General features: G+C 72.8%; 54 protein-coding genes (1 of these 54 cut by a window edge). 29 read left to right on the top strand and 25 right to left on the bottom strand.

Features of this window, described 5'->3' with window-relative positions; genetic code table 11:
• The 4 genes from ABZZ38_RS25355 to ABZZ38_RS25340 form a co-directional block, all read right to left on the bottom strand.
• Nucleotides 1–490: the 5' portion of a glycosyltransferase family 2 protein gene (locus tag ABZZ38_RS25355; protein ID WP_356743939.1), read on the bottom strand. It extends 704 nt beyond the left edge of the window; 490 of the gene's 1,194 nt are visible here — the first part of the coding sequence; the start codon lies at nt 488–490; the stop codon falls past the left edge of the window.
• Nucleotides 487–2,163: a phospholipid carrier-dependent glycosyltransferase gene (locus ABZZ38_RS25350; protein ID WP_356743937.1), complete on the bottom strand. Its 1,677-nt coding sequence runs from the start codon at nt 2,161–2,163 to the stop codon at nt 487–489. Before ABZZ38_RS25350 ends, ABZZ38_RS25355 begins: the two co-directional genes overlap by 4 nt.
• Complete coding sequence (locus ABZZ38_RS25345; protein ID WP_356743935.1) at nt 2,160–3,416, bottom strand: glycosyltransferase; 1,257 nt, start codon at nt 3,414–3,416, stop codon at nt 2,160–2,162. The genes ABZZ38_RS25350 and ABZZ38_RS25345 overlap by 4 nt, the downstream gene beginning before the upstream one ends.
• Nucleotides 3,417–3,679: 263 nt before the next feature.
• On the bottom strand, nt 3,680–5,758 hold the full coding sequence (locus ABZZ38_RS25340; protein ID WP_356743933.1) for a thioredoxin domain-containing protein: 2,079 nt from the start codon (nt 5,756–5,758) through the stop codon (nt 3,680–3,682).
• A 215-nt stretch (nt 5,759–5,973) separates the two neighbouring features.
• Here ABZZ38_RS25340 and ABZZ38_RS25335 point away from each other — a divergent pair, with 215 nt between their 5' ends.
• Complete coding sequence (locus ABZZ38_RS25335; protein WP_356743945.1) at nt 5,974–9,210, top strand: tetratricopeptide repeat protein; 3,237 nt, start codon at nt 5,974–5,976, stop codon at nt 9,208–9,210.
• Nucleotides 9,211–9,675: 465 nt separating this feature from the next.
• Here ABZZ38_RS25335 and ABZZ38_RS25330 read toward each other — a convergent pair whose 3' ends face one another.
• Together ABZZ38_RS25330 and mca are read right to left on the bottom strand one after the other, a co-directional pair.
• The gene (locus ABZZ38_RS25330) at nt 9,676–9,930 is read right to left on the bottom strand and encodes a hypothetical protein (protein WP_356743931.1); all 255 of its coding nucleotides are present in this window, start codon (nt 9,928–9,930) and stop codon (nt 9,676–9,678) included.
• Nucleotides 9,923–10,804 (bottom strand): mycothiol conjugate amidase Mca, encoded by an 882-nt coding sequence (mca, locus tag ABZZ38_RS25325; protein WP_356743928.1) that lies wholly within the window; start codon nt 10,802–10,804, stop codon nt 9,923–9,925. Before mca ends, ABZZ38_RS25330 begins: the two co-directional genes overlap by 8 nt.
• 162 nt (nt 10,805–10,966) lie before the next feature.
• On the opposite strand from mca, the gene ABZZ38_RS25320 reads away from it, so the two are divergent.
• Entirely contained in the window at nt 10,967–11,368 is a 402-nt protein-coding gene (locus ABZZ38_RS25320) for a DUF4307 domain-containing protein (RefSeq protein WP_356743926.1), read from the top strand.
• Between the two features lie 173 nt (nt 11,369–11,541).
• Nucleotides 11,542–12,039: a transcription elongation factor GreA gene (gene greA, locus ABZZ38_RS25315; RefSeq protein ID WP_356743922.1), complete on the top strand. Its 498-nt coding sequence runs from the start codon at nt 11,542–11,544 to the stop codon at nt 12,037–12,039.
• Nucleotides 12,040–12,163: 124 nt separating this feature from the next.
• Here greA and ABZZ38_RS25310 read toward each other — a convergent pair whose 3' ends face one another.
• From ABZZ38_RS25310 to ilvA, 3 genes are all read right to left on the bottom strand, one after another.
• The gene (locus tag ABZZ38_RS25310) at nt 12,164–13,036 is read right to left on the bottom strand and encodes an ABC transporter permease (RefSeq protein ID WP_356743920.1); all 873 of its coding nucleotides are present in this window, start codon (nt 13,034–13,036) and stop codon (nt 12,164–12,166) included.
• A complete protein-coding gene (locus tag ABZZ38_RS25305; protein ID WP_356743918.1) occupies nt 13,033–14,043 on the bottom strand; it encodes an ATP-binding cassette domain-containing protein in 1,011 nt (336 codons plus the stop codon). The genes ABZZ38_RS25310 and ABZZ38_RS25305 overlap by 4 nt, the downstream gene beginning before the upstream one ends.
• Before the next feature lie 364 nt (nt 14,044–14,407).
• Nucleotides 14,408–15,637 (bottom strand): threonine ammonia-lyase, encoded by a 1,230-nt coding sequence (gene ilvA / locus ABZZ38_RS25300; protein WP_356743915.1) that lies wholly within the window; start codon nt 15,635–15,637, stop codon nt 14,408–14,410.
• Nucleotides 15,638–15,760: 123 nt separating this feature from the next.
• On the opposite strand from ilvA, the gene ABZZ38_RS25295 reads away from it, so the two are divergent.
• The 3 genes from ABZZ38_RS25295 to ABZZ38_RS25285 are packed head-to-tail and all read left to right on the top strand — an operon-like array spanning nt 15,761 to nt 17,068.
• Nucleotides 15,761–16,321 (top strand): MarR family transcriptional regulator, encoded by a 561-nt coding sequence (locus tag ABZZ38_RS25295; protein ID WP_356743913.1) that lies wholly within the window; start codon nt 15,761–15,763, stop codon nt 16,319–16,321.
• A gap of 31 nt (nt 16,322–16,352) precedes the next feature.
• Nucleotides 16,353–16,817, top strand: a complete 465-nt coding sequence (locus ABZZ38_RS25290) for a sigma factor-like helix-turn-helix DNA-binding protein (protein ID WP_356743911.1) — start codon at nt 16,353–16,355, stop codon at nt 16,815–16,817.
• Complete coding sequence (locus tag ABZZ38_RS25285) at nt 16,814–17,068, top strand: hypothetical protein (protein WP_356743909.1); 255 nt, start codon at nt 16,814–16,816, stop codon at nt 17,066–17,068. The genes ABZZ38_RS25290 and ABZZ38_RS25285 overlap by 4 nt, the downstream gene beginning before the upstream one ends.
• Before the next feature lie 10 nt (nt 17,069–17,078).
• Here the strand turns inward: ABZZ38_RS25285 and ABZZ38_RS25280 are convergent, their stop codons facing one another.
• Entirely contained in the window at nt 17,079–18,233 is a 1,155-nt protein-coding gene (locus ABZZ38_RS25280; RefSeq protein WP_356743907.1) for a cystathionine gamma-synthase, read from the bottom strand.
• A 66-nt stretch (nt 18,234–18,299) separates the two neighbouring features.
• Here ABZZ38_RS25280 and ABZZ38_RS25275 point away from each other — a divergent pair, with 66 nt between their 5' ends.
• Together ABZZ38_RS25275 and msrA are read left to right on the top strand one after the other, a co-directional pair.
• Nucleotides 18,300–19,403: a hypothetical protein gene (locus tag ABZZ38_RS25275; RefSeq protein WP_356743905.1), complete on the top strand. Its 1,104-nt coding sequence runs from the start codon at nt 18,300–18,302 to the stop codon at nt 19,401–19,403.
• 369 nt (nt 19,404–19,772) lie between these two features.
• Nucleotides 19,773–20,435: a peptide-methionine (S)-S-oxide reductase MsrA gene (gene msrA / locus ABZZ38_RS25270; RefSeq protein ID WP_356743903.1), complete on the top strand. Its 663-nt coding sequence runs from the start codon at nt 19,773–19,775 to the stop codon at nt 20,433–20,435.
• 49 nt (nt 20,436–20,484) lie between these two features.
• Here msrA and ABZZ38_RS25265 read toward each other — a convergent pair whose 3' ends face one another.
• On the bottom strand, nt 20,485–21,528 hold the full coding sequence (locus ABZZ38_RS25265) for an NAD(P)-dependent alcohol dehydrogenase (protein ID WP_356743901.1): 1,044 nt from the start codon (nt 21,526–21,528) through the stop codon (nt 20,485–20,487).
• Between the two features lie 148 nt (nt 21,529–21,676).
• On the opposite strand from ABZZ38_RS25265, the gene ABZZ38_RS25260 reads away from it, so the two are divergent.
• Entirely contained in the window at nt 21,677–22,534 is an 858-nt protein-coding gene (locus ABZZ38_RS25260; protein ID WP_356743899.1) for a helix-turn-helix transcriptional regulator, read from the top strand.
• 91 nt (nt 22,535–22,625) lie between these two features.
• Here ABZZ38_RS25260 and ABZZ38_RS25255 read toward each other — a convergent pair whose 3' ends face one another.
• Together ABZZ38_RS25255 and ABZZ38_RS25250 are read right to left on the bottom strand one after the other, a co-directional pair.
• A complete protein-coding gene (locus ABZZ38_RS25255) occupies nt 22,626–23,891 on the bottom strand; it encodes an Ig-like domain-containing protein (RefSeq protein WP_356743897.1) in 1,266 nt (421 codons plus the stop codon).
• A 271-nt stretch (nt 23,892–24,162) separates the two neighbouring features.
• Nucleotides 24,163–24,501: a hypothetical protein gene (locus tag ABZZ38_RS25250; protein WP_356743895.1), complete on the bottom strand. Its 339-nt coding sequence runs from the start codon at nt 24,499–24,501 to the stop codon at nt 24,163–24,165.
• A gap of 106 nt (nt 24,502–24,607) precedes the next feature.
• On the opposite strand from ABZZ38_RS25250, the gene ABZZ38_RS25245 reads away from it, so the two are divergent.
• A complete protein-coding gene (locus tag ABZZ38_RS25245; protein ID WP_356743893.1) occupies nt 24,608–24,886 on the top strand; it encodes a hypothetical protein in 279 nt (92 codons plus the stop codon).
• A 33-nt stretch (nt 24,887–24,919) separates the two neighbouring features.
• Here ABZZ38_RS25245 and hutH read toward each other — a convergent pair whose 3' ends face one another.
• The 5 genes from hutH to ABZZ38_RS25220 form a co-directional block, all read right to left on the bottom strand.
• Nucleotides 24,920–26,461, bottom strand: a complete 1,542-nt coding sequence (gene hutH / locus ABZZ38_RS25240; protein ID WP_356743943.1) for a histidine ammonia-lyase — start codon at nt 26,459–26,461, stop codon at nt 24,920–24,922.
• Between the two features lie 64 nt (nt 26,462–26,525).
• Nucleotides 26,526–27,695, bottom strand: coding sequence for a sensor domain-containing diguanylate cyclase (locus ABZZ38_RS25235; protein WP_356743891.1), 1,170 nt, complete (start codon nt 27,693–27,695; stop codon nt 26,526–26,528).
• Between the two features lie 30 nt (nt 27,696–27,725).
• On the bottom strand, nt 27,726–28,514 hold the full coding sequence (locus ABZZ38_RS25230) for an enoyl-CoA hydratase-related protein (RefSeq protein ID WP_356743889.1): 789 nt from the start codon (nt 28,512–28,514) through the stop codon (nt 27,726–27,728).
• Between the two features lie 36 nt (nt 28,515–28,550).
• A complete protein-coding gene (locus ABZZ38_RS25225) occupies nt 28,551–29,807 on the bottom strand; it encodes an adenylate/guanylate cyclase domain-containing protein (RefSeq protein WP_356743887.1) in 1,257 nt (418 codons plus the stop codon).
• A 108-nt stretch (nt 29,808–29,915) separates the two neighbouring features.
• Nucleotides 29,916–30,803 carry a biotin--[acetyl-CoA-carboxylase] ligase gene (locus ABZZ38_RS25220; protein WP_356743885.1) on the bottom strand — a complete coding sequence of 296 codons (888 nt, stop codon included), beginning with the start codon at nt 30,801–30,803 and terminating at the stop codon, nt 29,916–29,918.
• A gap of 109 nt (nt 30,804–30,912) precedes the next feature.
• Here ABZZ38_RS25220 and ABZZ38_RS25215 point away from each other — a divergent pair, with 109 nt between their 5' ends.
• From ABZZ38_RS25215 to ABZZ38_RS25200, 4 genes are all read left to right on the top strand, one after another.
• Nucleotides 30,913–32,514 carry an acyl-CoA carboxylase subunit beta gene (locus tag ABZZ38_RS25215; RefSeq protein WP_356743883.1) on the top strand — a complete coding sequence of 534 codons (1,602 nt, stop codon included), beginning with the start codon at nt 30,913–30,915 and terminating at the stop codon, nt 32,512–32,514.
• Nucleotides 32,515–32,525: 11 nt separating this feature from the next.
• Nucleotides 32,526–32,738 (top strand): acyl-CoA carboxylase epsilon subunit, encoded by a 213-nt coding sequence (locus tag ABZZ38_RS25210; RefSeq protein WP_356743881.1) that lies wholly within the window; start codon nt 32,526–32,528, stop codon nt 32,736–32,738.
• Nucleotides 32,739–32,916: 178 nt separating this feature from the next.
• The gene (locus tag ABZZ38_RS25205) at nt 32,917–33,045 is read left to right on the top strand and encodes a hypothetical protein (protein WP_356743879.1); all 129 of its coding nucleotides are present in this window, start codon (nt 32,917–32,919) and stop codon (nt 33,043–33,045) included.
• 22 nt (nt 33,046–33,067) lie between these two features.
• Nucleotides 33,068–33,673: a nucleoside triphosphate pyrophosphatase gene (locus tag ABZZ38_RS25200; RefSeq protein ID WP_356743877.1), complete on the top strand. Its 606-nt coding sequence runs from the start codon at nt 33,068–33,070 to the stop codon at nt 33,671–33,673.
• On the opposite strand, the gene ABZZ38_RS25195 is transcribed toward ABZZ38_RS25200, so the two are convergent.
• A complete protein-coding gene (locus ABZZ38_RS25195; RefSeq protein WP_356743875.1) occupies nt 33,654–34,082 on the bottom strand; it encodes a hypothetical protein in 429 nt (142 codons plus the stop codon). The genes ABZZ38_RS25200 and ABZZ38_RS25195 overlap by 20 nt on opposite strands.
• Before the next feature lie 348 nt (nt 34,083–34,430).
• Here ABZZ38_RS25195 and ABZZ38_RS25190 point away from each other — a divergent pair, with 348 nt between their 5' ends.
• Both ABZZ38_RS25190 and ABZZ38_RS25185 read left to right on the top strand, forming a co-directional pair.
• A complete protein-coding gene (locus ABZZ38_RS25190; RefSeq protein WP_356743873.1) occupies nt 34,431–36,185 on the top strand; it encodes a biotin carboxylase N-terminal domain-containing protein in 1,755 nt (584 codons plus the stop codon).
• 154 nt (nt 36,186–36,339) lie between these two features.
• Nucleotides 36,340–36,933, top strand: coding sequence for a helix-turn-helix domain-containing protein (locus tag ABZZ38_RS25185; RefSeq protein WP_356743871.1), 594 nt, complete (start codon nt 36,340–36,342; stop codon nt 36,931–36,933).
• A gap of 109 nt (nt 36,934–37,042) precedes the next feature.
• Here the strand turns inward: ABZZ38_RS25185 and ABZZ38_RS25180 are convergent, their stop codons facing one another.
• Together ABZZ38_RS25180 and ABZZ38_RS25175 are read right to left on the bottom strand one after the other, a co-directional pair.
• Nucleotides 37,043–38,011, bottom strand: coding sequence for a DeoR/GlpR family DNA-binding transcription regulator (locus ABZZ38_RS25180; protein WP_356743867.1), 969 nt, complete (start codon nt 38,009–38,011; stop codon nt 37,043–37,045).
• Nucleotides 38,012–38,189: 178 nt separating this feature from the next.
• Complete coding sequence (locus ABZZ38_RS25175) at nt 38,190–39,629, bottom strand: NAD(P)H-quinone dehydrogenase (protein ID WP_356743865.1); 1,440 nt, start codon at nt 39,627–39,629, stop codon at nt 38,190–38,192.
• A 135-nt stretch (nt 39,630–39,764) separates the two neighbouring features.
• On the opposite strand from ABZZ38_RS25175, the gene ABZZ38_RS25170 reads away from it, so the two are divergent.
• The 4 genes from ABZZ38_RS25170 to ABZZ38_RS25155 all read left to right on the top strand — a co-directional run bounded on the left by ABZZ38_RS25170 (nt 39,765) and on the right by ABZZ38_RS25155 (nt 44,609).
• Nucleotides 39,765–40,202 (top strand): gamma-glutamylcyclotransferase, encoded by a 438-nt coding sequence (locus tag ABZZ38_RS25170; RefSeq protein ID WP_084895416.1) that lies wholly within the window; start codon nt 39,765–39,767, stop codon nt 40,200–40,202.
• Nucleotides 40,203–40,391: 189 nt separating this feature from the next.
• Nucleotides 40,392–41,216 (top strand): purine-nucleoside phosphorylase, encoded by an 825-nt coding sequence (locus ABZZ38_RS25165; protein ID WP_356743861.1) that lies wholly within the window; start codon nt 40,392–40,394, stop codon nt 41,214–41,216.
• 390 nt (nt 41,217–41,606) lie between these two features.
• Nucleotides 41,607–43,247, top strand: coding sequence for a phospho-sugar mutase (locus tag ABZZ38_RS25160; RefSeq protein ID WP_356743857.1), 1,641 nt, complete (start codon nt 41,607–41,609; stop codon nt 43,245–43,247).
• Between the two features lie 171 nt (nt 43,248–43,418).
• On the top strand, nt 43,419–44,609 hold the full coding sequence (locus ABZZ38_RS25155) for a hypothetical protein (protein ID WP_356743854.1): 1,191 nt from the start codon (nt 43,419–43,421) through the stop codon (nt 44,607–44,609).
• A 15-nt stretch (nt 44,610–44,624) separates the two neighbouring features.
• Here the strand turns inward: ABZZ38_RS25155 and ABZZ38_RS25150 are convergent, their stop codons facing one another.
• Nucleotides 44,625–45,218 (bottom strand): PH domain-containing protein, encoded by a 594-nt coding sequence (locus ABZZ38_RS25150; RefSeq protein ID WP_356743852.1) that lies wholly within the window; start codon nt 45,216–45,218, stop codon nt 44,625–44,627.
• Nucleotides 45,219–45,617: 399 nt separating this feature from the next.
• Entirely contained in the window at nt 45,618–46,064 is a 447-nt protein-coding gene (locus ABZZ38_RS25145) for a hypothetical protein (protein ID WP_356743850.1), read from the bottom strand.
• 267 nt (nt 46,065–46,331) lie between these two features.
• Here ABZZ38_RS25145 and deoC point away from each other — a divergent pair, with 267 nt between their 5' ends.
• The 3 genes from deoC to ABZZ38_RS25130 are packed head-to-tail and all read left to right on the top strand — an operon-like array spanning nt 46,332 to nt 49,628.
• The gene (gene deoC, locus ABZZ38_RS25140; protein WP_356743941.1) at nt 46,332–47,291 is read left to right on the top strand and encodes a deoxyribose-phosphate aldolase; all 960 of its coding nucleotides are present in this window, start codon (nt 46,332–46,334) and stop codon (nt 47,289–47,291) included.
• A gap of 5 nt (nt 47,292–47,296) precedes the next feature.
• Nucleotides 47,297–48,730, top strand: coding sequence for an aldehyde dehydrogenase family protein (locus tag ABZZ38_RS25135; protein ID WP_356743848.1), 1,434 nt, complete (start codon nt 47,297–47,299; stop codon nt 48,728–48,730).
• On the top strand, nt 48,723–49,628 hold the full coding sequence (locus ABZZ38_RS25130) for an aldehyde dehydrogenase family protein (RefSeq protein ID WP_356743846.1): 906 nt from the start codon (nt 48,723–48,725) through the stop codon (nt 49,626–49,628). The genes ABZZ38_RS25135 and ABZZ38_RS25130 overlap by 8 nt, the downstream gene beginning before the upstream one ends.
• 77 nt (nt 49,629–49,705) lie before the next feature.
• Here ABZZ38_RS25130 and ABZZ38_RS25125 read toward each other — a convergent pair whose 3' ends face one another.
• Nucleotides 49,706–50,053, bottom strand: a complete 348-nt coding sequence (locus ABZZ38_RS25125; RefSeq protein WP_356743844.1) for a hypothetical protein — start codon at nt 50,051–50,053, stop codon at nt 49,706–49,708.
• Nucleotides 50,054–50,119: 66 nt separating this feature from the next.
• On the opposite strand from ABZZ38_RS25125, the gene ABZZ38_RS25120 reads away from it, so the two are divergent.
• Complete coding sequence (locus tag ABZZ38_RS25120; protein WP_356743842.1) at nt 50,120–50,824, top strand: uridine kinase; 705 nt, start codon at nt 50,120–50,122, stop codon at nt 50,822–50,824.
• A 163-nt stretch (nt 50,825–50,987) separates the two neighbouring features.
• On the opposite strand, the gene ABZZ38_RS25115 is transcribed toward ABZZ38_RS25120, so the two are convergent.
• Complete coding sequence (locus tag ABZZ38_RS25115; protein WP_356743840.1) at nt 50,988–51,725, bottom strand: SigE family RNA polymerase sigma factor; 738 nt, start codon at nt 51,723–51,725, stop codon at nt 50,988–50,990.
• 159 nt (nt 51,726–51,884) lie between these two features.
• Between ABZZ38_RS25115 and afsQ1 the strand changes: the two genes are divergently transcribed.
• The 5 genes from afsQ1 to ABZZ38_RS25090 all read left to right on the top strand — a co-directional run bounded on the left by afsQ1 (nt 51,885) and on the right by ABZZ38_RS25090 (nt 55,767).
• Nucleotides 51,885–52,562, top strand: coding sequence for a two-component system response regulator AfsQ1 (afsQ1, locus tag ABZZ38_RS25110; RefSeq protein WP_356743838.1), 678 nt, complete (start codon nt 51,885–51,887; stop codon nt 52,560–52,562).
• 118 nt (nt 52,563–52,680) lie between these two features.
• A complete protein-coding gene (locus tag ABZZ38_RS25105) occupies nt 52,681–54,210 on the top strand; it encodes a HAMP domain-containing sensor histidine kinase (protein ID WP_356743836.1) in 1,530 nt (509 codons plus the stop codon).
• Complete coding sequence (locus ABZZ38_RS25100) at nt 54,194–54,808, top strand: hypothetical protein (protein ID WP_356743834.1); 615 nt, start codon at nt 54,194–54,196, stop codon at nt 54,806–54,808. Before ABZZ38_RS25105 ends, ABZZ38_RS25100 begins: the two co-directional genes overlap by 17 nt.
• Nucleotides 54,809–54,886: 78 nt before the next feature.
• The gene (locus ABZZ38_RS25095; RefSeq protein WP_356743832.1) at nt 54,887–55,432 is read left to right on the top strand and encodes a VanZ family protein; all 546 of its coding nucleotides are present in this window, start codon (nt 54,887–54,889) and stop codon (nt 55,430–55,432) included.
• A gap of 134 nt (nt 55,433–55,566) precedes the next feature.
• A complete protein-coding gene (locus ABZZ38_RS25090; protein WP_356743830.1) occupies nt 55,567–55,767 on the top strand; it encodes a PspC domain-containing protein in 201 nt (66 codons plus the stop codon).
• The last annotated feature ends 151 nt before the right edge of the window (nt 55,768–55,918 follow it).

Raw genomic sequence — 55,918 nt, 5'->3', positions numbered from 1 at the left:
CGCCACGCGAGACGGCGACGCGGTAGCCGCCGGCGAGTCCGGCGCGGCTTCCCCCGGGCAGGTAGCGGCTGGCGACGACGAGGTCGGCGTGCTGCTCCTCGCCGGTGGCGACGAGACCGGGGATGAGGTCGGGCGGGTGCTGGAGATCGGCGTCCATGACGACGATCCACGGCGAGGTGGCGGCCTTCATGCCTTCGATGACGGCACCGCCGAGGCCGCCGTCGGGGGTGTCGCGGTGGATGACGGAGACCGGGAAGGCGCAGTCCCTCGCGGCGTCGGCGATCACGGTGGGGGTGTCGTCGGTCGAGTCGTCGACGAAGACGACCTCGCAGGGCAGCCGGGCCGGCACGGATGCGGCGACGCGGCGCAGCAACTCCCGTACGTTGGCCGCTTCGTTGAAGGTGGGGATGACGACGGTGACGGCTCCCGGCTCGGGTGCGTCGACGGTGACCGGGGCGATGTGCCCGGCGCCGGTGGGCTGGATGGTCACGGGGCCTCCGCTCCGGTGGTCCGGCCTTCGGTGACCCGGCTCTGGGTGGTCCGGCTCCGGGTGATCTTCCGGATCTCGATCCGCTCCTCGCCCTCGCCGAAGGTGGCGACCGGCGCCGAGTGCTCCAGCGCCGCCTTGACGTTGGGCAGGTCCCGCGCGTCGCGCCGGACGGTCGGGGAGGCGACGACGTAGTCCAGGTCCTGCCAGCCACGGGGGATCGTCCTGGTCACCGCCGGGTCGAGGTCCGCCTTGTAGAACCAGATGGCGCCGAGCCCGGGTTCGTACCCGGAGTGGACCAGGTCGAGCCAGAGCGCGTCGTCGACCAGCACGCGCGCGTGGGCCGGGTCCCGGACCTCGCGGTCGAGCCAGGAGGCGGCGGCCCGGTAGGGGGCGTTGGCGTCGGCGGTCATGGCGGTGCGGTCCCCCTCGTACCAGCGGGGTGCCACGTACACGACGGCGGACGCGGTGAGCAGGGCGGCCACGGCCCGGCGGACCGGGACGAGCCGGGGCAGCGGGCGGCCCTTGCGCAGCACCGCGTGGGCGACGCTCGCCGCGCCCCCGGCGAGGACCAGGGCCAGGAAGGGCAGCGCCTGGATGACGTACATGGCGGGCAGGTAGCCGGAGGGGCGCAGGGCGACGACCGCGAGGAGGGCGACGGCGAGCGCGGGCCCGGCCAGCGCCCGCGCGGTGACCGACCGGCGGACGGTGACCAGGAGCAGGGCGGCGCCGGCGAGTCCGCCGAGCGGCAGGACCCGGTCGTAGTAGAGCCAGGAGTCCAGGACGGCGTTGGAGCCGGTGCCGTCGCTGAGGAGGAAGCCGGAGCCGGGCCGGCTCATCTGGTACGTGATGCCCTCCCACAGCGACACGTGTCCGCTGCCGGGCAGCAGCTCGCCCTTGAGGAGGGCGAAGAGCGGGTACCCCAGGCCGATCAGCACGCAGCCGGTGATCGCGCCGGTGACGGCGAACTTGCGGGTGTCACGGTGAGTGTGGCGCCACATGGTGACCAGCAGCGCCGGGAGGACGACGAGCATCGTCTCCTTGGTGAGGACGGCGACGGCGGCGGTGATCCCGGCTGCGAAGTGGTGCCACAGGTGTCTGTGGGGTGAGGCCGCGAGGCAGAACGCCAGCAGGATCCACATCACGGCGATGTTGTCGAGGAAGATCTCGCGCTGGAGGACGACGGAGAGCGGGGACAGGCCGAACAGCACCATGGCCAGGCCCGCCGCCCAGCGCGGCAGCCACAGCCGGCGCGCCAGCACGTAGAGCATCACCGCGGAGGCGGCGCTGACCAGCAGCATCGCGCCTCGCATCGAGGCGACGGTCATCGACTCCGGGGCGAACAGCGAGGGTATCCAGGTCAGGACGGCGAGCTGCATCCAGCCGAGCGGCGGATGGTCGTACCAGTACGTGTAGTGGGCGAGGCCGCGGCCGTTCTGGACGGCCCACGCCTGGGCGAGGTAGGTGCCCTCGTCGTCGCTGAGGGTGGGGTACTGCTGGATGTTCCAGCCCTGGACGAGCAGGATCGCGACGAGGAGCACGCCGCACAGGACGAGGTCGGGACGCGAGCCGCGGAACCGTATGACGGGCCGGGTGACGAGCCGTCTCTTGTCGAGCGGTGCCGGGACGGTGGTGGGTCGCGGTGTCGCGGGGGCGGCGGGCAGGGTCGCGGTCATCGGGTGGCTTCCTCTCGCACGAGGTGCGCGCCGACATGGCTGGTGAGCTCCCATTCGTTACGGCCGCGATGTTCGCGCCAGACCGCGCGGACGGCCGCGCCCGCCAGCAGCAGTTGATAGAAGGGGCCGCCGGCGATGAGCTTGAGGTAGTGGGGGAACCGCACGCGCAGCCCGTACTGCCTCCCGAAGTCGTGCAGTCCGACGATCTCGAAGACGAAGGTCACCATGGCCGTGAGCAGCGGCAGGAAGGTGATGACGGCGATCCCGATCGGTACGTCGAGGAAGAGGGCTATCGCCACGTTGAGCGGGATGATGACGCCGGTGAAGGCCTGCATGAACGGGGTCATGAGGGTGTGGCGGGCGAGCATCCGCTGCCCGAGGGTGGGCAGTTGCCTCCAGTCCTTCTTGCGGTAGACCTGGAGGAAGCCCTGGTTCCAGCGGGTGCGCTGTTTCAGCAGGCTCATCAGCGTGCCGGGGGTCTCCTCGCGGGTGACCATGTCGGCGTCGTACGCGACGACGACCTTCCGGCCCTTGCTGGAGAGGCGTACGCCCAGGTCGCAGTCCTCGGCGAGACAGTTCTGGTCCCAGCCGCCGACCTCGCGCAGGACGTCGGTGCGGACGAAGACGGTGTTGCCGCCGAGCGGGATGAAGCCCTTGGCGGCGTGCAGGTGGAGACGGGAGCGGAACCAGAAGAAGTACTCCAGGCAGTTGCGCAGGGAGTACCAGCTGGAGTGGAAGTTGATGAGCTGGACGCCGCCCTGGACGACGTCGGCACCGGTGGCGGTGAAGGCGTGGTCCACATGGGCGAGCAGCTCGGGGTGGACCTGGTCCTCGGCGTCGAAGACCCCGACGACGTCGCCCCGGCAGTACGGCAGGGCCGTGTTGAGCGCCTTGGGTTTGTTCTTGGTGGCGTGGGTGTCGACGACGACGCGTACGCGGTCGGGGTCGCGGGCGGCGGCCCGCTCGGCGACCTCGGCGGTCTCCGGGTCGTCATGGCCGACGATCACGATGATCTCGAAGTCGCGGTGGCCGGACTCGCGGAGCCGCTCGATGGTGTGCTCCAGGACGAGCTGCTCGTGCCGGGCGGGCAGCAACAGCGAGAAGGACAGGCCCTGTTGGCCGTCCGGGCTGGCGAAACGGGTCGCGGCGAGTGTCTCGGGCGTACGCCAGGCGTGCATCTGCCACCACAGCGTGAACGCGGCCATCCAGAAGAGCGCCAGTGACACGGCGGCGACGAACAGCGAAATGAGCACGAAAGGTCCCCCCTTGGAACCTGCCGCGGTGACACGGGCGCGCGGAAATCACACGGCGCGCCGCCGCGACACGGATCTTTCCCCCAGAAGGCATGGCAAGGGGCGAATCGCGGCAGGACCCCCCTGGCCGTCGACGCCCATGATCAACGTCCGCACGCATCCTCCCCAGAATGCGTGCGGAGTCTCCTCAACTCCTCGTGCGATGAGGATAGAGCCAAGCGGTGACAGTCGGGGCCGTCCCGACAAAAACAGTTTTTCCTGCCTCAGTTGGTCAGTTTTCGGGAAAGGTCGGCCGCGTCCGTGGTAGGCGCGTCGCAGACGAAGTGGCGGCAGACGTACGCCGCGGGTTGCCCGTCGATCAGCGGGCGGTCCCTGAGCAGCGGGAACTCGTCCGCGGCGCCCGGCCTGCCGTAGGCGACGACGGCGCCGGGCGCGGTGCCGAGGAGCGCCGCGCGGTGCAGGGCGCGGGCGGCCTCGGCGCCCGGGCCGGCCGGCTCGGCGCCGGCGCCGACGACGGCGACCTCGCGGGGGCCGTCGAGCAGCGCCTCGGCGACGGCCAGGCCCCAGCCGATGAAGCGGGGCGCGCGCGGGCCGAGCGCCTTGACCACGCCGAGGGCGCCCTCGGCGGCGGTGCGGTGGGCCTCGGAGCCGGTGTGGGCGGCGTACGAGAGCAGCGCTCCGGCGGCGGCCGTCCAGCCGGAGGGGACGGCGTTGTCGGTGGGGTCCTGGGGACGGCGGATGAGCTGCTCGGCGTCGTGCGCCGTGTCGTACAGCGCGCCGCCCTCACCGGTGAACCGGTCCAGCACGATGTCCAGCAGGAACCCGGCGAACTCCAGCCACACGCCCTCACCCGTGACGGCGGCGAGCGCGAGGAAGCCCTCGGCGACGTCGCCGTAGTCCTCCAGCACCCCGGCGTTGACGCCCACCTTGCCGTCCCTGGAGGTACGGGCCAGCCGCGCCGTGCTGTCCATGTGGAGCCGTACCAGCAGGTCGGCGGCCTCCGTGGCGCGCTCGACCAGGTCGGGGCGGTCGAAGAACGCGCCGGTCTCGGCGAGCGCGGCGATCGCCAGCCCGTTCCACGCGGCGACGATCTTGTCGTCGCGGCCGGGGCGCGGGCGCCGGTCGCGCGCCTCGAACAGCCGCCGCCGGATCCGCTCGACACGCTCGGCCCCGTCCCCCACGGCCTCCGGCGTGGGAGGTACCCCCGCTCCCGCGCCGTCGGGCAGTTGCAGGACGGAGGCGCCCTCCTCGAAGGTGCCCTCCTCGGTGACGCCGAAGTGCCGGGCGGCGTACGCGGCGTCCTCCTCGCCCAGCACCTCCCGCAGCTGCTCGGGCGTCCACACGTAGTAGGCGCCTTCGACGTGCTTGCCACTCCCGTCGTCGGAGTCGGCGTCCAGCGCGGAGGCGAACCCGCCCTCCGCCGTGCGCAGTTCGCGCACCATGAAATCGGCGGTCTCCAGCGCGACGCGGCGCGCGAGGTCGCTGCCGGTGGCCCGCCACAGGTGGGCGTAGACGCGGCACAGCAGGGCGTTGTCGTACAGCATCTTCTCGAAGTGCGGCACGACCCACTCGCGGTCCACCGAGTAGCGGGCGAACCCGCCCCCGAGCTGGTCGTAGATGCCGCCCCGCGCCATCGCCTCACAGGTGTCGGCGGCCATCTGCAGCGCGCCCTCGGCGCCCGTGCGGGCGTGGTGGCGCAGCAGGAACTCGATCACCATGGACGGCGGGAACTTGGGCGCGCCGCCGAAGCCGGCGTGGAGCGCGTCGTAGTCCCGGGTCAGCGCGAGCAGCGCCTGCGCCAGCTCCTGCTCGCCGGGCGCACCGGCACCGCCGAAGGCGAGGGAGCGCCCGGACAGCTCGCGCACGATGTTCCCGGCGACCTCGCCGACCTCCTCGCGCCGGTCCGCCCAGGCCGCCCTGACTCCTTCCAGGACCTGCAGGAAGGACGGCATGCCGTGGCGGGGGGCGGGCGGGAAGTACGTGCCGAAGTAGAACGGCTCGGCGTCGGGCGTCAGGAACACGGTCATGGGCCAGCCGCCCTGCCCGGTGGCCGCCTGCACGGCCTCCATGTAGACGGCGTCCACGTCCGGCCGCTCCTCGCGGTCGACCTTCACGTTGACGAAGTGCTCGTTGAGGTACGCGGCGGTGTCCTCGTCCTCGAACGACTCGTGCGCCATGACGTGACACCAGTGGCAGGAGCTGTAGCCGACGCTGAGCAGCACGGGCACACCGCGGCGCCGGGCCTCCTCGAAGGCCTCGTCCGACCAGGGCCACCAGTCGACGGGGTTGTCGGCGTGCTGAAGGAGGTACGGGGACGTCTCATGGGCCAGTCGGTTCGCCATACAGCCATCCTGCCGGACGGAGCGGCTCGATGTCGGGCAGGGCACCCCCTTTCCCGGGGGTTGTCCACAGCCCCTCGCGTCGATCACCGGTACGACGGACACTGGTCGCCGGACGGGAACGCCGGCGGAGGGGGACGCACATGCGGGACACGGACGCGCGGGGCGCGGACAGGCGCGACACGGGCGGGCGCGACACGGGCGGGCGGGGCGGGCGGCTGCGGGAGGGCCACCGCGCCGAGGCCGAGCGGCTGTTGGCGCGGGCCGTGGAGGAGGAGGTCCGGCGCCCGGGAGGGCGGACCGACGCGGGGCCGCTGCTGGCGCGCGGCCGGGACGCGCTGGAGACGCTGGCGGCGAGCGCTGCCGAGGAGTACGACGCGTACGTACGGGCGCTCGATGAGGCGGAGGCCGGGCGGCTCTCCCTCGCCGAGCGGTTCAGCGGCCCGGCCGTCGGGGCGCCCGCGCTGGTCACGGCGGTGGCGGCGGTCGCCGCGGCGGGCGCGGACCTGGCGCTGGGCACGTCGGCCGGCACGGCGCTGGGCGCCGGCGCGGTGGTCGCCGTGGCCGGGGCGGCGGCGACGGTGCTGAAGGCGACGGCGGCCCACTGGCCGGCCGCGCACCGCAGGGCGGGCGCGCTCGGTCAGCCGGGCGGCGCGGAGCAGCTGCGGCTCCAGTGGTTGTCGGCCCTGGAGGTACGGGGCGTACGCCCGTTCCTGGACCAGCAGCGGATGCTGGCCGCGGCCTCGGCCACGCCCGCCGCCACGCCCGCCACGGGGGCGCCGCGGCTGCGCGGTGTCGACCGCAGCGCCCTCGCCCGGCGGCGCCTCGCCCTGGAGCAGTCCTACGGGCACCTGCCGGAGCCGGACGCGCCGTTCTCGGGGCGGCGCCGGGAGCTGGAGCAGATCGAGGGGTGGGTGCGGGCGGCGCGCGCGGCCACCGAGACCCGTCCGACGGTGGTGGTGCTGCACGGCGAGCCGGGCTCGGGCCGCACCGCCCTGGCCGTGCGGGCGGCGCACCGGCTGCGGGACCGGTTCCGCGGGGCGTGCCTGGTCGACATGCGCGGTGCGGGCGGGGACGAGCCGCCCCTGTCGACGCGCGACGCCCTGCTGAACCTCCTGAACCGGCTGGGCGCACCGCGTGAGCAGTTGCTGCCGCGCGAGCGGTCCTCGACGGAGCAGCAGGTGCGCAGGCTCGCGGAGGTCTACCACCAGCATCTGACGGGCCTGCCGGTCACGGTGGTGCTCGACGACGCGCACGACCCGGAGCAGGTGCGCACGTTGGTCCCGGAGCGGTCGGACGGCCTGGTGCTGGTGACGGCGCGCCGGCCGCTGGCGCTGGGCGACGACGTACCGGCGTGGGTGCACCAGCTGCCCGTGGGCGGTCTTGAGGAGGCGGACGCCGAGCAGGTGCTGCGGCAGGCCGCCGACGGCCCGGAGCGCGGGCCGTACGACGCGGAGGCCACGGAGCGGCTGCGGGAGCTGTGCGGCGGCCTGCCGCTGGCGCTGCGGGTGGCGGGCTCGGCGGTCGTTGGTTCGCGCTCGGCGGCGGAGGTCGTCCGGCTGCTGGCGGAGCGGACCGGCGAACCGGTGGAGCGGGCCCTGGCGGCGTGCTACGCCACCGGGCTGTCCGGTGATCAGCGACGGCTGCTGCGGCGCCTGGCGCTGGCGGGCCGGGCGTCCCTGGGCGCGGCGGCTGCCGCCGCGCTGCTGGCGGCCGGGGAGGAGGAGGGGCGCGCGCGGTTGCGGGAGCTGGCGGCGGCGGGCCTGCTGGACCAGGTGCGGGGTGACAGGTTCCGGCTGCACGACACGGTGCGGGCGTTCGCCGCGGCACGGCTGCGGGACGAGGAGGACGACGGTGAGATCGCGGCGGCGCAGGAGCGGCTGATCCGGAACCACGCCGAGCTCGCCGACGCGGTGATCCGCATGGTGGACGGCAAGATGTCGACACGCGTCGGCCACAGGGCGCGGTTCGACGGGCACGGGTTCACGTCGCTGGAGGCGGCGCTGCGCTGGCTGGACGACGAGTCGGGCTTCATCACGGCGGCGCTGCGGCACGCGGAGGGTGTCTCCCGGCAGACGGTACTGGAGCTGCTGGGCGCGCTGTGCGACTACTGCCTGCTGCGCGGCGACCTGTACCGGCTCGGTGAGCTCCAGCAGCTGACGGAGGCGGTGGACCAGGGACTGCTGGCGCGGTCGGTGCGGTGGCGGACGGGTATCGCGGCGCGTCAGCTGGGTGAGCTGGACACCGCGCGGACGACGCTGACGTCGGTGGTGTCGCTGTACCAGGAGGCCCGGCAGGACGCGGGTGCGGCGCTGGCGCTGTGTTCGCTGGGCATCACGCTGCACCACCAGGGCAACCTGCCGGAGGCGGCGGCGCGGCTGCGGGAGGCCTTGGAGCTCCAGGCCGCACCGGAGCTGGCGGCGGACCGGGCCTGGACCCTGCACGCGCTGGCGGCGGTGGAGCGGGACCGGGGCGGCATCGCCGAGGCGCTGACCCTGCTGGACACGGCGCTGGCGCTGCACCGGGAGAGCGAGTCGCTGCACGGTGAGGCGTGGGCGCACTTCCAGCTGGGCCAGGTGTGCCTGCGCCTGGGTGAGGTGGTGCGCGCCGAGGCCGCGCTGCGGACGGCGCTCGACCTGTACGGGCGGACGCACGACGCCCGCGGTGAGGCGTGGGCGCTGACCCAGCTGGGCCGGGCCCGGCTGGTGGACGGCGACGCTGCCCCGGCGCTGGAACAGCTGCGTACCGCCCTGGCCCGTCACCGCGACAACGAGGACGCCCGCGGTGAGGCGTGGACCCGGTACTACCTGGGCCAGGCGCTGGAGGAGGCGGGCGACACCGACGAGGCGGTACGGGAGCTGGAGCGGGCCCGGGCGATGTTCTCGCGGATGCGGGACGTGTACGGCCTGGCGTGCGCCCGTCACCACGCGGGCCGGCTCACCCGCGACCAGCGGGCCGCCCGGACGGGCAACCTGCGCAACTCGGGCTTCGCCCGGCAGCTCCTGGTGGACGCCCGCGCGGACTTCCGCCGCATCGGCGTGGCCCACGGCGAGGCGTGGACGTGCCTGGAGCTGGCGATCATCGACGCGGGCAACGACCGGGCGCCCCAGGCGCTGGCGCTGTGCGACGAGGCGGTGGCGCTGTTCGCCTCGTACGACGACGGGCGCGGCGCGGACTGGGCCCGCTTCCTGCGCTGCACGCTGCTCCCGTACGCCTCACCGGGCGGGGTGGAGGTCGGCACGGCGGTCGCCCAGCAGGAGCTCGCCGAACTCGGCGAGGCCAAGCACCCGTGGCGCGACCCCGGGCTGGAGGACTGCGTGGTGGCCTGGGGCCTGGTGCTGGAGCGCGGCGTACGCCTGGAGTCCCCGTGGCAGCCGTGGCCGCTCGGGCTGACCCCGTCCCGTCACGCGCGGGAGGTGATGGGCGTACCGACCGGGGCGACGGCACGGCCGTAGCCCACCGGCCGGCCCGGGGACGGCCGGGACCGGCCCTTGGGCCGGGGACAGCCTTGGGGCGCGGCCTTGGCCGGGGCGGCCTTTGTCGGGGCGGCCTTGGGGCGTGGTCGTCCCTCGGCCGTGAGCACCGGCCCCGGGGCACGCCCGGACGTGCGTGCTCCGCCGGCGCGGAAGTCACCGAGCGCTGAGCTCAGCCATGGCTCTCGGCCCGGGGCCGACGCACCTCCCGGCCGGCCGTCGCGCCCGGCGGGCCGCCCGGCGCGTGCGTACGGGCGGTACCGCGCCGGGCCGTACGGCGAGGCGATCACACGGGCGGGGGGTGCGGAGTCGAGTCGCGGCTGCGCGGTCCGCGCTCCGACCGCGCGGGCGCTCCGGCTCCGCGCGTCGGCGCACGCACGCGGCGCCACCGCGCCGGCCCGGGGTCCGGCTCCGCCGCTCCGTGGCGGAGGGAGCCGGTCCCGGTCGCTACTCGCCGCTCTTGGAGGTCGTCGGCGCCGCGCCGGCCGTGACCGTGCCGGCCTTCGCCGGTTCGGGGGCCTCTTCGAAGTCGACCTTGCCCATGTGGCGGTTCATCGACTTCATCAGCATCCATACGCCCACGGCCATGACCGCGAAGACGATGAAACCGAGGACGCCGGGGGTCACCTTGTTCTCGTCGAGCTCCTTGGCGGCGAGCGGGACGAGCTGGGTCAGTGCCTGGTGTGCGCTCATATCAGGCATTGTCGCGGATGCCCGCGAAGAGGTCGTCCTCGGGGAGGGAGGTGTCGACCACGGACCGCGCGAGCTCGTAGTCCTCGGTCGGCCAGACCTCCTTCTGCATCTCCAGCGGCACGCGGAACCAGCCGCCGTCCGGGTCGATCTGCGTGGCGTGCGCGATCAGCGCCTTGTCGCGCACCTCGAAGAAGTCGGCGCACGGCACGTGCGTGGTCAGGGTCCGCTCGGCGCGCTCGAACTCCTTCCAGCGCTCCAGCCACTCCCCGTACGGCGACTCCAGGCCGCGGGCCAGCAGCGCCTCGTGCAGGGCGACCGTGCGAGGACGGTTGAAGCCCTGGTTGTAGTACACCTTCAGCGGCTGCCAGACCGGACCGAACTCCGACTCCGGGTACTTCTCGGCGTCCGTCGCGCCGTCGAAGGCCACCATCGTGATCTTGTGGGTCATGATGTGGTCGGGGTGCGGGTAGCCGCCGTTCTCGTCGTAGGTCGTGATGACCTGCGGGCGGAAGGAGCGGATGGACCTCACCAGGCGGCCGGCCGCCTTGTCGACGTCCTCCAGAGCGAAGCATCCCTGCGGCAGCGGCGGCAGCGGGTCGCCCTCCGGCAGGCCGGAGTCGACGAAGCCGAGCCACTCCTGCCTGACGCCGAGGATCTCGCGAGCCTCGTCCATCTCCTTGCGGCGGACCTCGTGGATGTTCTCCTCGATGTACTTGTCGCCCTGGAGCTTCGGGTTCAGGATGGAGCCGCGCTCGCCGCCCGTGCAGGTCACGACCAGCACGTCCACCCCCTCGGACACATACTTGGCCATCGTCGCCGCGCCCTTGCTCGACTCGTCGTCGGGGTGGGCGTGAACGGCCATCAGTCGCAGCTGCTCAGTCAAGACTCGGTCCTCGATGATCGGTGGCGGAATACGGGCCGTCCCGTGCGGACGGCCATCCGGGGCGGCGGTCGGGTGGCGTGCGGGCGGCTTCTATAGTGACGGAATCGGCGGCCGGAAAATTCCGTCGTCCGGCGTACGAACGAGCGTACGAGAGGATCGACCATGAGCACGGTACGGGAAGGGCTTCCCGAGGGCCGCTACGGCCGCTCGGCGGACGCGCGCGCCGACCGCAAGCTCAAGATCGCGGGCGCCGTCCTGGGCGCCGGGCTGCTCGCCATGGTCGGCTGGTTCGGCTACGACTACATCGCCGGCCAGCAGGTCAGCGCCGAGATGATCAAGTTCGACGTGTCCGCGCCGGACCGGGTCGCGGTCCACCTGGAGGTCCGCAAGGACAAGGCGGCCACGGGGTACTGCACCCTGCGCGCCCTCGCGGAGGACGGAAGCGAGGTGGGTCGCAAGGAGGTCCGCTTCGACGGCGCGGCCGACCGGATCGACGAGGTCGTCACCGTCCGCACGACGGCGAAGGCCACCAGCGCCCAGCTGCTGGGCTGCACCTCCGACTAACCGGAACAGCCCCTTCTACTTCCCCGCTGACCTGGGGTGACGCAAAATTCGGGACGTTCGTCCTCCCCCTTTGCGCCCGAAATTGTTAGGCTCGTGGTTTCGCCCATCCAGGAAGGCAGAATCCTTCTGGGTAGGGCGATGCTTTGTATCCCATGTACCGACGAGGAGCACCTGTGACCCAGACCAGCGAGAACGTCACCTGGCTCACCCAGGAGGCGTACAACCAGCTCAAGGCCGAGCTGGAGTACCTGTCTGGTCCCGCGCGAACCGAGATCGCCGCCAAGATCGCGGCTGCGCGCGAGGAGGGCGACCTGCGTGAGAACGGCGGGTACCACGCGGCCAAGGAGGAGCAGGGCAAGCAGGAGCTGCGGGTACGCCAGCTGACCCAGCTCCTGGAGCAGGCGAAGGTCGGCGAGGCTCCCACCGAGAGCGGTGTCGTCGCGCCCGGCATGGTCGTCACCATCGCCTTCGACGGCGACGAGGACGACACCCTGACGTTCCTCCTTGCCTCGCGCGAGTACGCGAGCTCCGACGTCGAGACGTACTCCCCGCAGTCGCCGCTCGGCACGGGCGTCAACGGCAAGAAGGTCGGCGAGGACGCGGAGTACGAGCTGCCGAACGGCAAGAAGGCGTCCGTCCGGATCCTCGACGCCAAGCCGTACCAGGGCTGATCCGCACACGGGACTGATCCGAACACGGGGCTGATCCGCACACAGCCGCACACGGCGCACACGTGCGCGAGGGGCCGGGCCGCGATCACGCGGCCCGGCCCCTCGCGGTGTGCCGTGGGAAGGGTCAGGCGGTCGCCGAGCGGTACTTGCGCACCGCGAGCGTCCGGAAGACCACCAGGATCAGCACCGACCACAGGACCGACGCCAGGACCGGGTGCTGCATGGGCCAGGCGTCCGAGGTCTTGAAGCCCGGGGGCAGGTTGCCGAAGAGCTCGCGGCAGGCCTGCACGGTGGCGCTGAACGGGTTCCACTCGGCGATGTGCCGCAGGAAGGTCGGCAGCTTGTTGGCGTCGACGAAGGCGTTCGAGATGAACGTCAGCGGGAACAGCCAGATCAGTCCACCGGACGTGGCCGCCTCGGGCGTGCGCACCGAGAGGCCGATCAGCGCACCGATCCAGGAGAACGCGTAACCGAGCAGGAGCAGCAGGGCGAAGCCCAGCAGCACCTTTCCGATGTTCTCGTGGAACCGCCAGCCGACGATGGCCGCGACGACCGCGAGCACGACCAGCGTGAGCGTGGTCTGCACCAGGTCGGCGAGCGTACGGCCGGTGAGGACCGCGCCCCGGGCCATCGGCAGCGAACGGAACCGGTCGATCAGACCCTTGTGCATGTCGTCGGCGATGCCCGCGCCGGCGCCCGCGGTGGCGAACGTGACGGTCTGGGCGAAGATGCCGGCCATCAGGAATTCCCGGTACGCCCCCGGGGAGATGGTGCTGCCGACCTCGATGGAGCCGCCGAAGACGTACGTGAACAGCACCACGAACATGATCGGCTGGATCAGCCCGAAGATCACCATCTCCGGGATCCGGGACATGCGGATCAGGTTCCGCTTGGCGACGACCAGTGAGTCGCCGACCGACTGCCCGATGCCGCCGCGCGGCCTGGGGGCCGTGTGCCGGGGGGCGACGGTGCTCGGGCTCGGGCTCGGGCTCGTCACTTGGCGGCCTCCTTACGGCTCGCGCGGCCTCGGCCGCCGTCCTCGCCGCCGTTGTCGTCGTCGGTGAGCTCGGCGGCGTGACCGGTCAGGGAGATGAACACGTCGTCGAGGGTGGGGCGGCGCAGCCCGATGTCGTCGATCTCGACGCCACGCGCGTCGAGTTCGCGGATGACTTCGGCGAGCAGCTTGGCGCCGCCGGTGACCGGGACGGTGAGCTTGCGCGTGTGCGTCTCGACGGCGACCTCGCCCTTGCCGAAGCCGGCGAGCACCTCGCGGGCCGGGGTGATCTCGCCGGGCTCGTGGACGACGACCTCGACGCGCTCGCCACCGGTCCGCGCCTTCAGCTGGTCGGAGGTGCCGCGGGCGATGACCCTGCCGTGGTCCACGACGCAGATGTCGTGGGCCAGGTGGTCGGCTTCCTCCAGGTACTGCGTGGTCAGGAGCAGGGTGGTACCGCCGGCGACGAGCTCCTGGATGACCTCCCACAACTGCTGCCGGTTGCGCGGGTCGAGGCCGGTCGTCGGCTCGTCCATGAACATCACGGGCGGGGAGACCACGAGGGCAGCCGCCAGGTCGAGGCGGCGTCGCATGCCGCCGGAGTACGTCTTGGCGGGACGGTCGCCGGCGTCGGCGAGGTTGAAGCGGTCCAGCAGCTCACCGGCCCGCTTCTTCGCGGCCTTGGCGGTCATCTGGTACAGCTGCCCGACCATCTGCAGGTTCTCGCGGCCGGTCAGGTACTCGTCGACGGCGGCGAACTGTCCGGACAGGCCTATCGAGCGGCGGACTTCGTTGGGGTGCTTGAGGACGTCGATACCCGCGACGACCGCCCTGCCGCTGTCGGGCCTCAGGAGCGTGGTGAGCACGCGGACAGTGGTGGTCTTACCGGCGCCGTTGGGGCCGAGAAGCCCCAGGACCGTCCCCTCCGGGACATCGAGGTCCACGCCGTCCAGTGCCCTGACGTCGCCGAAGGTCTTCACGAGTCCTTCGGCGTGAATAGCGCCTGGCATGTGGGTTCTCCCGTTGGCAGGTGCGAGTGGTGAGTCGGATCACGACGAGATGAAGTGGCGATGCTCTACCGCAGAGCGTAGAGACGCCGGACACGCCGCGCTCGGCAAGCGCGACAACCCGCACACCGTAACGCGATACATCGCGTCTCACAACACTGCGGCTCGGCGGCCGGACGCGACAGTCGCGAGACCACTCGCGATACTGTCCGGACCCCCGCCCCTCGGGACCCCGCTCGGGACACCGCCCGTCTGGACCCCGCCCATCGGGACCCCGTTCATCGGGCCTGCCGCGGCCCGCCGCACCGGCTCCCGCCCTCGGCGGAGCCCGCACCGGCGCACCGCCGCGCCCCTGCGGCCCGCGCGCTCAGCCGATGACCAGGTAGCCCGCGTCGCGCAGGGCCGAAGCGACCTCGGCGCAGTGCTCCGGGCCCTTGGTCTCCAGGTGCAACTCGACCTCGACCTCGGTGAGTCCGAGCCGCGGATCGGTCCGTACATGGCCCACGTCGAGGACGTTGGCGTCCACCACCGACAGCACCCCCAGCAGCGTCGCGAGCGCGCCCGGCCGGTCCGTCAGGCGCAGCCGCAGGCTCAGGTACCGCCCCGCCGCCGCCATGCCGTGCCGCAGGATGCGCTGGAGCACCAACGGGTCCACGTTCCCGCCCGACAGCACCGCGACCACCGGCCCCTGGAAGGTCTCCGGCGCGCTCAGCAGGGCCGCCACCGGGCTCGCCCCGGCCGGTTCCACGACCATCTTGGCCCGCTCCAGACACAGCAGCAGCGCCGACGACAGGGCGTCCTCGGAGACCGTGCGGACCTCGTCGACCAGTTCCTCGACGATCGCGAACGGTACGTCGCCGGGGCGGCCCACCTTGATGCCGTCGGCCATCGTGGGGCCGGTGTCCACCGCGAGCGGCAGGCCCGCGCTGAGCGAGGGCGGATAGGCCGCCGCGGCCTCCGCCTGCACGCCGATCACCTTCACGTCCGGGCGCAGCGCCTTGACCGCGACGGCGATGCCCGCCACCAGCCCGCCCCCGCCGGTCCCGACGACGATCGTCCGCACCTCGGGGCACTGCTCCAGGATCTCCAGCCCCACGGTGCCCTGTCCCGCGATGATGTCGGGGTGGTCGAAGGGGTGGATGAACACCGCGCCCGTCTCGCGCGCGTACTCCTGCGCGGCGGCCAGCGTCTCGTCCACGACGTGCCCGTGCAGCCGCACCTCGGCGCCGTACTCCCGGGTCGCCGCGATCTTGGGCAGCGGGGCGCCGACCGGCATGAAGACGGTGGAGCGCACGCCCAGCAGCGAGGAGGCGAGGGCGACGCCCTGCGCGTGGTTCCCGGCCGACGCGGCGACGACCCCGGCCGCCCGCTCCTCCGGGCGCAGCCCCGAGATCCGTACGTACGCCCCGCGCAGCTTGAACGAGCCGGTCCGCTGCAGGTTCTCGCACTTGAGGTGCACCGGTGCCCCCACCAGGTGCGACAGGTGTCGGCTGCCCTCCATCGGGGTCATCCGGGCCACGCCCGAGAGCATCTTCTGCGCACCGCGCACGTCATCGAGGATGAGCGGGTGTGAGGAGTGAGGCGTACGGAAGCTCATGACGCAAGTCTCGCAGCTCCCTCGCAGCTCATCACGTTTGTGCAGCGCCGGTACGGACTCGCGCGGGTCCGCGTACTCTGTCCCCCACCAACCGACCACCACCGCACGAGAGAGCCTCCAGCCATGCCCACATCACAGGACATGACGACTGATCTTGACCCAGGTCTCCTCGATGCCCTCCAGCACCAGGTGGCCGTCTTCGCCCGGCGGGCCGAGCAGACCCGCCTCGGGGGCACGGGCCAGCTCCGCAACTCGATGGACCGCGCCGCGTATCTGCTGCTGAACCGGCTCGACCAGGAAGGCCCGATGGGCGTCAAGGCGCTGGCGGCCGGCATGGGCATCGACTCGTCCACCGTCACCCGCCAGGTCGCGCCGCTCGTCGACACCGGCCTGGTCAAGCGCACGTCGCACCCGGAGGACGGCCGCGCGGTCGTGCTCCAGCTGTCGCCGCGCGGGCAGGCCCGGCTCGAAGAGGTGCGCTCCTCGCGGCGCGAGCTGATGGCCCAGGTGACGGACGGCTGGACGGAGGCGGAGCGGGAGTCGTTCTGCACGCTGCTCACCCGCTTCAACTCGGCCCTGTCCGCCCGGCAGGCCGGTCTGCCGCCTGCCGAGGCACCCGCCGGGACCACCGCGGACACGTCGGTGCGCATGCCCACGGAAACGGAAACCGCTCCGGCCTCTTGACCCGGCCGCAAGGTCGGCCTGATATGAGGACGTGCGAGAGCGGCAGGCGACGGCGCGGCGCCACCGCGCCCGGGAGTTCGAGGCGTTCGTCGCGGGCGCGGGCGGCCGGCTGCTCCATGCCGCGACCCTGCTGACCGCGGAGCCGCCCGCCCGTAATCCCCGCGCGCAGGCCCTGCTGACCGCCGCGCTGGCCGTGACGTACGCCCGCTGGGACCGGCTGCGCGGCGAGGACCCGTACGACACCACCCGCCAGGAGCTGGCCGCCCGGTTCGCCCGGACGGCCTGGCGCTTGCCCCGCGCGCGGGGCGGTGTCCTCGCCGGGCTGACCCCTCTGGAACGGCTCGTGGTCGTCCTGCGCCTGTACGAGGGCGTCGCCGAGGAGCGGACGGCGGCGCTGCTGGGCCTGCCGGTGGAGCGGGTGCGCGCCCTCTGCGCGCGTGCGGTCACCGTCCTGCGCCACGGCGCCGCGCGTGACGGCGGGGCGGTGGAGCCGTGAGCCTCCACGACCGCAAGGAGGACGAGGTACGGCGCATGCTGGACGCGCCGCCGCGCCCTCACGTCCCGGCGGACCTGCTGCCCCGGGCGGTCACGCGCGGCTCCCGCAGGCTGCGCCACGCGCGCGTGCTGCGGCGCGTGGGGTGGCTGCTGCTGGGAGCCGCGCTGATCGCGCTCACCGTGTGGGCGTCGGTCGTGGAGCCCCGGGTGCCGCCGCCGTCGAGGACGACACCGCCGCTGGAGGGCTTCTGAGAACCCGCGGTCAGCCCAGCGCGCGGCGTAGGTCCGCCATCAGGTCGTCGACGTTCTCGATGCCGACCGACAGCCGCACCAGGTCCGCCGGGACCTCCAGCAGCGACCCGGCGACGCTCGCGTGCGTCATGCGGCCCGGGTGCTCGATGAGCGACTCGACACCGCCCAGGGACTCGCCCAGCGTGAAGAGCTCGGCGCGGTTGCAGACGTCGACCGCCGCTTCCTCGCCGCCCGCGACGCGGAAGGAGATCATGCCGCCGAAGTCCCTCATCTGCTTGGCGGCGATCTCGTGGCCGGGGTGGTCCGGCAGGCCCGGGTAGAGGACCTGGGTCACCTTGGGGTGCTGGGTGAGCATCTCGGCGATCCGGGCCGCGTTCTGGCTGTGCCGGTCCATGCGGACGGCGAGGGTCTTGATGCCGCGCAGCACGATCCACGAGTCGAACGGGCCGGCCACCGCGCCCATGGCGTTCTGGTGGTAGGCCAGTTCCTCGCCGAGCGCCTCGTCGGCCGTCACCAGCGCGCCTCCCACGACGTCCGAGTGGCCGCCCATGTACTTCGTCAGCGAGTGGACGACGATGTCCGCGCCGAGCGCGAGCGGCTGCTGGAGGTAGGAGCTGGCGAAGGTGTTGTCGACGACCAGCTTGACGCCCGCGGTGCGCGCGACGTCCGCGACGGCCGCGATGTCCGTGATGCCGAGCAGCGGGTTCGAGGGCGTCTCGACCCAGATCACCTTCGTACGGTCGGTGATCGCCTCCCGTACCGCCGCCGGGTCGGAGGTGTCGGCGACCGACCACTCCACGCCCCAGCGCGAGGCGACCTTCGCGAACAGCCGGAAGGTGCCGCCGTACGCGTCGTTCGGGATGACCACGTGGTCGCCGGGCACCAGCAGCGCCCGCAGCAGGCAGTCCTCGGCCGCGAGGCCGGACGCGAAGGCCAGACCGCGCCGGCCGCCCTCCAGCGCCGCGAGGTTCTCCTCCAGCGCGGTCCGGGTCGGGTTGGCGCTGCGGCTGTACTCGTAGCCGCCGCGCAGTCCGCCCACACCGTCCTGCTTGTAGGTGGACACCTGGTAGATGGGCGGGACGACCGCGCCGGTCAGCGGGTCGGCGGTGTTGCCCGCGTGGATGGCGCGGGTCTCGAAGCTCTGGTGCGTGTGCTGGTCGCTCATGAGCCCCGAGCGTAGTCCCGGTACGGCCCTGCCGGAGTGTCGGCGGCGTCCGGGACAATGGGCCGTATGGAGATTCTGTGGTTCCTGTTCCTCGTCGGCCTGATCGGCGTGATCGTCGTGCCGTGGCTGACGCGCCGCCGTGGCGGCATCCGCCTGGCCGAGCCCGGTGCGCCGGACGCCGCCGACCCGGCCGCGTACGGCTTCGTGCGCCAGGAGGAGCTGGACGTACGGATGCCGGGGCCGGACCAGGATCTCGTGGACGTGCTGGACGTGGTGCAGCGGACGCAGGACTGGCGGGCGGCGTCACAGCTGCTGGCCGGCACGGACAAGGACGGTGAGGTGCGCTGGCAGCGCGTGCAGGCGTTCGCGGGCGCCGCGTCGCTGGAGCTCCAGCACCAGCCGGGCACCGGCGGGGCGTGGCTGCGGGCGTGGCGGGCGGACAAGCCGAAGGACCCGGGCGGGGCGGCGGTGCACGCCGAGTTCCTGGTGCAGCAGGCGTGGCGGTCGTCGTCGGCCGGTACGGACGACTTCCGGATCATCCTCGAAGAGGCGCGTACGGTGTGCGGCGAGGCCGCGCTGCTGGCGCCGGGGGACCCCGTGCCGTACATCATCGAGCTGGCCGTCGCACGCGGACTCGGATACACCCACGAGCAGTTCGACCAGGTGTGGGCGAAGATCATCGACCGTGCGCCGCACCACATGGGGGCGCACCTGGCAGCCCTGCACTACTGGTGCGAGAAGTGGCACGGCTCGCGCCGGGACGCGGACCAGTTCGCGACGGCCGCCGCGGCCCGCGCCCCGCAGGGCTCACTGCTCGCCGCGCTGCCGCTGTTCGCGGTCTTCGAGCACCTGCCCGAGGTGGCGCTGGTCCGGGACTTCTACGGCACCGAGGTCGTGTCGAAGGCGATGGAGGGCGCGCTGTACGCGGTGCACTCGGCCCGCCCCGACGACCCGATGCTGGCGCACGCGCGCCATCTGCTGATCCACTTCCTGGTACGGGCGGAGCGCTGGTCCGAGGCGATGCGCCAGCTGGTCCACGTGGACGGTCACATCGGGGCGCTGCCGTGGACGCTGAGCGAGGACCCGGCGGCGGAGTACGCGGTGTACCGGGCGCTGGCGGTCGCGGGCTACGAGGCGAACGGCGGCAGCCCGGCGACGCTCCCGCACTGACCTCCCGCTCCCTACGGCGGTCGCGAGGCGTCGAGCCCGGAGGACCCCGCCCGCCCCGCGCCCCCGGCGGGCCGTCGCGCGTGGTCGCCGGGGAGTTCATCGCGCAGGGCCGGGCCCGCCGGCAGCTGTCGTGGCCGGAGCCGGCGTCGCCGCAGCTGCCGCCGGGGTACGCGGACCTGATGCCGTCCGCGCTGGACGCGGCGGTCGCGGACGCGCCCCCGACACCGAGCCGCCGCGCAAGCTGCTCACCACGCCCTGACCGAAGGGGACCTGCTGGCCGAAGGGGCGTGCGGACGTACGGGCCGGGGCCGGAATCCCGGCCCCGGCCCGTACGTTGTACCGAGCGGCAGCCACCCAGAGGAGATCCGCATGTTCTACGGCCGCACCCCCGTGCTCCCGACCCCGGACGAGGCCCTGCGCGGCCGTCCGGAGCCGGACTTCACCGTCCCCGCCCGCCACACCGTCCTCGGCAACCCGCTCCTGGGCCCCTACCCGTCCGGCCTGGAGGTCGCCGACTTCGCGCTGGGCTGCTTCTGGGGCGCCGAGCGGAAGTTCTGGCAGACGGGCGGCGTGTGGACGACCCTCGTCGGCTACCAGGGCGGCTACACGCCGAACCCGTCGTACGAAGAGGTCTGCTCGGGCCTGACGGGACACACGGAGGCGGTCCGCGTCGTCTTCGACCCGTCGGTCGTGTCGTACGCCGACCTGCTGAAGCTGTTCTGGGAGTCGCACGACCCGACGCAGGGGTTCCGCCAGGGCAATGACGTGGGCACCCAGTACCGCTCGGCGATCCACACCCACTCCCCCGCCCAGCAGGAGGCCGCCGAGTCCTCCCGCGACGCCTACCAGCGGGTGCTGACCGGCTCGGGCTACGGCGCGATCACCACGGCGATCCTCCCGGCGGACGACCGCCCCTTCTACCCGGCGGAGGCGTACCACCAGCAGTACCTGGACAAGAACCCGGGCGGCTACTGCGGCATCGGCGGCACGGGCGTCTCCTGCCCGATCGGCGTGGCCAGGGCCGAGGGCTGAGCGGCCGGGCGGCGAAGGCGGCGGGGCGGCCCGGACACGGGCCGCTGCGTCACCGGAGCGTGGCGGTGTCGATCACGAAGCGGTAGCGGACGTCGCTCCGCAGCACGCGCTCGTACGCCTCGTTGATCCGGTCCGCGCCGATGACCTCGATCTCCGCGCCCAGTCCGTGCTCGGCGCAGAAGTCGAGCATCTCCTGCGTCTCGGCGATCCCGCCGATCATGGAGCCGGCCAGCGTGCGGCGCCCGCCGATCAGCGAGAAGAGGTTGAGCGAGACCGGCTCCTCCGGGGCGCCGACGTTGACCAGGGCGCCGTCCGTCTTCAGCAGCGCCAGGTAGGCGGTGAAGTCCAGCGGGGCCGAGACGGTCGAGACGATCAGGTCGAAGGTTCCGGCCAGCTGCCGGAACGTCTCCGGGTCGCTGGTGGCGTGGAAGTGGTCGGCGCCCAGCTTCAGCCCGTCCTCCCGCTTGCGCAGCGACTGGCTCAGGACGGTCACCTCGGCCCCCATCGCGTGGGCGATCTTCACGCCCATGTGGCCGAGGCCGCCGAGGCCGACGATGGCGACCTTCTTGCCGGGGCCGGCCTTCCAGTGGACCAGCGGCGAGTACAGGGTGATGCCGGCGCACAGCAGCGGCGCGGCCACATCGAGGGGGAGGGTGTCCGGGATGCGGACGGCGTAGTTCTCGTCGACGACGATGTGGGTGGCGTAGCCGCCGTAGGTCGGCTCGCCGTTCTTGTCGCGGCCGTTGTACGTGGGGGTGGAGCCCCGCGTGCAGTACTGCTCCAGGCCCTGTTCGCAGTATGCGCAGGTGCGGCAGGAGTCGACGAAGCAGCCGACGCCGACCCGGTCGCCCACCCGGTAACGGGTCACGCCCGGGCCGGTCTCGGTGACGACGCCGGCGATCTCGTGCCCGGGCACCATCGGGAAGATGCCCTCGCCCCACCCGTCGCGCGCCTGGTGGATGTCGGAGTGGCAGATGCCCGCGTACGCGATCTCGATCAGCACGTCGTGCTCCCCGACCGGCCGGATCGGGACGGTGGTGCGCTCCAGCGGGGCCTTGGCTGCGGGGGCCGCGTAGGCGGCGACGGTGGTCATGCCGTGGATCTCCTCTGAACGGGGGTTGCCCTGATGACACTGCCGCAGTTCGTACGGTCCACCCAGGCCCCTGCTGTACGTACGTCCGGTGGTCCTACTACTGAGGGGGTCAGGCTCGGGTGCGTACGAAGGGGAATACTGGATTCCCATGGACCAGCGCACCGAACTGAGTGAGTTCCTCCGCTCCCGGCGGGCCCGGCTCAAGCCGGCGGACGTCGGTCTCCCGGACTACGGCCGGACGCGGCGGGTGCCCGGTCTGCGCCGCGAGGAGCTGGCCCAGCTGGCCGGGGTGTCGGTCGCGTACTACACCTCGATCGAGCAGGGCAACGGCGCGAACGTCTCCACTGAGGTCCTCGACGCCATCGCCCGCGCCCTGCGGCTGTCGGACGCCGAGCACGCGCACCTGACGCATCTGGCCAAGCCGAAGGCGAAGAAGAAGCGCGTGGCGGCGGCCCGGCCGCATCGGGTGCGGCCGGAGCTGCGCCACCTGCTGGACGCGATGGACGGTGTGCCCGCGTACCTGCTGGGGCGGCGGCTCGACATCCTCGCCTGGAACCGGCTGGCCCGCGCCCTCCTCGGCGACTTCACCGCGCTGCCGGACGAGGAGCGGAACATGGCGCGGCTGGTGTTCCTCGCCCCGAACTCGCGCGATCTGTACGTCGACTGGGAGTCCAAGGCCACCGAGGTCGTGAGCGTGCTGCGGATGTGCGCGGGCTGCTACCCGGACGATCCCAAGCTGTCGTCCCTGGTCGGCGAGCTGTCCGTGAAGAGCGAGGAGTTCCGAGCGCTGTGGGCGGCGCACACGGTCCAGGAGAAGGGCCACGGCGTGAAGCGGCTGCACCATCCGCTCGTGGGTGAGCTGACGCTGTCGTACGAGACGCTGAGGCTCCCGGACGACCATGACCTGCACCTGGTGACGTACGCGGCGGAGCCGGGCTCCCCGTCGGCGGACGGGCTGCGGATGCTGGCGGCCTGGGGCGCGGACGAGGTCGTCGAGCCCCGGTAGCGACCGGTCCCGGTACGGCGAAGGCGGCGGCCCCCGTGAGGGTGCCGCCGCCTTCGGTGTCCCGCCTGAGGCCGGGGACGCGGTGCGGGGATCAGACCGCCGAGCCGGCCTTCCACTGCGACCAGCTCATGTTCCAGCCGTTGAGGCCGTTGTCGGGCTGGATCGTCTTGTCCTTGGAGTTCTTGACGATGACCACGTCACCGATGAGCGAGTTGTCGTAGAACCAGGCCCCCGGCTGGCCCGGGTCCTTCGCGCCCTTCACGTCGTTGAGGCCCACGCAGCCGTGGCTGGTGTTGACGTTGCCGAAGACGGAGTCGGCGCCCCAGTAGTTGCCGTGGATGAAGGTGCCCGAGGTGGACAGCCGCATGGCGTGCGGCACGTCCTTGATGTCGTACTCGCCCTTGCCGTCGTCGTCCGTGAAGCCGACCGTGGCGCCGTTCATCCGGGTCTCCTTGAACTTCTCGGAGATCACCATCTGACCGTTGTAGGTCGGGTTGTCCGGGGAACCGGCGGAGATCGGGATGGTCTTGATCGTCTTGCCGTCCCGGACGACCTTCATCGTCTTCTCGGCCACGTCGACCGTCGAGACCTGGCTGCGGCCGATCTTGAACGTGACGGTCTTCTGCTGGACGCCGTAGACGCCGTCGGCGCCCTGGACCCCGTCGAGGTTCAGCTTCAGCGTCACCGTGGAGCCCGCGGTCCAGTACTGCTCGGGCCGGAAGTCCAGGCGCTGGGAGTTGAACCAGTGGCCGACGATCTCCTGGCCGGTGCTCGACGAGACGGTGATGCCGGACTGGACGGCCTTCTTGTCCGTGATCGCCTTGTTGAAGTTGATCGACACCGGCATGCCGACGCCGACCGTGGAGCCGTCCTCGGGGGTGAAGTTCCCGATGAAGCTGTTGGCCTGCGACACGGTGGTGAAGGAGGAGTTCTCGTGGGCCTCGCGGCCCTCGGAGTCCTTGGCGCTGGCGGCGATCTTGTACGTGGTCGAGCGGTCGAGCTGCTCGGTGGGCTTCCAGCTCTTGCCGTCGGCGGACAGCTCGCCCTGGACACTCTTGCCGTCCTGGCCGGTCATCGTCACCTGGGTGAGCGTGCCGTCGCTGACGGTCACCCTGGCGTCGTCGTTGATGCCGGCGTTGATCGCGCCGTTCTTCGGCGAGATCTCTATTCGCGCCTGTGAGGCGTCCTTGGCCGCGGCTTCGTCGACCTGCGCCTGTGACGACGAGCCGTCGGAGGTGTCGTTGCTCTTGGCCTCACCGTCATTGCAGCCCGTGAGCACCAGCACGCCGCCGAGCAGTGCGGACGCGGCCACCAGGCCCTTGCGCCGCTTGCTGTCCGTCATCACACGCTTCTCCATCGTCGCCGAATCCCTGCCAACTGTTTCAACAACACCCATAACAACCCGTCCGGTTCCACATCCACGAACGATGTGGGGAACAACACTGATCGACGCGCGGGGTGCGGCCCCGGTTCCCGCGAGGCGGGAATCGGACCCCCGGGTATGGACCGGGTCCCGGCCCGGCGCCACCGCCCGCGGACCGGGACCCGGAACCGCTTGTACCCCGGGAACCGCGCCCGAGACCGGACCACGGCCCGGGGAGCGGCTCACCGCGGCCCACCTCGCGCGTCTACACCCGCCCCGGCTCGTCGCTGAGATCATCCTCCTCGTCCAGGTCCCACTCCTCCACCTCGGGGTCGTACTCGACCTGCTCGCTGCTCCAGGACGCCTGGGCGAGCTCGACGCCCGGCAGGTCGCCGAGCAGATCGTCCGGCTCGATGAGGTACGCGACGGCTTCCGCTTCGTCCTCGCGGACGACCGCCCGGGCGTGCGCCCGCTCGTCGTCCGGCATGAACTCGTCGGCGCCGATGCGGGTCAGGGCGGCGGCGGTGAGTTGGTCGGTGTCCGTGATCTCCAGGGTGAGTTCCACGCGAAGTCGCACATACCGTGATGTCTCAGAAGGGCTCATATGACGGAGCGTAAGCTGCCGGACCCCGCGACTTTCCTGCGACCCGCTGTGTTCATTAGCATCGGCGCACCCACCAATTCTCGGTTCCGCAAGGGGATCTGAATCCGTGTCCGTCGCACGTCGACCGCTGCTGACCGCCACCACCGCCGGGACTCTGCTCGCCGCGCTGTGGTTCGTTCCTTCGGCCAACGCCACAGTCGAACAGTCACCGGCGCAGGAGCAGCACCAGGCCGGGAGGACGGCCACCGCGCACCAGGATCTGGCGCTCGCCGACACCGGTGGCGTGGACACCACCCCGTACCTCGTGGGCGGCACGGCCTTCCTCGGGATCGGTGCGGGTCTGGTCGTCTTCGCCGTACGCCGAGGGGCGCACACCGCGCTCTGAGTGCGCCGCGTGCGCCCCTGTGGGCGGTCGGGGTCAGGCCAGCGGGCCGGTGACCTTCTCCACGGCCTCGACGAGCCGGCCTTCCCGTACGAAGGCGTCGGCGGCCTCCAGGTCGGGAGCGAGGAAACGATCCGGCCCGGGGCCCTGGACGCCGGCCGCGCGCAGCGCGTCGATGGCGGCGCGGGAGGCGGGCGCCGGGGTCAGGCCGGTCCGCAGCTCGATGGCGCGGGTCGCGGCGTACAGCTCGACGGCGATGATCCGGTTGAGGTTGCCGACGGCGGTGCGCAGCTTGCGGGCGGCGGACCAGCCCATGGAGACGTGGTCCTCCTGCATGGCGGAGGACGGGATGGAGTCGGCGGACGCCGGGACGGCGAGCCGCTTCATCTCGCTGACCAGGGCGGCCTGGGTGTACTGGGCGATCATCAGGCCCGAGTCGACACCGGCGTCGTCGGCGAGGAACGGCGGCAGGCCGTGGCTGCGGTTCTTGTCGAGCAGCCGGTCGGTGCGGCGCTCGGCGATGGAGCCGAGGTCGGCCGCGGCGATGGCGAGGAAGTCCAGGACGTACGCGACCGGCGCGCCGTGGAAGTTGCCGTTCGACTCGACCCGCCCGTCGGGGAGGACGACGGGGTTGTCGACGGCCGAGGCGAGCTCGCGCTCGGCGACGAGGCGGGCGTGGGCCATGGTGTCGCGCCCGGCGCCGGCGACCTGGGGGGCACAGCGCACGGAGTACGCGTCCTGGACGCGCGGGGCCTCGTCCTCCTGGAAGTGGCCGGTGAGGCCGGAGCCCTGGAGGACGGCGAGCATGTTCGCGGCGGCGGCGCCCTGGCCCGGGTGCGGGCGGATGGCGTGCAGCTCGGGGGCGAGGACCTTCTCCGTGCCGAGCAGCGCCTCCAGGGAGAGCGCGGCGGTGATGTCGGCCGACTTGTAGAGCTTGTCGAGGTCGTCGAGGGCCATGATCAGCATGCCGAGCATGCCGTCGGTGCCGTTGAGGAGGGCGAGGCCTTCCTTCTCGCGCAGCTCGACGGGCTCGATCCCGTGGGCGGCGAGGAGCTCCCCGGCGGGCCGGACCACCCCGTCGGGGCCTTCGGCGTCGCCCTCCCCCATGAGGGTGAGCGCGCAGTGGCTGAGCGGCGCGAGGTCGCCGGAGCAGCCCAGGGAGCCGTACTCGTGCACGACGGGCGTGATCCCGGCGTTGAGGACGTCCGCCATGGTCCGCGCCACGTGCGGGCGGACACCGGTGTGTCCGGAGGCGACGGTCTTGAGCCGCAGGAACATCAGCGCCCGGACGACCTCGCGCTCGACGGGCGCGCCCATTCCGGCGGCGTGCGACCGCACGATGTTGCGCTGGAGCCGGGTGCGCAGCTCCTGACCGATGTGCCGCGTGGCCAGCGCGCCGAAACCGGTCGACACGCCGTACACGGGCTCGGGCCTGGCGGCGAGGGCGTCCACGACCTCCCGGGCCTTCGCGAGCGCGGCGAGCGCCTCCTGCGACAGCTCGACCCGTGCGTTGCCGCGGGCCACGGCGATGACGTCCTGTGCGGTGGTGCCGGACGTCCCCACCACGACTGTGTGCATATCCATATTCAGCAGCGTACGGACTGAATCCCGACGTGTCACTACCCCGCCTCCACCCTGCCCCTTACTCCGGGCGGGCGTCACGGAAGCGGCGGCGGTCGCGGGAGAGGGTCGGGGGGTGGTCCGCCAGGCGGATCACCGTGCCGTCGCGCCCCGCCACCACCGGCTTCAGCGAGCCCGCCGCCTTCGCGCGGTACTGCGCCGCGTCCGCCAGGCGGAACAGCCGCCGCGCCGAGCGCACCGGCCCGATCGGGTCACCCGTCGACGCCACGCCACAGGCGACGCCCTCGCCGAGCTCCAGGTCCCCGGCCCGTACGCACAGCTCGTCCGCCGCCGCGACCACCTCGTCCGCCTCCGGCCCCACCGAGACCAGGCAGAACTCGTCGCCGCCCAGCCGCGCCGCGAGCGCGCCCGGCAGCATCGCCCCGCAGTACGACAGCACGGACCCGAACCGCTCCAGGAGCCGGTCGCCCACCGCGTGGCCGTGGGTGTCGTTGACGCGCTTGAGACCGTTGAGGTCGCAGACGACCAGCGACACCACCGACCCGTCCGCCCGGAACCGCTCGACCGCCTCGTCCAGCCTTATGTCCACCGCCCGCCGGTTCGCCAGCCCGGTCAGCGGGTCCGTAAAGGCCAGCTTCCGGACTTCCTCCAGCCGCTCGGTCTGCGCGATCCCGGACGCGACGACCGACGCCAGCACGGTGGCGAACTTCGCGTCGTCCGGGCCGAAGACCGGCGCCCCGACCGGCCGGGCCACGTACAGCTCGCCCCACGCCCGCCCGCGCAGCACGATCGGCGCGACGACACAGCAGCCCCGCCCGCGCCGCCGCAGCGCCGACACCCTCCCCCGTGGCCCTCCGCGCACGGGAGGTTCCCCCAGCAGGCGGTAGCCGTGCGCCCCGGGGCCCGGGCCCTCCGCCGTCTCGACCCAGGCGTTCGGCTCACCGCCCCCCGCCCACCGCTCGTGCAGGAACTCGGTGATCTCCGAGAACTGGTGGACCGGGTACGTCTCGGAGTCCGGGAACTCCTCCTCCCCCGCGGCCCGCTCCCCCGCGTTCACCAGCACCCGGAGCCGGCCCAGGTCCCGCTCCCACGTCGACAGCGCGGCGAAGGTCCCGCCGAGCGCGTCGCGCGCGCCCAGCGCCGCCGCCCGCCACGACTCGCGCGGGGTGTGCGCCGCCGCCATCGACTGCGCCAGCGCCACTACGGCCCGGAGCCGGACATCCTCACCCATTCCTCCAGCTTAGGGAGGCCTCGCCCTTTTTCACTCTCCGGGCCACTCGGGCCTCCGCTTCTCGTTGAAGGCGGCGACCCCCTCCGCCCGGTCCCCGGAGAAGGCCACTGACCGCCACGCCGCGTCCTCGACCTCCAGACCGGCCCGCAGATCGAGCCCCTGCCCCAGCCGCATGGCCCGCTTGGCGGCGCGCAGGCCGACCGGCGAGTTCGCGGCGATCCGGGCGGCCAGCTCCAGCGCGCCCGTCCGGGCGTCCTCCACCAGGCGGTCCACCAGCCCCAGCTCGGCCGCCTCGGCGGCCTCCACGCGCCGCGCGGTGAACACCAGCTCCGCCGCCCGCGCCGCCCCCACCCGGCGCGGCAGCAGCTGCGTGCCGCCGCCTCCCGGGATCACGCCCACCGACACCTCCGGCAGCCCGACGACCGCCGTCGCGTCGGCCACGATCAGGTCGCAGGCGAGCGCCAGCTCGAAGCCGCCGCCGAGGGCGAACCCGTGCACGGCCGCGACCGTCGGCATCGGCAGCTCCAGCACGCCGGTGTAGGCGCCGCGCGCGACGGGCCGCTGGCGCACCAGCTCGGCGTCGGTCAGGGAGTTGCGCTCCTTGAGGTCGGCGCCCACGCAGAACGCGCGGTCGTTGGAGGAGGTCACCACGGTCACGCGTACCGACGCGTCGGCGCCCAGCGCGTCGCACGCGGCGCCGATGGACCGGGCCATCTCCGTGGAGACGGCGTTCATGGCCTTGGGCCGGTCGAGGACCAGCTCGGCCACGTACTCATGACGGCGTACGGCGACGAACTCCCCGAAGCGCTGCTCCGACATTCCCAGACCCTCCCGGTTAACGAGCGTTAGCGATCGCTATCCGGGGATCTTAGGCTCCCGGCGCGTCAGCAGCCAGGGCTCGATCACACCGAGCCCGCGGACCGGCCGCTGCCACATCGGCTGGAGCGCGAAGCGGTACGACGGAGGCGCCTCGCCCTCCTTCTCCGCGCGTGCCACCTCGTCGGCGACCTGCGCCTCGGACACCGGTGCCTCGCCCGTGCGCGACAGCTCCTGCGCGAGCGCCCCGTCCACCAGGACGGCGTCCTTGGGCGCTATCGAGGTGAGCCGGCTCGCGAGGTTCACCGTCGTGCCGAAGACGTCGCCCATCCGGGTCGTCACGGTCCCGAAGGCGATGCCGACCCGCAGCGCGGGCATGGTCTCGTCGTGCGCGAGGGTCTCGATGAGCCGCAGCGCGATCTCGGCGGCCGTACCGGCGTCGTCCGCCGCGTACAGCACCTCGTCGCCCAGGGTCTTGATCAGCCGTCCGCCGTGCGCCGCCACCAGGTCCGCGCAGGTCGTCTCGAACGCCTCGACCAGCTCGCCGAGCTCCTCCTCCTCCAGCCGCCGCGTCAGCCGCGTGAACCCGACCAGGTCCGCGAACCCGACCGCGAGACGCCGGTCCACCATCTCCTCGTCGTCCGCGGCCTGCACCACCCGCCCGGTCGCCGCCGCGAGCTGCCGCCGCCACACATAGACCAGGAACTCCTGGAGCTCCGGCAGCAACAGCTCCACCAGCGGGTACGTGACCTCCGTGCGCGTCATGCCCGGCTCGGGCGGCTCGGTGAGGCCCTCCAGGAACGAGTCGATCTGCCACTCGGCCAGCCGGGCGGTGGTCTGGCCTGTCGACCGGGCCACCTGCACCGCCATCGGCTCGCTGAGCAGCCCCGCCTCGACGAGACCGGCCAGCCGCCGCAGCGCCAGTACGTCCGCCTCGGTGAGCGCCTTGGCCTGGCCGATGTCGGCGAAGCCCATGGCCCGCCAGAAGCGGGAGGCGAGGTCCATGGAGACACCGGCGGTGCGGGCCGCCTGGAAGGGGGTGTAGCGCCGCTCGGCGCCGAGGATCAGCTGCTCCAGACGGATGGCCAGCGGGTCGTCGGTCGGTTCGGCCGTATGGTCGACGACGTGGTGGGGGGTGGGGTAATCGGCCGCGGCGGAACCCGATCCGGAGCTCGGTCCGGGACCGGATGCGGGCCCCGGGGCGGGGTCGCCGCCGGGCCCCGTGGCGCCGGGTGTGCCGGGCCCCGTGGCGGACCCGGGACCGGACTCGCCCGAATTCGCGTCGTCGACGGTCACCGGCCGCCTCCTGCCCGTTCCCTGCGCACTGCCCTGCCGATCTGTCGCTGGATCGCCTCAACGATACGGCAGGTGTGCCCTGGCTCACGTCCCCGTGCGGCAGCGCGTTCAGCCCACCGGGCGCAGATGGATGATGTCGCCCGCGCCGACGGCCTCCCGGCCCGCGCCGTCGGCGCGGGCCACCACGAGCCGCCCGTCCCCGTCGATGGCCACCGCCTCCCCCGTCAGCGCGCGGGCGCCGGGCAGCTCCGCCCGTACGGTGCGGCCGAGGGTCGCGCAGCCCGCCGCGTACGCCTCCTGGAGCCCGCAGGCGGCCGGGTCGCCGCCGGCCGCGGTCCAGCGCCCGTACCACTGCTCCAGGGAGCGCAGCACTGCGCGCAGCAGCGGGTCGCGGTCGGTGGAGACGGCGTCGGCGAGGGCGAGCGAGCCGGCCGTCGGCACGGGCAGCTCGTCCGCGCGCAGCGTGACGTTGAGGCCGACGCCGACGACGACGCCGTCGTCCCCGGCGCGCTCGGCGAGGATGCCGCCCGTCTTGCGCTCCTCCTTGCCGCCGGGGCCCGGGACGTTCACCAGCAGGTCGTTGGGCCACTTCAGCGACATGTCGACGCCGGCCGCCCGCGCCAGGCCGGTGGCGGCGGCGACCCCGGTGAGCAGCGGCAGCCAGGCCAGGCGCGCGACGGGCACCCTCGGTTTGAGGAGGACGGAGAAGAACAGGCCGGAGCGGGCGGGCGCCGACCAGGTGCGGTCGAGCCTGCCGCGGCCCGCGGTCTGCTCCTCGGCGACGAGCACGGCGCCCTCGGGCAGGGAGCCGGCCCGGGAGGCCAGGTCGGAGTTGGTGGAGCCGGTCTCCGGGACGATGTCGAGGGAGGTCCACAGGGCTCCGGGCCGCAGCAGCGCGCGACGCAGCGCGGTGGTGTTCAGCGGCGGGCGGTCGAGATCCGACCACGGGCTGGGGGAACCGTGCGACGGACCGGATGGACCATGTGAGGGCGTCATGCAAGCCAGCGTAGGTGTGGCAAACGCCGCACTGCCGAACGGTATCGCCGCCGCTACGCTACGGGCCAGTAGCCATCGATCCCGTGACCAGGCAGGGAGCCGCATCCCGATGTCCGAGCCGGCAGAGCCCCAAGAGCCCCAGAAGATCGACATTCATACGACCGCGGGCAAGCTCGCGGATCTGCAGCGCCGTATCCACGAGGCGACGCACGCGGGCTCCGAGCGCGCCGTCGAGAAGCAGCACGCGAAAGGCAAGTTGACGGCCCGGGAACGGATCGCTCTCCTGCTGGACGAGGATTCGTTCGTCGAGCTGGACGAGTTCACCCGGCACCGCTCCACCAGCTTCGGCCTGGAGAAGAACCGTCCGTACGGCGACGGCGTCGTCACCGGGTACGGAACCGTCGACGGCCGCCCGGTGGCGGTCTTCTCCCAGGACTTCACGGTCTTCGGCGGGGCGCTCGGCGAGGTCTTCGGCCAGAAGATCATCAAGGTGATGGACTTCGCCCTGAAGACCGGCTGTCCGGTCATCGGCATCAACGACTCGGGCGGCGCCCGCATCCAGGAGGGCGTCATGGCCCTCGGCATGTACGGCGAGATCTTCCGCCGCAACACCCACGCCTCGGGTGTCATCCCGCAGATCTCGCTGGTCGTCGGGCCGTGCGCGGGCGGCGCGGTGTACTCGCCGGCGATCACCGACTTCACGGTGATGGTCGACCAGACGTCGCACATGTTCATCACGGGCCCGGACGTCATCAAGACGGTGACGGGCGAGGACGTCGGCTTCGAGGAGCTGGGCGGCGCCCGTACGCACAACACCACCTCGGGCGTCGCGCACCACATGGCGGGGGACGAGAAGGACGCGATCGAGTACGTCAAGTCCCTCCTGTCGTACCTCCCCTCGAACAACCTCTCCGAGGCGCCCGCCTTCCCGGAGGAGGCGGACCTGGAGCTGACGGACGAGGACCGGGAGCTGGACACGCTCATCCCGGACAGCGCGAACCAGCCGTACGACATGCACACCGTCATCGAGCACGTGCTGGACGACGGGGAGTTCCTGGAGACGCAGGGGATGTTCGCGCCGAACATCGTCACCGGTTTCGGGCGGGTCGAGGGCTTCCCGGTCGGCATCGTCGCCAACCAGCCGATGCAGTTCGCGGGTTGCCTGGACATCAACGCCTCCGAGAAGGCGGCGCGGTTCGTGCGCACCTGCGACGCGTTCAACATCCCGGTGCTGACCTTCGTCGACGTGCCCGGCTTCCTGCCCGGCGTGGACCAGGAGTACGGCGGGATCATCCGGCGCGGCGCCAAGCTGATCTACGCGTACGCCGAGGCCACGGTGCCGCTGATCACGGTGATCACCCGCAAGGCGTTCGGCGGCGCGTACGACGTCATGGGCTCCAAGCACCTGGGCGCCGACCTGAACCTGGCGTGGCCGACGGCGCAGATCGCCGTGATGGGCGCGCAGGGCGCGGTCAACATCCTGCACCGGCGGGCCATCGCCGAGGCGGACGACGTGGAGGCGACCCGGGCGCGGCTGATCCAGGAGTACGAGGACGCCCTGCTCAACCCGTACACGGCGGCCGAGCGCGGGTACATCGACGCGGTGGTCATGCCGTCGCAGACACGGGCGCAGATCGTGCGCGGCCTGCGTCAGCTGCGTACGAAGCGGGAAAGCCTGCCTCCGAAGAAGCACGGCAACATCCCTCTCTAAGGAGCCCCCCGATGATCAAGGTGGTACGGGGCAATCCGACCCCGGAGGAGCTGGCCGCCGCTCTGGCGGTGGTCCGGGCGCGCGCCGCGGCGTCGGCGTCGGCCGAGTCCGCCGACGGCGCGCCGCACGTCCCGGAGGGCTGGTCGGACCCGGCCCGGATCGCCCGGTCCCGGCGCCCGCAGCCGGGCCCGCGGTCGTGGGCGCGCTCCTACTGGCCGGTTTGAGGCCTATCGCGGGCGGGGCCGTCACACCGGTGGTGCGGCGGCCCCGCCCGTTCTCCCGTGGCCGCCCTCGTGGGCGCTCACGCCGGGGCGGGCCACGCCGGACTGGCCCGTTGGCACCGGGGCGCCTGAGTACGCGTACTCAGGCGCCGCACGCCCCGCCGGGAGCAGGATCGGAGACATGCTCTGGTCCGACCCGAAGAACGAACCCCCCGACGAGATGCGCCACACGCAGGCGATGCTGCGGCGCGCGGGGATCCTGCTGGCGCTGGCGATGGTGCTGGCCATGTTCGTGACGGGCCTGCACTGACCTGTTCCGTACGATGACGGGCATGACTGCTCAGCGCCGCCGCCTCGTCCTCGCGTCCGCGTCCCCCGCCCGCCTCGGTCTGCTGCGGCAGGCCGGACTCGCCCCCGAGGTGATCGTCAGCGGCGTCGACGAGGACAAGGTCACCGCCCCGACCCCCGCCGAGCTGGCCCTCTCCCTCGCCGAGGCCAAGGCCGCCCATGTCGCGGCCCGCCCGGAGGTGGGCGACGCGCTGGTGATCGGCTGTGACTCCGTCCTGGAGCTGGACAAGCAGGCGCTCGGCAAGCCGGCCGACGCCGAGGAGGCCACGGCCCGCTGGAAGGCGATGCGCGGCCGTGTCGGCGTGCTCCAGACCGGCCACTGCGTCTACGACACGGCGGCGAAGCGGTACGCCTCCGCGACGGCGTCGACGGTGGTCCGCTTCGGTGAGCCCACGGACGAGGAGATCGCCGCGTACGTGGCCAGCGGCGAGCCGCTGAACGTGGCGGGCGCCTTCACCCTGGACGGCCTGTCGGCCCCGTTCATCGACGGCATCGACGGCGACCCGGGCAACGTCATCGGCCTGTCCCTGCCGCTGCTGCGCAGGCTGCTGGGCCGGCTGGGGGTCGAGATCACCGACCTGTGGGTGTGACGACCCGAGGCTCGACGTCCTCCGGGGCGTACAGCAGCAGCGCCGCCACGAGCAGGGCCAGCATCACCATCATGAACGCGAACGCGCCCCAGCCGACCAGGCCCACCGCCAGCGCGCCCAGCACCCCGTGGGTGATGGCGCAGGCGATCAGCAGGATGCGGGTGGGGCGGCCGGGCGGACGGTCGCGCAAGGCGAGGATCAGCAGCAGTACGCCGCACAGGACGAGGTACGCGCCGAAGGCACCGCCCATCACCCAGGTGCCGACGACCATGGCGCCGGGGTCCAGATCGGCGAGCGACATGCTCTGGCCGTCGACGACCGTGGCCAGCACCGCGTGGATCACCACGATGGCGACGGCCTCGATGAGCAGCGCGATTCCCGCTGCCAGGGCGATCGGTCTGCGGGCCACCACGGGTACCCCCTGCTTGTTACCTGCGGTACGGACGACGACGCGAACGCTACTGACTGGTAAACCTTTGGACAAGGGTCCTGACAACGCCGCAAAGATTCGTTCGGCCATTGGTAGGGACTCCACAAAGATGGGGCATGCCGCGCTGACCGCCCGGACAGAGACCTTGGCCACACCGCAGGGTTACTGTGCGGTGGAGAAGCCCTGCGTAACGTGGTGCGACAAGGGGTTTCGCAACCCGGATCGGTCTCGGATCACGCTCCGTGTGGGCAAGCTCACCAGTGGGGATGGGTCGAAAGGCCGTGTCGGCAGTCCCTAAACTCAGCTTGTTTCAAGGAGGGAGCCATCGTGCGCAAGGTGCTCATCGCCAACCGTGGCGAAATCGCTGTCCGTGTCGCCCGTGCCTGCCGGGATGCCGGGATCGCGAGCGTAGCCGTCTACGCCGATCCGGACCGGGACGCCCTGCACGTCCGTGCGGCCGATGAGGCGTTCGCTCTGGGCGGTGACACACCGGCCGCCAGCTATCTGGACATGGCCAAGGTGCTCCAGGCGGCAGCTGATTCCGGCGCGGACGCCGTCCATCCGGGCTACGGGTTTCTCTCCGAGAACGCGGAGTTCGCCCAGGCCGTCCTCGACGCGGGTCTGACGTGGATCGGCCCGCCGCCGCAGGCCATCCGCGACCTGGGTGACAAGGTCGCCGCCCGCCACATCGCCCAGCGCGCCGGCGCGCCGCTGGTGGCCGGCACGCCCGACCCCGTCTCGGGCGCCGACGAGGTCGTCGCCTTCGCGAAGGAGCACGGCCTGCCCATCGCGATCAAGGCCGCCTTCGGTGGCGGCGGTCGCGGCCTGAAGGTCGCCCGCACCCTGGAGGAAGTACCCGAGCTGTACGACTCCGCCGTCCGCGAGGCGGTCGCCGCCTTCGGCCGGGGTGAGTGCTTCGTGGAGCGCTACCTGGACAAGCCGCGCCACGTGGAGACGCAGTGCCTGGCCGACACCCACGGCAACGTCGTCGTGGTCTCGACCCGTGACTGCTCGCTGCAGCGCCGCCACCAGAAGCTGGTCGAGGAGGCCCCCGCGCCGTTCCTCACCGCGGAGCAGAACGCCGAGCTGTACCGGGCCTCCAAGGCCATCCTGAAGGAAGCCGGTTACGTCGGCGCCGGCACCGTGGAGTTCCTCGTCGGCGTGGACGGCACGATCTCCTTCCTGGAGGTCAACACCCGCCTCCAGGTCGAGCACCCCGTCACCGAGGAGGTCACGGGCATCGACCTGGTGCGGGAGATGTTCCGGATCGCCGACGGCGAGGAGCTCGGGTACGGCGACCCCGTCGTGCGCGGCCACTCCTTCGAGTTCCGCATCAACGGCGAGGACCCCGGCCGTAACTTCCTGCCCGCCCCGGGCACGGTCACGGCCTTCGCCCCGCCGTCGGGTCCGGGTGTCCGCCTGGACGCGGGCGTGGAGTCGGGCAGTGTGATCGGCCCGGCGTGGGACTCGCTGCTGGCCAAGCTGATCGTCAGCGGCGCGACGCGTGAGCAGGCGCTGCAGCGGGCGGCGCGGGCGCTGGCGGAGTTCAAGGTGGAGGGCATGGCCACCGCCATCCCCTTCCACCGCAAGGTCGTCGCCGACCCGGACTTCACCGCCGACCCCTTCCGCATCCACACGCGGTGGATCGAGACCGAGTTCGTCAACGACATCCCGGCCTTCGCCGCCCCCGCCGCCACGGACGCGGAGGAGGAGCCGGGCCGTGAGACGGTCGTGGTCGAGGTCGGCGGCAAGCGCCTGGAGGTCTCCCTGCCCTCCTCGCTCGGGATGAGCCTGGCCCGTACCGGCCTGGCGGCCGGCGCCAAGCCCAAGCGGCGCGCGGCGAAGAAGTCCGCCTCCGCCGCCTCGGGCGACACCCTGGCCTCCCCGATGCAGGGCACCATCGTCAAGGTCGCCGTCGAGGAGGGCCAGGAGGTCAAGGAGGGCGACCTCATCGTCGTCCTCGAGGCGATGAAGATGGAGCAGCCCCTCAACGCCCACCGCGCGGGCACCGTCAAGGGCCTGACCGCCGAGGTCGGCGCGTCGGTCACCTCCGGCGCGCCCATCTGCGAGATCAAGGACTGACCTCGCTCATGCCCGAGGGGCCTGCCGGACACCGTCCGGCAGGCCCCTCGCCTTTTCGGTGGCGGAGGGCGCCTCCCGGAGCCGTACGGGAGGAACCCTCCGGCTGTGCGATGGCATTCTGGAGGCACACGGCGGGAGCCAGGAGGGACGCGCCATGACGACCAGTACGGCAGCGGGCACGGCGCCGGGCGCGGCACGTCCGATGCGGGCCGACGCGCGCCGCAACTACGAGCGACTGCTGACCGAAGCCCGCTCGGCCTTCGCCGAGCACGGCACCGACGCGTCGCTGGAGGACATCGCGCGGCGCGCGGGGGTGGGGATCGGCACGCTCTACCGCCACTTCCCCAACCGGCACGCGCTGATGGGCGCGGTGTTCCAGGAGGCGCTGGCCGCGCTGCTGGAGCGGTCGCGTCAACTGGCCGACGCGGACCGGCCGTGCGAGGCGCTGGTCGAGTGGCTGCGCGCCATCATCACCCACGCGGGTGAGTACCGGGGCCTGGCGGGCGCGCTGATGTCGGCGTCGCACGACCGGAGCTCGGCGCTCTCGGAGTGCAGCGTCCCGCTCCGCGAGGCGGGCTCCCGCCTCCTGGCGCGGGCGGCGTCCGGTGGCGCCGTACGGGAGGGGGTTTCGATCGACGACCTGATGCAGCTGACGAACGCCATCGCACTGGCCGCCGAACAGTCCCCGGACGATCCGGAGCTGGCCGACCGCCTGCTGATGCTGACCCTGCGGGGCCTGAAGGCCTGACGGGCGGGCGCGGGCGGCCCTCGGCCCGTACCGAGCAGGCTCCGGGAGGGCCCGGCGTCGGCCCGGCACCCCCGGCCCGGCGTGCGCGGCCCCGGGGCGCCGGGGGGCGTCAACGGCGGCGCAGGTCGGCGACGCGGGCCGTGCGCTCCGGTGGCGAAGGCTCCGACGCCAGGGAGGCCGCCGATCGGAGGCCCCCGCCGGCCGGGTGGCGCGCGCCGCGCTGGCCCGGCAGGGGAACGTCCCGGCGGGGCTGCCGGCCCGGCGGGACGCCCTCGGTGGCGGAGGTGCCGGACGCCCCCGTGCCCGCCACCGTGATCTGGACGCCCTGGTCCGCGAGGGCCTGGAGCTCCATGCCGGCGCGCTCGTCGTGCGGGGGCGGCTCGTCGGTGACCAGCCGGGTGATCACGTCCGTCGGCACGGTCTGGAACATCGTGTCCGTGCCCAGCTTGGTGTGGTCGGCCAGGACGACGACCTCGGCCGCGGCCTGGACCAGCGCGCGGTCGACGCTCGCCGAGAGCATGTTGGACGTGGACAGCCCGCGCTCGGCGGTGAGCCCGCTGCCGGACAGGAACGCCCGGGAGACGCGGAGCCCCTGCAGGGACTGCTCGGCCCCGCTGCCCACCAGCGCGTAGTTGGAGCCGCGCAGGGTGCCGCCGGTCATGACGACCTCCACCCGGTTGGCGTGCGCCAGCGCCTGGGCCACCAGCAGGGAGTTGGTGACGACGGTCAGCCCGGGTACGCGGGCGAGCCGGCGGGCCAGCTCCTGCGTGGTGGTCCCCGCGCCGACGACGATGGCCTCGCCCTCTTCGACGAGGCCCGCGGCGACGTCGGCGATGGCCGTCTTCTCGGCTGTCGCGAGATGGGATTTCTGCGGGAAGCCGGACTCTCGCGTCAAACCGCCCGGCAATACCGCACCGCCGTGCCGGCGGTCGAGGAGTCCTTCTGCCTCCAGTGCCCGCACGTCCCGCCGTACGGTCACTTCGGAGGTCTGGACGACGCGGGCGAGCTCGCGGAGCGATACCGCTCCGTTGGCGCGCACCATTTCGAGGATCAACTGACGACGTTCTGCAGCGAACACGAAACTGACAGTAACCCCACGGACCGGTCGTTTGCAGCAGTATGCGCCGATTACGAGAACTTGCGAACAGACGGGGTCGCCAAGTGGTATGGGCGACCCCGTCCGGGTGCGTACTTCGATCGCTCGATGTCCCGACTTGCCGGGAGTTGCCGGGTGTTGTCCACCCCGGCGGCGAGGCCTACGCCTCGGCCGAAGTCTTCCGGGTGTGCAACTGCCGTGCCACCTCGGCGATCGAGCCCGACAGCGACGGGTACACGGTGAAAGCGTTTGCGATCTGTTCCACGGTCAGATTGTTGTCGACCGCGATCGAGATGGGATGGATCAGCTCACTGGCCTTCGGCGCGACGACACAGCCGCCGACCACGATGCCCGTGCCGGGGCGGCAGAAGATCTTGACGAAGCCGTCCCGGATGCCCTGCATCTTGGCGCGCGGGTTGCGCAGGAGCGGCAGCTTGACGACCCGGGCGTCGATCTTGCCGGCGTCGACGTCGGCCTGCGTGTAACCGACGGTGGCGATCTCCGGGTCGGTGAAGACGTTGGAGGAGACGGTCTTCAGGTTCAGCGGCGTGACCGCGTCGCCCAGGAAGTGGTACATCGCGATCCGGCCCTGCATGGCGGCGACCGAGGCGAGGGCGAAGATCCCGGTGACGTCACCGGCCGCGTACACGCCGGGGGCGGACGTGCGCGAGACCTTGTCGGTCCGGATGTGGCCGGAGTCCCTGAGCCGTACGCCGGCCTCCTCCAGGCCCATCCCGGCGGTGTTCGGGATGGCGCCGACCGCCATCAGGCAGTGGGTGCCGGAGATGACGCGCCCGTCGGCGAGGGTGACCTCGACACGGTCACCGACGCGCTTGGCCGACTGGGCGCGGGAGCGGGCCATGACGTTCATGCCGCGGCGCCGGAAGACGTCCTCCAGGACGGCGGCGGCGTCGGGGTCCTCACCCGGCAGCACCCGGTCGCGCGACGAGACGAGGGTGACGCGCGAGCCGAGCGCCTGGTAGGCGCCGGCGAACTCGGCGCCGGTGACGCCGGAACCGACCACGATGAGCTCCTCGGGGAGCTCGGTCAGGTCGTACACCTGCGTCCAGTTGAGGATGCGCTCGCCGTCCGGCAGCGCGTCGGGGATCTCGCGCGGGTGGGCGCCGGTCGCGATCAGCACGGCGTCGGCGGTGAGGGTCTCCTCGGTGCCGTCCGCGGCGGTGACGATCACCTGGCGGGAGCCGTCCACGGCCTGGCGCCCGTCGAGGCGGCCCCGGCCCCGCAGCACGCGTGCGCCCGCGCGGGTGACGGAGGCGGTGATGTCGTGGGACTGGGCGAGGGCGAGACGCTTCACCCGCCGGTTCACCTTGCCGAGGTCGACCCCGACGACCCGGGCGGCCTGCTCCAGGTGCGGGGTGTCGTCGGCGACGATGATGCCGAGCTCCTCGTACGAGGAGTCGAAGGTCGTCATCACCTCGGCCGTGGCGATCAGGGTCTTCGAGGGGACGCAGTCGGTCAGGACGGACGCTCCGCCGAGGCCGTCGCAGTCCACGACGGTCACCTCCGCGCCGAGCTGGGCGCCCACCAGGGCCGCCTCGTATCCGCCGGGTCCGCCACCGATGATCACGATACGGGTCACTGGGGTTTACGCCTCGCGCTCTCGTCACGGCAGGGATGGACGTACCCCATTGTCCCGCATGGCCGCGCCGGCTTCCCCCCGGGTCCCCCACCCGGGAACAGCGCTCGCCCCGGCCACTCCCGTACCCTCGGTCCCATGTCGCTCTACGCCGCGTACGCCGGCAACCTCGACGCGCGGCTGATGACGCGCCGCGCCCCGCACTCCCCGCTGCGCGGCACGGGCTGGCTCAACGGCTGGCGGCTGACCTTCGGCGGCGAGCAGATGGGCTGGGAGGGCGCCCTCGCCACGATCGTGGAGGCCCCCCGCTCCCAGGTCTTCGTCGCGCTGTACGACATCGCCCCGATGGACGAGGACTCCATGGACCGCTGGGAGGGCGTCGGCCTGGACATCTACCGGCGCATGCGGGTGCGGGTCCACACGCTGGAAGGCGAGGAGCCGGCCTGGGTGTACGTCCTCAACGGCTACGAGGGCGGGCTGCCCTCGGCGCGCTACCTGGGCGAGATCGCGGACGCGGCAGAGTCGGCGGGGGCGCCGCACGACTACGTGATGGAGCTCCGCAAGCGCCCCTGCTAGGCCGCGTCGGGCGGGTTCGTCGGAAACGACAAGGCAACGATCGCAGCTCCGTGGGCATCGTCATCTACGCGCGTAGGCAATCTCGGGCTACGCTCTTGTGCGTACTGCATTCTTCCGGGGCCGGCCCCCGGACCCCCGGTCCCCAGTGAGCGGTCCGGGGCGACTGTTACTTCGCGAGGCGAGAACTCTGTGAACGCAACTGCCACCCCGGACCACCTCCAGGGCGACCCCTACGCCGCCGCCGACGCCGCCGCCGCGCGCCTGCGCGACCTGACCGGCGCCGAGACCCACGACGTCGCTCTCGTGATGGGCTCCGGCTGGGCTCCGGCCGTCGACGCGCTCGGCGCGCCCGACGCCGAGTTCCCGGTCACGGAGCTCCCCGGCTTCCCGCCGCCGGCCGTCGAGGGCCACGGCGGACGCGTCCGGTCGTACCGCATCGGCGCCAAGCGGGCGCTGGTCTTCCTGGGCCGTACGCACTACTACGAGGGCCGTGGCGTCGCCGCCGTCGCCCACGGTGTGCGCACCGCGGTCGCCGCCGGCTGCAAGACCGTCGTGCTGACGAACGGCTGCGGCGGCCTGCGCGAGGGCATGCGCCCCGGCCAGCCGGTCCTGATCAGCGACCACATCAACCTGACGGCCACCTCGCCGATCGTGGGCGCCAACTTCGTCGACCTGACCGACCTGTACTCGCCGCGGCTGCGCGCGCTGTGCAAGGAGGTCGACGAGACGCTGGAGGAGGGCGTGTACGTCCAGTTCCCCGGCCCTCACTACGAGACCCCGGCCGAGATCAACATGGTCCGCGTCATGGGCGGCGACCTGGTCGGCATGTCCACGGTCCTGGAGGCCATCGCGGCCCGCGAGGCGGGCGCCGAGGTTCTCGGCATCTCCCTGGTCACGAACCTGGCCGCAGGCCTCTCGGGCGAGCCCCTCAACCACGAGGAGGTCCTCCAGGCCGGCCGTGACTCCGCCGCCCGCATGGGCGAGCTGCTGACGCGCGTCCTGGACCGGATCTGACCCGGCCCTCCCCGGTCCGGGGCTGACGCCCCGGACCGCCTGGGGCGGGGGCCGACGCCCCGCGCCCCCAGCGCGCCGGCTTCGCGCCGGCTGCGGCATCGCACCGGAGGGCGGGCGCTCGCGCCCCGGCGGCCGGACACCGCCGTCGCAGGGGGACGCGCGGCGGGGCGTGTTCCGGGCGCGAGGCGACCGAGCCGGCGAAGGACAGCCCAGGACGTGCCCCACGGAGCGGCCCCGACGGCAGCCGCGCCCGGAAGGGGGCCACCCCGGTGGGCCCCAACGGCTCCCCGCCGGGCGGGGCGGGCGCCCCGGGACGGGGCCGGGTGCCCGGGGTACCCGTATCCGTACCCGTACCGCAGACACTCACGACACCCAGAGAGGCAGACCACCGTGCAGCAGAACCTCATCGCGCAGGCGGAGGCATGGCTGGCCGAGGACCCGGACAGCGAGACCCGCGACGAGCTCGCCAAGCTGATCGAGGCGCGGGACCTCGACGCCCTGGCCGACCGGTTCGGCGGCACGCTGCAGTTCGGGACCGCCGGGCTGCGCGGGGAGCTGGGGGCGGGGCCCATGCGGATGAACCGTGCCGTGGTCATCCGGGCCGCCGCCGGGCTGGCCGCGTACCTGAAGGGCAAGGGCCACGACGGCGGCCTGGTCGTGATCGGGTACGACGCGCGCTACAAGTCCGCGGACTTCGCGCGTGACACCGCCGCCGTGATGACGGGCGCCGGGCTGCGCGCGGCCGTGCTGCCGCGACCGCTGCCGACGCCCGTGCTCGCGTACGCCATAAGGCACCTGGGCGCGGTCGCCGGCGTCGAGGTGACGGCGAGCCACAACCCGCCCCGCGACAACGGCTACAAGGTCTACCTCGGGGACGGCTCGCAGATCGTGCCGCCCGCCGACGCCGAGATCGCCGCCGGGATCGCCGCGGTCGCGCGCCTCGCCGACGTACCGCGCGCCGAGGACGGCTGGGAGACGCTCGGGGACGAGGTCCTGGAGGCGTACCTGGCACGTACGGACGCCGTCCTGACCCAGGGGTCGCCCCGCACCGCGAACGTCGTCTACACGGCCATGCACGGGGTCGGCAAGGACGTCGTGCTCGCCGCCTTCGCGCGGGCCGGCTTCCCCGCGCCGACGCTCGTGGCGGAGCAGGCCGAGCCCGACCCGGCCTTCCCCACCGTCGCGTTCCCCAACCCCGAGGAGCCCGGCGCGATGGACCTGGCCTTCGCCACGGCGCGCGAGGTCCGGCCCGACATCGTCATCGCCAACGACCCCGACGCCGACCGCTGCGCCGTCGCCGTGCCGCACGACGGCGACTGGCGGATGCTGCGCGGCGACGAGGTCGGCGCGCTCCTCGCCGCCCACATGGTCCGCAAGGGCGCCACCGGCACCTTCGCCGAGTCGATCGTGTCGTCGTCGCTGCTGGGCCGGATCGCCGAGGCGGCCGGGCTGCGGTACGAGGAGACGCTGACCGGCTTCAAGTGGATCGCCCGCGTCGAGGGCCTGGCCTACGGCTACGAGGAGGCGCTGGGCTACTGCGTCGACCCCGGCGGCGTGCGCGACAAGGACGGCGTCACCGCGGCGCTGCTCGTCGCGGAGCTGGCCTCCGTGCTGAAGGAGCAGGGCCGGACGCTCCCGGACCTGCTGGACGAGCTGGCCGTCACGCACGGCCTGCACGCCACGGACCAGCTGTCCGTGCGCGTGGAGGACCTGGGCGTCATCGCGAACGCCATGCGCCGCCTGCGCGAGCAGCCGCCCACCGCGCTCGCCGGGCTGACCGTGACGTCCGCCGAGGACCTGACGAAGGGGACCGACGCGCTGCCGCCCACGGACGGCCTGCGGTACCACCTGGACGGCGCCTTCAAGGCCCGCGTCATCGTGCGCCCCAGCGGTACCGAGCCGAAGTTGAAGTGCTACCTGGAGGTCGTCGTCCCGGTCGCCGACGCGAGCGAGCTGGCCGGTGCCCGCGCCAAGGGCGACGAGACCCTGGCCGCGATCAAGCGGGACCTGGCCGCCGCCGCCGGCATCTGACGGCGCGAGCCGTTCACGGGCCCGTACGGAGCGTCTTCCGTACGGGCCCGCCCCATGGTCCCGTACGGGTGAAGTTCGTACGGCAGGTGACGCAGCGCCCGGATTCGGCCGGGGGACTCGCGAGCAGGGTGACCCCCGGTACCTCAGCCGAGCAGCCCCTGGAGCCCCACCGTGCCGCCGTCGGTGATCACCGCACGCCCGACCGTTCCCGCGTCCCGGCGGCCCCCCTCCCCGGCGGCCGGGCGCGTGCGGGAGCGGACCGCCCGCTCGCTGCGGTACGCCGCGCCCGCGCTGCTCGGGTACCTGATGGTGCGGCTTTTCGGGCTCCTGGTGCTGGCGCGCTGGGCCCATCTGAAGGACCACGGCGTCTGGCGGACGCTCGCCACGTCCTGGGACTCCAACTGGTACCTGGGCATCGCCGACCACGGCTACCAGGACAGCCTGGGCACGAAGGTGGACTCCAACAACCTGGCGTTCTTCCCGCTGTACCCGGTGCTGGTCAAGGCGGTCGCGGGCGTCACGCCCGGCTCGCGCGCCTCGGTGGGGCTGATCCTCGCGGTGGGGTTCTCGCTGGTCGCCGCCTGGGGGATCTTCGCGGTGGGCGACCGGCTGGGCGGGCGCCGCGCCGGTACCGTCCTCACCGTCCTGTGGGGCGCCCTTCCGGTCGGCGTCGTCCAGTGGATGGGCTACACGGAGTCGCTGTTCACGGCGCTCGCCGCGTGGGCGCTGTACGCCGTCCTGACCGGGCGCTGGTACGCGGCGGCCGGCCTCGCGGTGCTCGCCGGGCTCACGCGCCCCACCGGGATCGCGGTGGCGGCGGCGGTGACGGTGACCGGCCTGCTGCTCGCGGTGCGCACGCGCGCGTGGCCCCCGCTCGTCGCGGCGCTCACCGCGCCGCTGGGCTGGCTGGGCTATGTGGCGTGGGTGGGCGCGCGCGTGGGGCGCTGGGACGGCTACTTCGCCGTGCAGCGGCTGTGGCGCAACGAGTGGGACGGCGGCGCGGGCACACTGCGCGAGCTGCGCGGGCTCCTCGTGTACGACCGCAACCCGCAGCTCTTCCTGGTGGCCGTCTCGGCGATCCTGGTGCTGTCGGCGGCGCTGTACGTGCTGTGCCTGGCCGACCGGCAGCCGCTCGCGCTGCTGGTGTTCAGCGGGGTGCTGCTGCTGGTGGTGCTGGGGAGCGGCGGGGTGTACTTCCCGCGCGCCCGCTTCCTGGTGCCCGGGTTCCCTCTGCTGCTGCCGCCGGCCGCGGCGGTGTGCCGGGCGCGACCGGCGATGGCGGCGCTGGTGCTGGGCGGGGCGGTGCTGTCGTCGGCCTGGCTGGGCGGGTACATGCTGCTGGTGTGGCCGGGGCCGCCGTGACGGCGACCGCGTGTCTCAGGCCGTGACGATGAGGACCACGAGAGCGATCAGCCCGGCCAGCGCGGGCGCGATGAGCTCGTACGCCCAGCGGACGCGCGGCGCGCCCTGCGCGGTCGGCCGTGACGCGCACTGCTCCGCGAGGTCGCGCAGCTCGGCGATGGTCCTGTCCGCCCCGGCGGCACCGGTCGTCGCCGGGTCGGCCGGTTCGCCACCGCGGGCCTGGCGGCGGGCGGCGCGCTTGCGCTCGCGCAGCGAGACGGGCACGGACCAGAGCTGGTACTTCGTGCCGTCCTGGGTGACGACCTCGCTGGAGTAGCCGGCGCGTACGGCCGCGACCGCCGCCCAGGGCAGGTCGATCGTGCGGAACGGGTTCCGTACCCGCATGCGGTCCTCGTTGGCGTACACGACGGGCCGGAAGGTGAACGCGACGATGAGCGGCACCACGAGCAGCAGCCCGGCGAGGGCGACCCAGGGGGCGCGGCCGTCGCCCGTGACGAGCGCGTCACCGCCGATCCAGGCGGCGAAGCCGAGCAGCAGCAGACCGCCCACGATTCCCGCGGGCGAGCGGAAGGACCGGTCGGCGTACGGGGGCTGCTGCGGGGTCGTCATGCGGCCGATTCTGCCTCACGCGCGCGTGGCTCACGCGACGAGATCGGCGTACGGCATGGGGCGGGTCCCCGGGTCGGTGCGGAGGTGAGGGGACGAGGCCGGGCGGGCCGTCGCGTGGGGTGCGGCGGCCCGCCCGGCGTGGGGTGGGGCGGTGCTCCTGCTCGGGTCGGGGCAGGGTCGGTGGGGTGGGGCGTCGCGTGGGGTGCGGCGGCCCGCCCGGCGTGGGGTGGGCGGTGCTCCTGCTCGGGTCGGCGCAAGGTCGGTGGGGTCGGCCGGGTCCGGCGCTGGGTCAGGCGCGGTGCCGCTCGGCGAGGACCGGCGCTCGATCAGGGACCGGCGTCCGGTCAGGCACGGTGCCGCTCGGCGAGGACCGGCGCTCGATCAGGGACCGGCGTCCGGTCAGGCCCGGGCGCCGGCGGTCCGGCGGCGCAGGGCCACGAAGCCGAGCCCGGCGGCGGTGACGGCTGCGGCGCCCGCCCCGGCGAGGACCAGGAGGTTGCCGCCCTCCTCCACCTCGGCACCGGTGGCGACACCGCCCCGGGGCACGATCGTGGCCTGGGCGGCCGTCCGGGCGGTGCCGCCCTGCGGCCTGGCGTCGGGCGCGGCGCCCGCGGGACCGGTCGCGCCGGTGGCGCCCTTGCCGAGGTAGCGGGGCGCGGCCTGCTTCACGCCGCTGGTCAGGGCGCCGAGCGGCCCGGTCCCGCCCCGCTCGGCGGCCGACATGTCCGGCCCGGGGGCCGGCTCGGCACCTTCGGCGGCGAAGGCGGCACCGGCGGTGACGGCCGGGGCGAGGGCGACACCGACGATGACCGCGGTGGCGAGGGCGGTGCGAAGGGCGGAACGCATAACCACTCCTGGGAAGCGGGCGGGTGGATGAGGAAGAGCCGCATGCCGCCTGCTCGCTCGCTCGTTCGGGCCGGCCGGCCGGCCGTCGGAGTGTGGCGCGGGGCTGCACGAAGAAACGTTATGGATCTTGTGTGCGGAAGCCATGCACTCCGCGTCACAGACGTGTGACAGGCATCACGGCACCCGTGTCCACCAGGGGCTTCGCACAGGCTTCCACGCCGGGGCTGTACAGGCCGCTACGCGCGTAGATATGCTCGAGTGGTGACCATGCCCACCACCCTCACCGCATTCGCTGACGTGACCGCGTCCGACAGCACACTGCGCCGCTTCCTCCACGGGCTGCCCGGTGTGGACGCCGTCGGCCTCGAAGCGCGCGCCGCGTCTCTCGGCACCCGTTCGATCAAGACGACGGCCAAGGCGTACGCCATCGACCTGGCCATCTCGATGATCGACCTGACGACACTCGAAGGCGCGGACACCCCGGGCAAGGTCCGGGCGCTCGCCACGAAGGCCGTCAACCCCGATCCGACCGACCGCACCAGCCCGCGCACCGCCGCGGTCTGCGTCTACCCCGACATGGTGGCCACCGCGAAGGCCGCCCTCGCCGGCAGCGACGTGAAGGTCGCCTCCGTCGCGACCGCTTTCCCGGCCGGCCGTGCCGCCCTCGGCGTCAAGCTGGCGGACGTCCGCGACGCGGTGGCCGCCGGGGCGGACGAGATCGACATGGTGATCGACCGCGGGGCGTTCCTCGCGGGCGACTTCCTGAAGGTCTACGAGGAGATCCGCGCCGTGAAGGAGGCCTGCGCGCGCGAGGGCGGCGAAGCCCGCCTGAAGGTCATCTTCGAGACCGGCGAGCTGTCCACGTACGACAACATCCGCCGCGCCTCCTGGCTCGGCATGATCGCCGGGGCGGACTTCATCAAGACCTCGACCGGCAAGGTCGGCGTCAACGCCACGCCCGCGAACACCCTCCTCATGCTGGAGGCGGTGCGCGACTTCCGCGCCCAGACCGGGGTACAGGTCGGAGTGAAGCCCGCGGGCGGCATCCGCACCACCAAGGACGCCATCAAGTTCCTGGTCCTGGTCAACGAGACCGTCGGCGAGGACTGGCTGGACAACCACTGGTTCCGGTTCGGCGCGTCGAGCCTGCTGAACGATCTGCTGATGCAGCGTCAGAAGCTGGCCACCGGACGTTACTCCGGTCCCGACTACGTGACGGTGGACTGATCACGATGACGAAGTTCGAGTACGCACCCGCACCCGAGTCCCGCTCGGTCGTGGACATCGCGCCGTCCTACGGCCTGTTCATCGACGGCGAGTTCACCGAGGCCGCCGACGGGAAGGTCTTCAAGACCATCTCGCCCGCCTCCGAGGAGGTGCTCTCCGAGGTCGCCCAGGCGGGCGCCGAGGACGTGGACCGGGCCGTGAAGGCCGCCCGCAAGGCGTTCGAGAAGTGGTCGGCGCTGCCGGGCGCCGAGCGCGCCAAGTACCTGTTCCGCATCGCCCGGATCATCCAGGAGCGCAGCCGCGAGCTGGCCGTCCTGGAGACCCTGGACAACGGCAAGCCGATCAAGGAGACCCGCGACGCGGACCTCCCGCTGGTCGCGGCGCACTTCTTCTACTACGCGGGCTGGGCCGACAAGCTGGACCACGCCGGCTTCGGCGCGAACCCGCGCCCCCTGGGCGTGGCCGGCCAGGTCATCCCGTGGAACTTCCCGCTGCTGATGCTCGCGTGGAAGATCGCCCCGGCGCTCGCCACCGGCAACACGGTGGTGCTCAAGCCGGCCGAGACGACGCCGCTGTCCGCGCTGCTCTTCGCGGACATCTGCCGCCAGGCGGGCCTGCCGAAGGGTGTCGTGAACATCCTTCCGGGTTACGGGGACGCGGGGGCCGCCCTCGTCGAGCACCCGGACGTCAACAAGGTCGCCTTCACCGGCTCGACCGCCGTCGGCAAGGCCATCGCCCGCCAGGTCGCGGGGACGCGGAAGAAGCTGACCCTGGAGCTGGGCGGCAAGGGCGCCAACATCGTCTTCGACGACGCGCCCATCGACCAGGCCGTCGAGGGCATCGTGACCGGCATCTTCTTCAACCAGGGCCAGGTCTGCTGCGCGGGCTCCCGCCTGTTGGTGCAGGAGTCGATCCAGGACGAGCTGCTGGACGCCCTCAAGCGCCGTCTGACGACCCTCCGCCTCGGCGACCCGCTGGACAAGAACACCGACATCGGCGCGATCAACTCCGCCGAGCAGCTGGCCCGTATCAAGGCGCTGGCCGAGACCGGTGAGGCCGAGGGCGCCGAGCGCTGGTCCCCGGCCTGCGAGATCCCCTCCTCCGGCTTCTGGTTCGCCCCGACGCTCTTCACCAACGTCACCCAGGCGCACACCATCGCCCGCGACGAGATCTTCGGCCCGGTGCTGTCGGTGCTGACGTTCCGTACGCCGGACGAGGCGGTCGCCAAGGCCAACAACAGCCAGTACGGCCTGTCCGCCGGCATCTGGACGGAGAAGGGCTCCCGCATCCTCGCGGTGGCCAACAAGCTCCGCGCGGGCGTCGTCTGGGCCAACACGTTCAACAAGTTCGACCCGACATCGCCGTTCGGCGGCTACAAGGAGTCGGGCTTCGGCCGCGAGGGCGGCCGTCACGGCCTGGAGGCGTACCTCGATGTCTGACAGCAACAGCAACCGTCTGAGCGTCCTCAAGACCTACAAGCTGTACGTCGGGGGCAAGTTCCCCCGCAGCGAGAGCGGCCGGGTGTACGAAGTGACCGACTCGAAGGGCAAGTGGCTGGCCAACGCCCCTCTCTCGTCCCGCAAGGACGCGCGGGACGCGGTCGTGGCGGCCCGCAAGGCGTTCGGTGGCTGGTCGGGCGCGACCGCGTACAACCGGGGCCAGATCCTGTACCGCGTCGCCGAGATGCTGGAGGGCCGCAGGAGCCAGTTCGTGCACGAGGTGGCGCACGCGGAGGGCCTGTCCAAATCCAAGGCGGCGGAGGTCGTCGAGGCGGCCGTCGACCGCTGGGTCTGGTACGCGGGCTGGACGGACAAGATCAGCCAGGTCGTGGGCGGGGCGAACCCGGTCGCGGGCCCGTTCTTCAACCTGTCGACCCCCGAGCCGACGGGCGTGGTCGCGATCGTCGCGCCGCGCGAGTCGTCCTTCCTGGGCCTGGTCTCCGTGATCGCCCCGGTGATCGCCACCGGCAACACGGCGGTCGTCATCGCCTCCGAGAAGGCCCCGCTGCCCGCGCTGTCGCTGGGCGAGGTGCTGGCCACCTCCGACCTTCCGAGCGGTGTGGTCAACGTCCTGTCCGGCAAGGCGGCCGAGATCGCCGGACCGCTGGCCGCGCACCAGGATGTCAACGCCATCGACCTGACGGGCGCGGACGCCGAGCTGGCGCGCGACCTGGAGATCGCGGCGGCGGACAACCTCAAGCGCGTCCTGCGTCCACAGGCTGTGGACGGCGAGGACTTCACCGCGGACCCGGGCACGCACCGCATGACCGCGTTCCTGGAGACCAAGACGGTCTGGCACCCGACGGGTTCGCTGGGCGCCTCGGGCTCCGCGTACTGAGCCCCCGGCGGCCCCTGTGACCGAACGGCTCCGCTTCCCCACCGTCCGGGGGAGGCGGGGCCGTTCTCACACCCGGCTCACCCGGGCAGCGCGCCGCCCAGCACCGGACCGGCCACCGGCAGGTTCGGGAGGCTGGTCAGCGAGCCGGTCATCGAGGTCGTGTTCACCGGCCGGAAGTCGCCCACCTGCGTACCCACGCCGTTGTTCAGCGGGTCGACACCGGTCTGGGCGAGCGGGTTGACCTTCAGGTTCTTGGCGGTGCCCAGCACATGCGGGGTGGCCGCCGACACCCCCTCCACGGCCGCCGCCGCGTCCAGCTCGCCCACCGGCGACGGCACCGCGTGCGCCGTACCGCCGGCGGCGCCGAGAGCGGCGCCCAGGGCGGTGAGGGTCAACCCGGCCTTCAGAAAGGTGTGACGTGCCATGGAAGGGGCTCCTGCCGCGTGCGTAATGAGCGTGACGATCCGGGCACGCAGCGTATTTGACATGTGATGCTCGATACCAACGGGTCCCCGGGGGCATCCCCCTACCGGGTGCATGGTTCAGACTGGTGTCCCGTGAGTTCCCATCCCTTCCCGGCCCGCGTCGTGCTGCTCGCGGGACCGTCCGGCTCCGGCAAGTCCTCCCTCGCGGCCCGCACCGGCCTTCCCGTGCTGCGCCTCGACGACTTCTACAAGGAGGGCGACGACCCGACGCTCCCGCTCGTCCCGGGCAGCGCGGACATCGACTGGGACTCCCCGCTGTCCTGGGACGCGGACGCGGCGGTCGCGGCGATCGTCGAACTGTGCGGCACGGGACGGACGACCGTCCCGGTGTACGACATCGCCACCAGCAAGCGCGTCGACCGGGAGGCGTTCGCCCTCGCGCGCACGCCGCTGTTCGTGGCCGAGGGCATCTTCGCGGCGGACATCGTGGCGCGCTGCCAGGAGCTCGGCGTACTGGCGGACGCGCTGTGCCTGCGCGGCCGTCCGTCCACCACGTTCCGCCGGCGGCTCCTGCGGGACCTGCGCGAGGGCCGCAAGTCGGTGCCGTTCCTGCTGCGCCGGGGCTGGCGCCTGATGCGCGCCGAACGCTCCATCGTGGCCCGTCAGACCGGGCTGGGCGCCCACCCCTGCGACAAGGACGAGGCGCTGGGCCGGCTGGCCGCAGCCGCGGCGGGCCGCCACCGTACGCCGACGACGGCGCCGGCCGCGTAACGCGGTGCGGGGCCGGACAGGACCCCCGTCCCGTCCGGCCCCCGCTCCCCCGTTGTCCCCGTACCCCCGGGGCTTCCCCGTTGTCCCGGTACCGCGGGCACCCCCGTACCCGTGGGACCGGCCTCCCTCCCGCGCCCGGTGGCGCGGAGGGCCCCCGTTGCCCTCAGGCCACCAACTGGCCGAAGGATTCCTCCTCGTCACGGCCGAAGCTGAGGACGTCGTCCTCGCGCAGCCGGCGGAGCGACCGCCAGATGCTCGACTTCACCGTGCCGACACTGATGTCCAGGATCTCCGCGATCTCCGGATCCGTACGGCCCTCGTAGTAACGCAGGACCAGCATGGTGCGCTGCGGTTCGGGCAGCCGGGCCAGCGCCTGCCAGAGCACCGCGCGCAGCTCCGTGCCGCGCATCGCGTCCGTGTCGCCGGCGGACTCGGGGAGTTCCTCGGTCGGGTACTCGTCGATCTTCCGGCGCCGCCAGGCGCTGATGTGCAGGTTCGTCATCGTGCGCCGCAGATAGCCCCCGACCGCCGCCTTGTCGGTGATCCGGTCCCAGGCGCGGTACGTCGAGAACAGCGCGCTCTGCAGCAGGTCCTCGGCTTCGAAACGGTCACCGGTGAGGTGGTAGGCGGTGGCGTACAGGGAGGCGCGGCGCTCCCGTACGTACGCGGTGAACGCCGCTTCGGCGTTCGTGGCGTCCGTACGGCCCGGCCGCTCCCCCTGGACCTCCCTGTACGTCTCTCCCCCGTCGGACACGGCCACCATGTACGGCGACGTGTGCTGACGCCCGGCGCTGCGAACGCACCCCCGCCCGTTCACAACCCCGGACTTCTCCGTGCTCCGCGTGACGTCGTGGAGACGCGTGACAACTGCGCTGGAGGTGGTGCTGTGCAGTGCGTTCATCTCGCGCCCCCCGTCGGTTGGAGTCCGTTTCGGTCCGTGTGCCAAAGAGCTTGCCCGGGTGAGTTCATGGCGGTGTCCGCCGACTGTCACAGAGCTGTCACAGGGGCCGGGTGCGCCCGGCGGTCGAACTGCCCCTCACCCATGGGTCAGAATGACGCCGTGCCTTTCCTGTTGCTGATCGAGGACGACGACGCCATCCGCACGGCCCTCGAACTCTCGCTGTCACGCCAGGGCCACCGGGTGGCCACCGCGGCGACGGGCGAGGACGGCCTGAAACTGCTGCGTGAGCAGCGGCCGGATCTGATCGTGCTGGATGTGATGCTGCCCGGCATCGACGGTTTCGAGGTGTGCCGGCGCATCCGGCGCACCGACCAGCTGCCGATCATCCTGCTGACGGCGCGCAGCGACGACATCGACGTCGTGGTGGGCCTGGAGTCCGGTGCGGACGACTACGTCGTCAAGCCGGTGCAGGGCCGGGTCCTCGACGCCCGTATCCGGGCGGTGCTGCGGCGCGGCGAGCGGGAGGCGACGGACTCGGCGACGTTCGGGGCGCTGGTCATCGACCGGTCGGCGATGACCGTGACGAAGAACGGCGAGGACCTTCAGCTGACGCCGACCGAGCTGCGGCTGCTGCTGGAGCTGAGCCGCAGGCCCGGGCAGGCGCTCTCGCGCCAGCAGCTGCTGCGGCTGGTGTGGGAGCACGACTACCTGGGCGACTCGCGCCTGGTGGACGCGTGTGTGCAGCGCCTGCGGGCGAAGGTCGAGGACGTGCCGTCCTCGCCGACCCTGATCCGCACGGTGCGGGGCGTGGGCTACCGGCTGGACGTACCTTCGTGAGCGGCGCACGCGCGGCCAACGGTCCGCGGACGACCACGAAAGCCGCTCCTTCGAGCCGCGCGGCCGGGGACGGGGGAACCCCCGGGCCGAAGGCTCTGGGGGAGGACGGAAGGACACGGTGACGGAGCCCGCCGGGAGGGCCGCGGTGACGCGGCTTCGCTGGACGAGTCTGCGGCTGCGCCTCGTCGTCGTGTTCGCGCTCGTCGCGCTCACCGCCGCCGCGTCCGCGTCCGGCATCGCGTACTGGCTGAACCGCGAGGCGGTCCTCACGCGTGCGCAGGACTCGGCGCTGAACGACTTCCGCCAGGAGATGCAGCGGCGGGCGGCCACCTTGCCGCCCCGGCCCACCCAGGAGGAGCTGCGGCGGACCGCGGAGGAGATCTCGTCCGGCGGTGTGGGCTACGGCGTGGTGCTGCTGGCCGAGCGCGAGGGGGGCAAGCCGGTCATGGGGGTGTCCGACCCGGACCGGTTCACGCTGAAGGACGTGCCGCAGTCGCTGCGGACCGCCGTCGACAAGCGGCACGAGATCACCGACGGCAACCCGTACCCGTACCACCTCTTCTGGCAGCGCACCACGCGCGGGAAGACGCCCTACCTGGTCGGCGGGGCGCGGATCGTCGGGGGCGGGCCGACGGGGTACATGTTCAAGTCGCTCGAACCCGAGCGGCAGGACCTGAACTCGCTGGCCTGGTCGCTGGGGATCGCCACCCTCCTCGCGCTGCTGGGTTCGGCGCTGCTCGCGCAGGCCGCGGCCACGACCGTGCTGAAGCCGGTGCACCGGCTCGGGGAGGCGGCGCGGCGGCTCGGGGAGGGTCAGCTGGACACGCGGCTTCGGGTCTCCGGCACGGACGAACTGGCCGAGCTGTCACGGACCTTCAACAGCGCCGCGGAGAGCCTGCAGAAGAAGGTCGCGGACATGAGCGCCCGCGAGGAGTCGAGCCGCCGCTTCGTCGCCGACATGTCGCACGAGCTGCGCACGCCGCTGACGGCGCTGACCGCCGTGACGGAGGTGCTGGAGGAGGAAGAGGAGAGCCTCGACCCGATGATCGCGCCGGCCGTCGCGCTGGTGGTCAGCGAGACGCGGCGGCTGAACACGCTCGTCGAGAACCTGATGGAGGTCACGCGTTTCGACGCGGGTACGGCCCGGCTCGTCCTGGACGACGTCGACGTGGCCGACCAGGTGACCGCGTGCGTCGACGCGCGGGCGTGGCTGGACGCGGTCGAGCTGGACGCGGAGCGCGGCATGATGGCGCGGCTCGATCCGCGCCGGCTCGACGTGATCCTCGCGAACCTCATCGGGAACGCGCTCAAGCACGGCGGTTCACCGGTGCGGGTGTCGGTGCGGACGGCGGAGGACGACCTGTTCATCGAGGTGCGCGACCACGGGCCGGGTATCCCCGAGGACGTGCTGCCGCATGTCTTCGACCGGTTCTACAAGGCGAGCGCGTCGCGTCCGCGCTCCGAGGGCAGTGGTCTCGGTCTGTCGATCGCCATGGAGAACGCTCACATCCACGGCGGTGACATCACGGCGGCGAACTCGCCGGACGGTGACGGTGCGGTGTTCGTGCTGCGGCTGCCGCGCGACGCGTCGCGCCCGGCCGCGAGCGGGGCGGAGAGCGAGGAGGCCGGCGGTGAGGACAGTGCGTGAACGGCTGCGGGGCGGCGCCGCGCTCGCGGGTGTCGCCGTGGCCGCCGCCCTCGTCTCGGGCTGCGGCATCCGGCCGACGGTGCCGGTCGACGCGGGGGCGGCGCCGTCGCGGTTGCCGTGCAGCCTGTCGGGCGACGAGGCCGCGCCGCGGGCCCAGGAGGACGTACCGGTCAGGGTCTACCTGGTGTGCGCCTCGGGTCTGGAGGCGGTGGAGCGTGCGGTCGGCGCGGCGGCGGCCGAGAAGGGCCGTCACAGCCGCGTCGAGGTGGCGAGGCTCCTGCTGGGGCAGCTCGGGGCGGAGCCGACGGCGAGGGAGCGGGAGGCCGGCTTCACGACGTACGTGCAGTCGCCGCTGACCGTCTCGGCGGGGCGCGAGGGTGATCCGGCGCAGGCGCTGCGGCTGGGCCTCCAGCCGGAGGACCTGGCCCCGGCCGCGCTGTCGCAGATCGTCTGTACGTACGCGGAGCACGCGGCCACCACGGCCGGCGAGCGGACGGTCCTGCTGGGCGGTCCCGGGGACTACCCGGTGCGCCGCTACGTCTGCACGCGGGAGCTCAAGGAGCGTCCGGAGTCGCCGGCGCCGACGGAATCGCCCTGACCGATGGCACCTGCTGCTTTCAGCCACCGCTTTTCGGCCTGCGGAACCGATCCTGCCGGTCGGCGCGTCTTGGGGGGCGTGCAGCGTCAAGGTTCGGGCGGTCGTGCCGCCATCCGCTCCCGCTTCGGCTTCCGCGCGGCGGGGCTCGCCCTTCTCCTCGCGCACCTGGGGCTGGTGGGATGGCTGACGCTCCGGCCGCTGGACGTGATGTGGGTGAACGCGGACAACCTGGAGTTGTTCGCGGGCATCAAGGCCGACCTGGCACTGGGCCCGGTGGAGGCCGCGCGGCGGATCGGTGAGGGCCTGCTGCTCCTGGCACCGCTCGGGGTGCTGCTGCCGATGGCGGGCGGGCGGCTGGACGTCTCCCCGTGGTCCTCGCTGGCCCGTACGGCCGCGGCGGGCGCCATGGTGTCGCTGGGCATCGAACTGCTGCAGACGGTGGTGCCGGGGCGTGTCGTGGACGTGGACGCGCTGCTGCTGAACACGGCCGGGGTGGCGCTCGCGCACCTGGCCGTGGTGCCGGCCGCGCGGGCGCGGCTGCGGCGGGGCCCGGCGGTCCGCCGGGCGGACGAGGCGGCTCAGGGTACGACCCCGACGATTCCCAGGGTCGGTGTCGCCCCGTAGTCCGACGCTTTGTCCGGCGTGGCGAGCGAGTATGGAGTCATCGGAGCCCGACGGAGCGGCTCCCGGGATCCCACCGGACCGGCGTGGACGAAGCGACGGACCGGCGGATCGACCGACTCGCGAAGGAGCCCACCATGGCCGCACTTGTCCGCCCCCGAGACGGCCGCGTGATCGGCGGAGTGTGCGCGGCGCTGGCACGGCGCTTCGGCACCTCCGCGACGACGATGCGCGTCATCTTCGTCGCCTCGTGCCTGCTGCCCGGCCCGCAGTTCGTGCTCTACCTGGCGCTGTGGCTGCTGCTGCCGTCGGAGAAGTCCGCGAAGCCGGCCTGGTGACCCGGCGGCGGGGGCCGGGAACCGGACCCGGACCCACGGAAACGGGGCGGGGGCCCCCCGGGGGGGGCGGGCCCCGGGGGGCCCCGGGCGGTCGCTCGAGGCCCCCAGGGTTTGACCAGTCCAAGCTTTGCAATCTGTGTTTTGGTGTGGG

The organism is Streptomyces sp. NPDC006368, assembly GCF_040612535.1.
Taxonomy (GTDB): Bacteria; Actinomycetota; Actinomycetes; order Streptomycetales; family Streptomycetaceae; genus Streptomyces.
Note: the sequence above shows the minus strand (reverse complement) of the source record. Positions and strands in the feature narration are given on the sequence as shown.

Bases quoted from the DNA above. Each gene is read 5' to 3' on its own strand.
- ABZZ38_RS25350 (WP_356743937.1), bottom strand. From the start codon at position 2,163: ATGACCGCGACCCTGCCCGCCGCCCCCGCGACACCGCGACCCACCACC.
- ABZZ38_RS25340 (WP_356743933.1), bottom strand. From the start codon at position 5,758: ATGGCGAACCGACTGGCCCATGAGACGTCCCCGTACCTCCTTCAGCAC.
- ABZZ38_RS25330 (WP_356743931.1), bottom strand. From the start codon at position 9,930: ATGCCTGATATGAGCGCACACCAGGCACTGACCCAGCTCGTCCCGCTC.
- ABZZ38_RS25320 (WP_356743926.1), top strand. From the start codon at position 10,967: ATGAGCACGGTACGGGAAGGGCTTCCCGAGGGCCGCTACGGCCGCTCG.
- ABZZ38_RS25305 (WP_356743918.1), bottom strand. From the start codon at position 14,043: ATGCCAGGCGCTATTCACGCCGAAGGACTCGTGAAGACCTTCGGCGAC.
- ilvA (WP_356743915.1), bottom strand. From the start codon at position 15,637: ATGAGCTTCCGTACGCCTCACTCCTCACACCCGCTCATCCTCGATGAC.
- ABZZ38_RS25295 (WP_356743913.1), top strand. From the start codon at position 15,761: ATGCCCACATCACAGGACATGACGACTGATCTTGACCCAGGTCTCCTC.
- ABZZ38_RS25280 (WP_356743907.1), bottom strand. From the start codon at position 18,233: ATGAGCGACCAGCACACGCACCAGAGCTTCGAGACCCGCGCCATCCAC.
- ABZZ38_RS25275 (WP_356743905.1), top strand. From the start codon at position 18,300: ATGGAGATTCTGTGGTTCCTGTTCCTCGTCGGCCTGATCGGCGTGATC.
- msrA (WP_356743903.1), top strand. From the start codon at position 19,773: ATGTTCTACGGCCGCACCCCCGTGCTCCCGACCCCGGACGAGGCCCTG.
- ABZZ38_RS25265 (WP_356743901.1), bottom strand. From the start codon at position 21,528: ATGACCACCGTCGCCGCCTACGCGGCCCCCGCAGCCAAGGCCCCGCTG.
- ABZZ38_RS25260 (WP_356743899.1), top strand. From the start codon at position 21,677: ATGGACCAGCGCACCGAACTGAGTGAGTTCCTCCGCTCCCGGCGGGCC.
- ABZZ38_RS25255 (WP_356743897.1), bottom strand. From the start codon at position 23,891: ATGGAGAAGCGTGTGATGACGGACAGCAAGCGGCGCAAGGGCCTGGTG.
- ABZZ38_RS25250 (WP_356743895.1), bottom strand. From the start codon at position 24,501: ATGAGCCCTTCTGAGACATCACGGTATGTGCGACTTCGCGTGGAACTC.
- hutH (WP_356743943.1), bottom strand. From the start codon at position 26,461: ATGCACACAGTCGTGGTGGGGACGTCCGGCACCACCGCACAGGACGTC.
- ABZZ38_RS25235 (WP_356743891.1), bottom strand. From the start codon at position 27,695: ATGGGTGAGGATGTCCGGCTCCGGGCCGTAGTGGCGCTGGCGCAGTCG.
- ABZZ38_RS25230 (WP_356743889.1), bottom strand. From the start codon at position 28,514: ATGTCGGAGCAGCGCTTCGGGGAGTTCGTCGCCGTACGCCGTCATGAG.
- ABZZ38_RS25220 (WP_356743885.1), bottom strand. From the start codon at position 30,803: ATGACGCCCTCACATGGTCCATCCGGTCCGTCGCACGGTTCCCCCAGC.
- ABZZ38_RS25215 (WP_356743883.1), top strand. From the start codon at position 30,913: ATGTCCGAGCCGGCAGAGCCCCAAGAGCCCCAGAAGATCGACATTCAT.
- ABZZ38_RS25210 (WP_356743881.1), top strand. From the start codon at position 32,526: ATGATCAAGGTGGTACGGGGCAATCCGACCCCGGAGGAGCTGGCCGCC.
- ABZZ38_RS25205 (WP_356743879.1), top strand. From the start codon at position 32,917: ATGCTCTGGTCCGACCCGAAGAACGAACCCCCCGACGAGATGCGCCAC.
- ABZZ38_RS25200 (WP_356743877.1), top strand. From the start codon at position 33,068: ATGACTGCTCAGCGCCGCCGCCTCGTCCTCGCGTCCGCGTCCCCCGCC.
- ABZZ38_RS25185 (WP_356743871.1), top strand. From the start codon at position 36,340: ATGACGACCAGTACGGCAGCGGGCACGGCGCCGGGCGCGGCACGTCCG.
- ABZZ38_RS25170 (WP_084895416.1), top strand. From the start codon at position 39,765: ATGTCGCTCTACGCCGCGTACGCCGGCAACCTCGACGCGCGGCTGATG.
- ABZZ38_RS25150 (WP_356743852.1), bottom strand. From the start codon at position 45,218: ATGACGACCCCGCAGCAGCCCCCGTACGCCGACCGGTCCTTCCGCTCG.
- ABZZ38_RS25145 (WP_356743850.1), bottom strand. From the start codon at position 46,064: ATGCGTTCCGCCCTTCGCACCGCCCTCGCCACCGCGGTCATCGTCGGT.
- deoC (WP_356743941.1), top strand. From the start codon at position 46,332: ATGCCCACCACCCTCACCGCATTCGCTGACGTGACCGCGTCCGACAGC.
- ABZZ38_RS25135 (WP_356743848.1), top strand. From the start codon at position 47,297: ATGACGAAGTTCGAGTACGCACCCGCACCCGAGTCCCGCTCGGTCGTG.
- ABZZ38_RS25130 (WP_356743846.1), top strand. From the start codon at position 48,723: ATGTCTGACAGCAACAGCAACCGTCTGAGCGTCCTCAAGACCTACAAG.
- ABZZ38_RS25125 (WP_356743844.1), bottom strand. From the start codon at position 50,053: ATGGCACGTCACACCTTTCTGAAGGCCGGGTTGACCCTCACCGCCCTG.
- ABZZ38_RS25120 (WP_356743842.1), top strand. From the start codon at position 50,120: ATGCTCGATACCAACGGGTCCCCGGGGGCATCCCCCTACCGGGTGCAT.
- ABZZ38_RS25115 (WP_356743840.1), bottom strand. From the start codon at position 51,725: ATGAACGCACTGCACAGCACCACCTCCAGCGCAGTTGTCACGCGTCTC.
- ABZZ38_RS25090 (WP_356743830.1), top strand. From the start codon at position 55,567: ATGGCCGCACTTGTCCGCCCCCGAGACGGCCGCGTGATCGGCGGAGTG.